This is a genomic window from Pseudoalteromonas luteoviolacea CPMOR-1, from assembly GCF_001625685.1.
In the GTDB taxonomy this organism is placed as follows: Bacteria; Pseudomonadota; Gammaproteobacteria; order Enterobacterales; family Alteromonadaceae; genus Pseudoalteromonas; species Pseudoalteromonas luteoviolacea_K.
The window spans coordinates 1-57,671 of sequence record NZ_AUYC01000016.1; the positions used below are offsets into that span (position 1 = coordinate 1).

Genomic DNA, 57,671 nt, shown 5'->3' on the forward strand with positions numbered 1-57,671 from the left:
GCAAGGTGAAGGGAGCAACCTTCACCGTTTTAAGTCTTTCTTCTTTTGAAGACAGTCCCTTAGCAGCGGTTAAACCGGCTCACTTCACCTTGCGCAAATTGAACGTACTCGCTTCGCTCGTTATCGTTACATTTTGCACGTTAATCACCTTGCGCAAAAAGAGCGCACTCGCTTTGTTCACTGTCGTTAAGACTTTGAACTTTAGACCCTGAAGCAAGTTCAGGGTGACGGAAAGGTTGGGTGCTGCGTCACGGTTTAAATACGTCATCCTGAACTCGTATATGGACTCCTTTGTTTTGGTCGGCACCACATTACACTGTATGTGAGATGTGGTGGAGTCCATATATCGTTTCAGGGTCCATTTCTTTTTGCCTAATATATGGTTTCCGGAGCAAGTCCGGAATGACATAGAGAGAACCTGCTATAGATTGATAGTAGTATATTGATTTTGTTCGGTTAAACCGGCTAATTTCACCTTGTGTAAAAAGGGCGTACTCACTGCGTTCGCTGTCGTTACATTCTGCACGTTAATCACCTTGCGTACCTTCATAGGTAGTAATTAGAGCGATTTACCAACAAAGTCATTTTCCATTGTGAAATAAAATCATAGAAAATTTTATTGAAAAACTTATTAGTTAGACTTGGTACTTGTTTTGTGCATTATTGCTACAAGTATAAAGGTAAAAACTCTCATTTTTAGGCTATAAAATAATCACTTAAGCATATGAAAATCATGCTTAAACTTCATATATTTATACCTCACGATAAGTGAATAATTCATTACAATGACTCAAGTTGAATTAAGTTTGTTTAGGATTTGATATTAATGAATAAAACTTTCTATTGTAAATAATACCTTACGTATGATGGTGTTTTTGGTTAACTTTAAGTTAAATAAATTGTTTATTATTTCTACATTTGAGCTACATTTTGTATGGAAATTAACCAAATGACATAATAAAGGAACAAGTATGCGTAAATTAAACACACTAACATTTGCGGTCTTGGCAGGTCTTTCAGGAAGCTGTTTAGCACAAGCACAGCTGATGACTGTAGATCAAAGTAATGCGATTGAGGATCAATATATTGTTGTCTTCAAAACGCCAACCGTAATGAATGCTTCGAGCAGTGATGCTATTTCTAGTTATGCAAAAAGTCAGGCACAAGCTTTGACCTCCAAGCATAATGTGCAAGTTTCGAAGCATTTCGAAGGTGTTTTAAATGGTGTTGTCGTTAGTGCTTCGAAGCAACAAGTACAAGAATTATTAAATAATCCGAGTATTGACTACATTGAGCAAGACCAAATGGTGACGGTTACACCTATGGTTGATGCGAGTGCCGACCAAGGCAACGCAATTTGGGGCTTGGATAGAGTCGATCAGAGAAACTTACCGCTTAATAGTAACTATCACTATGATTTTGATGGTAGTGGCGTAACCGCATATGTTATCGATACGGGTGTGCGGATTACTCATGCTGAGTTTGGTGGTCGTGCAAGCCATGGTTATGACTTTGTAGATAATGATGCGGACTCTAGTGATTGTAATGGTCATGGTACGCACGTAGCAGGCACTATTGGTGGTGGGGCATATGGTGTTGCCAAGAATGTAAATGTAGTAGGGGTACGTGTACTAGGTTGTAATGGGTCAGGCTCATACTCAGGTGTGATCTCAGGTATTAACTGGGTGAAGAATAATGCCTCTGGTCCCTCTGTGGCGAATATGAGTTTGGGTGGTGGTGTATCTCAAGCAGTTGATGACGCGGTAAATGCGGCTGTTGCTTCAGGCGTTACATTTGTTGTTGCTGCGGGTAACGACAACAGTAGTGCATGTAATTACTCTCCTGCACGAGCAGCTGATGCTGTTACTGTTGGCTCAACAACAAGTTCAGATGCCCGTTCTAGCTTTTCAAACTATGGAAATTGCTTGGATATTTACGCGCCAGGATCTAGCATTAAATCAGCTTGGTATAACTCAGATTCGGCAACAAACACCATCAGTGGTACGTCAATGGCTGCACCTCATGTAGCAGGTGTGGTTGCTTTGTATCTTGATGAAAATCCAAGTCTAACGCCAAGCCAAATTGATACACTATTAAGTTCACGCAGCTCAAAAGATAAAGTGAGTGATGCAAAATCTGGGTCTCCGAATGAGTTATTGTTTTCACTTGCTGATAGCACGCCTCCACCTCCACCACCAACGATCCCTGAACTAGATGATGGCGTTGCGGTCGGTGCAAGCGGTGCATCTGGCAGTGAGACACACTATTTATTCAAGGTGCCTGCAGGTAAAGATACATTAACTGTGACGTTATCAGGTGGAACTGGTGATGCGGATTTGTATGTTCAACAGGGCCAGAAAGCAACTCAGAGCAGTTATACATGTCGCCCTTATAAAAATGGTAACGATGAAGTCTGTACTATCAACAATCCAGCGGCTGGGGATTGGTATGTCATGCTGCACGGCTATTCAGCATACTCAGGCGCAAGTCTAGTTGCTGCGACCTCAAGTGGTAATGGCGGCTGTGGTGCGAATTGTCTTGAAAATGGGGTGCCTGTAACTGGGCTATCTGGTGCTTCAGGTAGTGAAGTTGCGTACACAATTGACGTACCTGCAAACTCAACACTTAGCGTAGAGATCTCAGGTGGTACTGGCGATGCAGACCTGTATGTAAGAAAAGGTCAAGCACCAACAACTTCGACATATGACTGTAGACCATACCGTAATGGTAATGCTGAAACTTGCACGCTCACTAATAGCGGTGGTGCAGCGACCTATCACATCATGTTACGTGGCTATAATACGTATTCAGGTGTTACTTTAACAGGTAGCTTCTAAGTTAGAAAATAAAGGGAGCAGAGGCTCCCTTTATTTTAATATACTTTACAAATAAGACCTTTGAGATAAAACCCTTCAGGGTAGAAGCCAGCAATAGGGTGATCAGCTGCTTGATTTAGTCTCTCCATTATCATCAGATCTTTACCCGCATCCAGCGCTGCATCTGCGACGACTTTTTGGAATAGGTTTTGATCCATTAACCCTGAGCATGAGAAAGTCAGTAAGGTACCACCTGGCCTTAACAGTTGCATCGCAAGCATATTAATATCCTTGTAGCCTCGACATGCCCCTGTTAACTGGGCTTTGCTCTCAGCAAACTTAGGTGGATCCATGACGATGGTATCAAATTGGCGTCCTTCATCTCGGTATTCACGAAGTAACTTGAATACATCTTTTTTGACAAAATCGACTTTACTTAAATCGAGGTTATTGTGCTCAACATTCCGTTTAGCCGTATCTAGAGCGGGCTGAGATACATCGACATTGATGACTTCATCACATCCGCCTCTGAGTGCATATAAGCTGAATGTGCCAGTGTAGCAAAAACAGTTTAGTACACTTTTACCGTTAGAAAAGCGTTCAAGTGCTGCGCGACTATCTCGCTGATCTAAATAGAATCCTGTTTTATGACCGCCGATAATATCGACTTCCAGCTTTAGACCGTTTTCTTCGATGAGAACGGGTTCAGTGGGTGCTTCACCATGTAAAACCCCGGTGATTTTCTCAAGGCCTTCTTTTTTACGTACGTCTACGTCTGAGCGTTCGTATACATGGCAATCTGGAAAGAGTTCGCGTAATGCCGCAACGATCTCACCTTTGTGTCGTTCTGCACCCGCACTTAGTAACTGACATACTAAATAATTATCGAATTTATCAATTGTAATACCCGGCAAGCCATCAGACTCGGCTGCAGAAAGCCTAAAACCGGTTAATCCGCCTTCAGAAATAGCGTACTCACGTACGGCAAATGCTCGGGCCAAACGACGTTTGAAAAAAGCTTGATCAATTTGCTCAGTTTCATCAAAGCTCCAGATCCTTGCTCTTATCTGAGAGCTTGGGCTGTATGCTGCTGTTGCTAAGTATTGGCCATCATGACTGTAGATTTTGACAATATCTCCGAGTCCGGGTTTACCTTTGATTTTTTTAATTGCTTTAGAGAATATCCAAGGGTGTTTTCTTTTAAGAGATTTTTCTCGGCCGGGTTGTAAATACAGCGCGCAAGACATATAAATTCCTTACTAAGTAGAATCCTGTCATTTTAGTGAAGGGGGTTCCAACATACAATGTAAAGCATAAGGTTTAAGTAAAAATGATGGAAAATATGAAACAGTTTGAGGAAGCATTTAAGGAGTTTATGCTAGATACACCTTTTGCCGATACTGCACACGACCTTTCTCACATACAAAGAGTGGTAAAAACGGCTAAGGAATTGGCCGTGGCAGAACATGCAGATTTAGACATTGTTATTCCAGCTGCTTGGTTACATGATTGTGTCGCAGTTGCCAAAAACCACCCTGATCGTGCACAGGCCTCAAAAATGGCTGCCGATAAAGCTGAAAGGTTTTTGATTGAAATTGGTTATCCCCAAGAAAAATTAGAGGGGATCCATCATGCGATTGTTGCACATAGCTTTAGTGCGAATGTGCCGCCAACGACATTAGAAGCTAAAATTGTGCAAGATGCAGACCGAATGGATGCGTTGGGGGCGATTGGTGTGAGCCGTTGTATGAAAGTGGGTGGTGCAATTGCGAGACATCTGTATCACACGGATGACCCTTTTTGTTCAACAAGAGAGCCGGATGACAAAAATTATACGATAGATCACTTCTTCGTGAAGCTGTTACACATCGAATCTCAAATGCACACGATGTCTGCTAAGCAAGAAGCAAAGCGACGCACTGAATTTATGCGTTTGTTTCTAAAAGAATTAGGCCGTGAAATCTCGCTTGGCTAAGCCAGTTACCTTGTCATCCTCTTCACAAAGACCACGACAAACAGAGCTAGAGAGAAGCTGCCTATAAAGGCCTCTATGGTTGCTATGAGGCGCGTTATGCCTACGGGGGTAATGTCGCCATAGCCTAGGGTAGTAAAAGTCACTACACTAAAGTAGAAGCAATTGAGCATGGACTGCAAGTTCTGTTTTATAGGTGCATCCGCAGCAAACTGGATCACATCACCATTGTAATTTATGCCGAGCATGAAATAACATAGTGCGCATAATAAAATCATGCCCAGACTAAAGCGGATGACGTTTTCCGGCTTCTCTCCATAACCACACAACATATCAATAAAGCTTGAGACGAGTCTTTTTTTCGAGTATTTGGGATACTGCGCATGTCGCATTCGTAACTCGCTGTAAGTGTACTTACCAGCCATCTCGAAAAGCCCTTGCTGTTCAGCGCCTTTTCTGAGCAGTCGATAGATCTCTTCGCTCTGTAAGTATAGGTCCTGCGCCTCTTCGTTATTTTTTTGTTTTGTTGCTTCAATCGCCTGACTTTCTTGAAGTAGTTTATCTCCCAACACAAGGTTATCTATTCTGGTGGCATTAAGCTTTACGCCTAAGATATTGGTGTTTTCAATTTTACAGCAATGCAAATTCGCGTCTCTTAAATCTGCTTTCATTAGTGATGCATTGCGAATTGTACTGTTAAAAAGGTGAGCGCCATGCAAGTTTGCTCTGTAGAAATTACCATAGGATAAATCGTAGCCATTATGATCGTTAAACTTCACGAGGTTAAGACCTTCCAGATTTGCTCTTTTGAGTTCGAGACCTTGCAGTAACCCTCCTTTTTTGGCATAACGTTCGAGTTTATGTGATAGCTCTAATCCACTTTTATCAAACTTAGCATCGTGCCAAAAGCAATATCCAGAGCCCATGTCGATTTCTTGGCATTTGTGTCCATCGGGAGATATGTACTGACACTTAGGTTTACTAGTCATGGCAGCCTGTTTTTTCCGTAATAAGTATAAAGATTAGCAGCAATTTTGATTGATAGATGAAAAAGCAATAAATTTACTATGAATTTCAATTACCAACTCAAATTGAGCCACCGTAGAAAAACGGTTGCGATCAGTGTTAAGCCGCAAGGGGTCGTTGTCCATGCTCCTTATGGTATTTGTAAAAAATGGCTAAACGGCTGGTTACTGAGTAAGCAAGCGTGGGTTGAACAAAAGCAACAACTTGTGGCTGAGAAGCAAGAACACATGAGTGAGCAGCAGCTAGAGTGTATCAATATCTATGGGAAACCGTATGCGCTCAATTTTAGTGCAACAATGAATTTTATCGACCATCAAAATAACTGCATACACCTCAAGTCGCTTTCAACGGCTCAGAGAAAGGAGCTAATTAGTGAAATTAATGAGTTATTGACGGGGGAGTTAATAAGTTATTTAGAAGAGCGACTGCCTTACTTTGGATCCATCATGGGCTCAAAATATAAAATATTAAAAGTACGGTTTTATAAGAGGCGATGGGGAAGTTTGTCTAGCAAAGGGGTATTAGCATTCAACTGTGCGCTAGCCTGTGCGCCGAAATGGGTGATTGACTATGTTATTGTGCATGAGTTAGCACATTATCATGTCATGGCTCATAACCAAGCTTTTTGGGATATTGTGCGTCGTTATTACCCGGAGTTTAAAAAAGCGAAAAATTATCTCAAAGAACAAATTAAAATAATTCAGTAGGGTATTAATAAAAATATATCTGGAAATAAATAAGGAAGTGGTGGAGGGAGCTGGATTCGAACCAGCGAAGGCTGAGCCGTCAGATTTACAGTCTGATCCCTTTGGCCGCTCGGGAACCCCTCCATAACAGATTTTATAAGTACAAAGTGGTGGAGGGAGCTGGATTCGAACCAGCGAAGGCTGAGCCGTCAGATTTACAGTCTGATCCCTTTGGCCGCTCGGGAACCCCTCCAATTGTACTTTGTCGTTGATGGTGGAGGGAGCTGGATTCGAACCAGCGAAGGCTGAGCCGTCAGATTTACAGTCTGATCCCTTTGGCCGCTCGGGAACCCCTCCTCAACAACGGCGCTGATAATAACAAAGTTTTTGACGAAGTAAAGAAATGTCCTAAAGTTTTTTCAAAAAATGCCGATAAATTTTCAGATTTAGAATTTTTTGGCGAAAATCCATGCAGATAGAACAATTGTTACTCAAGGAGGCTCAACTCGGTAATGCGTTGAGTATAAGTGTTCATGAATCGAGAAGAGGTGACTTTGCGCTATTGTTATCTGCATTATCTCAAGATGTGTTGGATTTTAGCCAGTTTGATTTACCTCGTAGTACTATTGATGAGGCTGATAAGTCTGAAGAAGCATTACGTAAAGCGCTTCAAGTGGGTCCTAAACAGCCTCTTGCGCCAGAAGAATTTGACTTTTCAATAGGGCAATACAATCGGTATTTTGTAAAAGATGGCGGATTGGAAGATATAAAGCTCAATGAGTGCTTAGATCCAGAGCCGTTTCATATTCGTGATGATAAGTCCCATATCCCTCTACACGTCGTAGAGAACCTTGAACCCGCAGTGAGAGCGAAATTGTATCGCCAAAAACACCCTGAAGTTGATGTGAAAGATAAAGAGATTGATGCAGCTGCATTTTACGATCAGCTAGCAAGTGGTGACATGCAGTCTCAGCTTAATATTGCTGTTTAGGAAATAAAAATACTTAGGCAGCTCGACCAAGACTAAATTAAACCACCTAGTTTTGTTTACTACCCGTGGCACTTTTTAAACTTTTTCCCACTTAAGCACGGACAAGGATCGTTACGGCTTACTTTTTTGCATTCAGCAGGGAAAAGCTCACCATCGAGGTATAGCCACTGATTATCTTCTTTAATAAACCTTGAACGTTCGTGCAAGGTACTAAGTTGTGTGCCCTCGACATAATATGCTTTAAATTCTACATATTGATATTGTATGTCTTCATCTGTCGTAATTACGTCTAATTTGACAAATGATACTTGTTGGGAAAATGCCAATATATCTTTAACTGTGTGCTCACTTCGGGTTTGTGATGCATAGGTGTCTAAAATATATTGGCCCTCTTGAGTGCAATATGCACTAAAACGAGAGCGCATTAATTGCTCAGAATTTATGGGTGTTGACTGACCTGAAATAAAAGGCTTACAGCATTGCTCAAAGGTTTGTGTGTTACCACAAAAACACATAAATGACCTATATGATTAGTGCGCAAGTTTTGACATTGGTAAATGTGCAGCGCCTTTAAAGCAATACAGTGCGGTTTTTGAGCAGGAAAGGCTCCTGTGCTCTATTTGCTTTTGAGACAAAACCCCTGGCCATGTAATTACAGCTGCAAAATTACCATTAGACAACGCGCGGTCCAAAGTATGCTCTAAGTTTATCAGATCTCGCTGTTTGAGCACTAGTAGCTTATTTATATTGATGCCATAGCTGTCTAGCATGGTTTTATTTACCGCATGGTCGGGGGCAATTAATAATGTCCAGCCAGCGATAGCATTACATTGGTATAAAACTTTTAATAGCATATCATTTGTGCTTTGTACGTCGTCTGCGTCCAAAACATTAAAACTATCATATTGATTAATGCTCTTTAGCTGAGAGTTAACGTTCGTTGAAATGTGCAACATGATTAGACCACTGATTCTTTATACAGTATATATACAGTATTTCATACAGTGGTTTTAATCAAGCTTTATTTGATGATTTTTTGTTCTTTTTTCATTCAAGGGGCCATAGAAAGTTATTTATCTGCGCCAAAATGCATTTGCTGATGGATTTGTTCGAATAATGTTGCGGCATAACACTGAGCATCTATATAACGCTTCGTTGTTAAGTGTGGGCGGACTTCATTTAGCGTACTTTGCGCAGCATTATTACCTTGGCTCTGGGCAAGACTTAACCATGCGACACCGTGAAAAACACTTTTAGGCACCCCTTGCCCTTTGATAAATAGCAGGCCTAAATAGAATTGGGCTTTATTATCTCCTGACATAGCTGCGAGTCTCATCCACTTGGCAGCCAATGGATATTGTTTTTCTTTGATGTAATAAAGGCCTTTTTTATAAGCTTGCTCGGGTTCTTGTGCATTTGGCCAGCTGTGTTTGGGGTCAGGCTCTTGAGTCACAAACTCGAGCACATTGAGTAGTTGTTGCTCTAGGTCACCACTGTGCGCTTTTGTTGATAGATTGCTTTTCATACTCACTTCACTTATTACAACTTAGTCTTCATTGTAGCTGATTTTTACTTTATTTGTCCGTTAAAGGGCATGATTTATGGTAAAATCGCGGCCCTCGTTTCCATTTAAAATACAAAGACATGCTAGAAAAATTATTTTCGCTCAAGTCGCTACACACGGATGTAAAAACCGAAGTTGTAGCGGGACTCACAACATTTATCACCATGGTTTATATTGTATTTGTTAACCCAGCAATGCTTGCTGAAGCAGGAATAGATCACGGTGCGGCATTTGTTGCTACCTGCCTGGCTGCCGCAATTGGTTGTTTTATCATGGGCTTTATTGCTAATTATCCGCTGGCATTGGCACCAGGTATGGGCTTAAACGCATTTTTTACCTATGGAGTTGTTTTAGGTATGGGCCATAGTTGGCAAACTGCGCTTGGGGCTGTGTTCTTGTCTGGGTGTTTATTTTTATTGTTAAGCCTCTTTAAAGTGAGAGAGTGGGTCATACAAGCTATCCCTGTGGTGTTAAAGCGTGCTATCGCTACCGGTATAGGTGCATTTTTGGCACTGATAGCCCTTAAAAATGCAGGCATAATTGTGGCGAGTCCTGCAACGCTTGTACAGTTAGGTGATATCACCAGTCCAGGCCCTTTATTGGCAATTTTTAGTTTGTTTGTTATTACAGCATTGATGTATCGAGAATGGAAAAGCGGGGTATTGATAAGCATATTATTGGTTACGGTCATTGCTTGGGCATTGGGATTAGTGGAGTATCAGGGGATTGTTTCTGCACCGCCTAGTATTGAACCCACATTTGGGCAGCTAGACATTGCTGGTGCTTTAGAAATATCGATGTTGAGTGTGGTATTTGCATTTTTATTTGTTGATTTGTTCGATACCAGTGGCACGCTGGTGGCTGTGACGCAAAAAGCGGGCATTGCTGACGACAAAGGTAATATGCCAAGGTTGGGGCGAGCACTGTCAGCAGATAGCTCAGCTACAGTGGCTGGGTCATTTTTAGGGACCTCTACTACGACTTCCTACATTGAATCGGTATCAGGTGTTTCAGTTGGTGGGCGTACTGGCCTAACTGCAGTTGTAGTTGGTTGTTGCTTTTTGCTTATGATGTTCTTTGCGCCATTGGCCAAAATGGTACCAGCATACGCAACTGCTGGTGCAATCCTCTATGTATCCGTACTCATGTTACAAAATTTGAAGTTGGTAAATTGGGATGATATGACAGATGCGATTCCTGTGAGTGTTGTCCTATTAATGACACCACTCACGTTTTCAATAGCACATGGTATTGCGTTAGGGTTTATCGCTTATACCGCGGTCAAATTGGCATGTAATAAAAAAGAAGAGATATCTATCAGTGTTTGGGTACTGACGATATTATTCATTGTTAAATTTGCAATCAGCTGATCACCATTTCTTTTTTGGTGCGAAAAGGACATCTAAATCGTCCTTTTCTTTCTCTGCTTTTTTCTTAACTGCTGATGCGTTAGAGGCCTTAAGCTCGGTACTGATTTCGTTCAGGTAGCTTTCCAGCTGGTTCTTCTTTTCTGTAACGTATTCATCACTGTAAGTGACAGCCATAATAGTTGCGTAGGCTTTTTCGAAATATTGTCTTGCTGAGCCAACCATATTGGCTGTTTTTGCAGATAGGCCGCGTTTGATTTGACTTTCTACATTGATCCTTAACTGAATTTTTTCCAATCGGCGATCTTCTTTGACGAAAACTTGTGTATCAACTTTTCCTTTACTGTGCTCTGAACGAAGAAGCTGACGAAGTTTTTTAATGCCTTGTACTAGGGCAATCAGCTGTTTATCGTTGTCAGGTAAAGCGACATTGTCACTGTCACTCAGGTTAGCTGGTTCAGAGTTCATTCGTTCGTTTGACTCATGAAGACGGTTTTTTAACTCTCGAGAAGTAGGTGAGAGTTCAACCATAGTCGCCAGTGCATTATGTACTCTTTTTTGTATGACCTGAAGCATTGCGCCAGACATAGGTATATTCGCACTATTGACCAGAACATCTTCTGACTCTTCAATGATGCGTTTTTGTTTTGCTAGCTCTTTGCGTCTTTCTGCTTCTTGTTTTTCTTTGTGCTGTTGAATTGCACTAACCCAAACTGCAATTATAACCAAAGCAACAATCAACAATACTATTATGTAAACAAACATACCCGATTCTCTACGAAAACTACCCAAGGCGATAATTTTTTATATTACATCAAACAATTGTATATTGGATAGTTTTAATAACAAGGTGTATGTAAATGAATTTGAATACACCATTTTTCAGTATAGACGTTTCTAATTAGTTTTTCTTATATGATTGCGTAAATGTTACAATAACTATCAGGCTGCCAATAACTATGCTAGTCTTACAAAAGATCCGACTCGGCGTTCAGCGTAAACCAAGTCTTTTATTGGATAACAACTAAAAAAATAAACAATGTTATGAAACTACAACAATTGAAATACATAGTTGAAGTACTTAATCATAATTTGAATGTATCTGCCACTGCTGAGAGTTTATATACTTCCCAGCCAGGTATTTCAAAACAAGTACGTATGCTAGAAGATGAATTGGGTGTGCAGATATTTGGTCGTAGTGGTAAGCACCTAACTCATGTCACCAGTGCCGGTAATGAAATAATCAATATTGCCAGAGAGATCCTTTCAAAAGTAGAAGGGATAAAAGCGGTTGCAAATGAACATACATTACCTGATCAAGGTAAGTTAAATATAGCGACCACGCACACGCAAGCACGTTATGCTTTGCCGCCAGTCATTCAAGGGTTTATGCAAAAATACCCTGCTGTATCATTACATATGCATCAAGGCACGCCTCAGCAAATTTCTGATGCTGCGGCCAGAGGGGATGCAGATTTTGCGATTGCAACGGAAGCATTGCATTTATATGGCGACCTAATTATGCTGCCATGCTATCACTGGAATAGAAGTATTGTCGTTACTAAAGATCATCCGTTGGCACAGCTGGGTAAGAACATCACTGTGCAAGATGTTGCGAAATATCCATTGATCACTTATGTGTTTGGCTTTACTGGTCGTTCAGAGTTGGACAAAGCGTTCAATGCACATGGTCTCGAGCCGCATATTGTGTTTACTGCGACGGATGCTGATGTCATTAAAACCTATGTCAGGTTGGGCTTAGGTGTAGGCGTGCTGGCGACGATGGCAGTTGATGACATTGCTGATAAAGACTTGGTATGTATTGATGCGAGTCATTTGTTTGAGGCAAGTACAACTAAAATTGGTTTTAGAAAAGGCAGCTTCTTACGTGGCTACATGTATGATTTCATAGAGCGATTTGCTCCACATTTAACGAAAGATGTGGTTGAAAAAGCGAGCTTGATGAGAAATCAAGATGATGTAGACGCGCTATTTTCAAATGTGACACTGCCAGTGAAGTAAAAACCGTTTTACGCGGTTGAAGTAGAAAACCCAACATGTGTTGGGTTTTTTGTTTTAACACTCGATAATATTTACAGCCAGACCGCCACGGGCCGTCTCTTTGTATTTGGTTTTCATGTCATTACCAGTGTCGAGCATGGTTTTGATTACTTTATCGAGCGATACTTTTTGTTCTCCGGTTCCTCTTAATGCAAGCCTTGATGCATTAATCGCTTTTACAGCGCCCATGGCATTTCGTTCTATACATGGCACTTGCACAAGTCCACCGACAGGATCGCAGGTTAGTCCTAAGTTATGTTCCATACCAATCTCGGCAGCATTTTCAACATGGACGACGTTACCACCCATAATTTCAGTTAATGCGCCTGCTGCCATCGAGCATGCAACACCCACTTCGCCCTGACATCCTACTTCGGCACCTGAAATAGAGGCATTCTTTTTATAAAGAATACCGATGGCTGCTGCTGTGAGTAGGTACTTAGTTGCAATCTCCACATCGACCTCTTTGATGAATGTGTGATAATACATAAGTACGGAAGGTAAAATGCCTGCTGCGCCATTAGTCGGCGCTGTTACAACGCGACCGCCAGCTGCATTCTCTTCATTGACAGCCAATGCGAACAGGTCGACCCAGTCCATAGCACGAAGCGGATCGTTACTATTTTCTACATTCAGCTTCAAATATAAGCTAGGTGCTCGACGCTTTACCTTTAAACCACCAGGAAGGATCCCCTCGGTACGCATACCGCGCTCGATACACGCTTTCATTACTTGCCAGATATTAAAGAGCTCATTTTTGATCTCAGTTTCACTGCGCAGTGTTTTTTCATTCGCCATCATCAATGCAGAAACACTTAATCCTGTTTCTTTACAAATTTGAAGTAGCTCTTCTGCGGTATCAAATAAATAAGGCGCTGGGTTTTGTTCACGTATATCAATCGCTGCTTGTTTTTCAGCTTCAAAATCTTGGTCGGTTACAATGAAGCCACCACCAATTGAATAGTAAATTTGACTATGTATGAGCTCATCATCCTTATAAGCTTGGATTTCCATGGCATTAGAGTGCTTAGGTAATGTTTTACGGCGATGAAAAACAACCGCGCCTTGTTTCGGAAAATCAGCTTTGTGCTGCTGGTCTAGGTATATCACTTGTTCTTGTTCAATTTTTTCGAGTATTTCGGGAACAAGGTCAGCATCGATCGTTTCAGGATCGTGACCAGCAAGACCTAATATCACAGCTTTACCTGAGCCATGGCCAATACCTGTTTGCCCAAGGGAACCAAACAGTTCAACTTTTACAGAAGTGACGTCATCAATTAATTTACTATCTTGTAAATCTTTGACAAAAAGACGCGAAGCGCGCATTGGACCAACAGTATGGGAAGACGATGGCCCAATACCGATGCTAAACATATCGAATGCACTAATCATAAAATTTACTCATCATTGCCTCTGAACGGGCGCACATAATAACGTTAATTATTGCAGAAGTAACCCGTTATTGGATGGAAAATTGACAAATGTAATGAGATTAAGAGAGTGTGCTAGTTAATTTTTTTATAATGCTTGCCGTCGCGCCCCATAAAAGACCATGGGAAGTCATGAATCCGTTGATATTTATGGGCTTGCCACGATATCGACATGGGTAGCTTTGCCACTGAATAGGGTCCATAAGGGCACTTAAAGGGATGGTAAATACACTGTCTACTTCATTACTTTGATGTTCCCAAGTTGCATATTTCTGAACTCTTGCAACAATGGGAGTAATATGAAATCCGCTCAAGGTGTTATGGATTGGAAGTTGCCCCAGTGCACTAATATGGGAGCGACTTAAACTGATTTCCTCAAAGGTTTCTCTTAAGGCTGTGTCAACGGCGGAGTGATCACCGTGTTCCACTTTTCCACCCGGAAAACATATTTGACTCGGATGCGACCTTAATTTGGCGTGTCGTTTACACAACAATATGTGCGCGCCATTGTCTATGTCAATGAGTGGGACCAATACTGCACTTTCTACTCCCTGTGTTGCACAGCGGGAAGCAGAAAGTGGAGAGAGTCTAAAACGACTGATTACGTGTTCAAGCTTCATTGCAATACAGGTAAAATCTTATTGACCTTGTGATACGTTTCTTGATACTCAGCGTCTACTTGCGAGTCGGCGACAATACCACCGCCAGCCCAACAATGAATGCGGTTGTTTTCGCACACTAATGTACGGATAGTGATAGAAGTATCCATATCGCCGCAAGCACTGAGATAACCCATAGAACCACAGTACGCACTTCTGCGATGTGGTTCAAGCTCTTCTATGATTTCCATCGCTCTGATTTTTGGTGCGCCGGTGATTGAGCCACCTGGAAATGCAGCTTCCAATTGATCTACAGCACTGCAGCCCTCTGCTAACTCACTCGTGACAGTACTTACTAAATGATGTACTGCAGGGAAGCTCTCTATTGCAAATAGCTTAGGAACGCTGACAGATCCTGGTTTAGCAACTTTACCCAAGTCGTTACGTAATAAATCTACAATCATGACATTTTCGGCACGGTCTTTACTGCTAGTTTGTAACGTTTCAGCCTGATGTTGGTCTGCTCCGATATCTGATAGGCGTGGCAGCGTGCCTTTGATTGGTTTGGTTTCAACTTGTCTTTGACGAACGGAGATAAAACGTTCAGGCGACACCGAAACAATCGCCTTATTTTCACCTAAATTATAATAAGCAGAAAAGGGGGCTCTGTTTTGTTGTCTCAGCTTTTTGTACGCAGCCCAAGGAGAGCCTTGGTAGGTGGTACTAAAACGCTGCGCGAGATTGATTTGGTAACAATCCCCCGAACGCAAATAATCTTGGATACGCTGAAACTTGGTGTGGTATTGTTGTTCAGTCATATTGGATTGCCAATCGCTTTGTAATTCAAACTGGTGTGACTTAGCACTCGATGTCTCTATGAGCTGAAGGTAGTCATCAAGGCGATCAACATTCGGTTGAGATACGTAATACCACTGCTCATGTTTGTTATCGAAAATTAAAGCATCAAGGTATAATCCAACAACCGTATCTGGCAATGGAATGTCTGCTTCAGCATTTTGCGGTATTGACTCGATGTAGCGCCCTAAGTCATAGCCAAAATAACCGAGCCAACCGCCACAAAAAGGTATCCCCTCATTTCGTGCAGCGCAAAGTTTTTCTAATTCTTGATGTAAAATTTGAAAAACACTGTGTTTTTGAACGAGGCCATCTAAAAAAACATGTCCGTTTTTGGCTTCTAGTACATGCGCCGGTGCATAACTAATAATATCGAAACGACTATTTTCATGTGTGGCGTCACTGGAATCTAGAAGAATAGCATATTGTTGCGCTGAAATTTTCTCGAAAACTTCAACTGTAGAGAGTGAAATGTCAACGGCAATGCATTTATTCTGTGCATTTATCATTTACTTGACCCTGAAAACTAGCCCGAAACGGGCGAGGAGGTTATCATAATTAGAAATGAATCTATAGAGTCGAGAAGTGATAACTCATAATCACAATAACAATCTCCTGAGTTTTGGCAAAATGGGGGCATAAAATCATTTTGCGCTTAACTTGAGTTGTGTGGTGGAGTGAACATTTTTCGACTTACCAAGAACACACCATTTGTATAAAGATAATGGTTACTAAAGGAACCGTCATGAGTATTATCCGTCAACAAGACTTTATTGATAGCATTGAAGATGCGTTACAATATATTTCTTTCTACCATCCACTTGATTTTGTACAAGCGCTAGAAAAAGCTTACAACAATGAGCAAAGCAAGGCAGCTAAAGATGCCATTGCACAGATCTTAATAAATTCACGCATGTCAGCAGAAGGCAAGCGTCCATTGTGTCAAGATACCGGTATTGTGACATGCTTCGTTAAAGTAGGTATGGATGTTAAGTGGGATAAAACCGATTTAACCGTACAGCAGATGGTTGACGAAGGTACTCGCCGCGCATACACAAACCCAGATAACCCACTTCGTGCTTCAATCGTTGCAGATCCAGCTGGTAGTCGTAAAAACACCAAAGACAACACACCATCGGTTGTACATGTAGACTTAGTGCCGGGTGCTGAAGTCGAAGTAATGATAGCAGCTAAAGGGGGCGGTTCTGAAAACAAAACTAAGATGGCGATGCTAAACCCGTCTGATGATGTTGCTGCGTGGGTTGAAAAGACATTACCAACAATGGGTGCTGGTTGGTGTCCACCAGGCATGATCGGGATTGGTATTGGCGGTACTGCTGAAAAAGCAGCTGTTTTAGCGAAAGAATCTTTGATGGACCCAGTGGATATTCATGATCTTCAAGAGCGTGGCGCCGAGACTGCGGAAGAAAAGCTACGCTTAGAAATTTTTGAAAGAGCAAACAAGTTAGGTATTGGTGCACAAGGTCTTGGTGGTTTGACAACCGTTGTTGATGTGAAAATTAAAACTGCGCCTACGCATGCTGCATCAAAGCCAGTTGTGATGATCCCGAACTGTGCGGCTACTCGTCACGTACATTTCACGCTTGATGGGTCTGGTCCTGCAGATCTTAAAGCGCCAAAATTAGAAGATTGGCCAGAAGTAACGTGGGAAGTGGGCGAAGACACGCGTCGCGTGAATTTAGATACATTGACTAAAGATGACATCCAAGATTGGAAGATGGGTGAAACTGTATTGCTATCCGGTAAAATTTTAACGGGTCGTGATGCTGCCCATAAGCGTCTACAAGAAATGATTAATTCTGGAGAAGGCTTACCGGAAGGTGTCGACTTTACCAATAAATTTATTTACTACGTTGGTCCTGTTGATGCAGTGGGTGATGAAGTAGTAGGTCCTGCAGGCCCAACTACGTCAACACGTATGGATAAATTTACCGACTTGATGTTAGAAAAAACAGGCCTTGTAGGTATGATTGGTAAGGCGGAGCGTGGTCCTGCTACGGTTGAATCAATTAAGCAGAATAAAGCCGTTTATCTAATGGCAGTAGGTGGTGCGGCATACTTAGTTGCAAAAGCGATTAAGAAGTCTCGTGTTGTTGCTTTTGAAGATTTAGGTATGGAAGCAATTTACGAGTTTGAAGTAGAGGATATGCCAGTAACGGTTGCAGTCGATAGTGAAGGTGCCAATGCGCATACACAAGGTCCTGCTATTTGGAAAGCAAAGATAGAAGAGCTTGATGCGAAGTTAAGCTAACTGATATAAAGAATAAAAAATACGGACTCTTAAGGGTCCGTTTTTTTTGTCCTTATTTTGTACAGACTGCTGTTAAAGCGTTACTGAAATGAAGGTGTGAGTGTTTTTTGAGCTGTAACCTTTATGGGTAATATCTTTGTAATCTTCAAAATGTAAATTTATACTTACAAGCGCACTTAGCTTTACGTTTACGTAAACAGATACTATAAAAAATAAAGATATTTTTAATTAATCATGTTTTTATTTTGCCTTTAAATAAATCTTTTAATCTTTATTTTGATATTGTGTGGATTGTTTATGCGCTCTGATGCGTGTGTTAGCTTAGATCATCTCATTTGCTGGATTGCCTAAATAGTTAATGATAGAGTCAGGCGCAATTTCAGCGCTATCTGACAAGGTCAGACAAAAATCGGAGAATAATCAAAGTGGCTGTATTTAACCAAGTTGAATTTGATAACCATGAGCAAGTTGTGTTTTGTTCAGATAAAGAGTCGGGCTTAAAAGCGATTATCGCAGTCCATAGTACCAAACTAGGTCCAGCTGTAGGTGGTTGTCGTCTGTGGGACTATGCAGAAGATCAAGATGCAGTTTATGACGTATTACGTTTATCAAAAGGTATGACTTACAAGAATGCCGTTGCACGTTTGCCATTTGGTGGTGGTAAATCAGTAATTATTGGTGATGCAAAAACGGTTAAGTCTGAAGCGCTTTTTAGAGCATTTGGTAAGCACTTAGAAAGGTTAGGTGGAAGCTATTACTCTGCTGAAGACGTCAATATCACAACAGGTGATGTGATGGTGATGCACAAAGAGACCAACTATGTATTAGGCCTCGAAGGAAAAAGCGGTAACCCGTCGCCATTTACTGCATTAGGTACATTTCTAGGTATTAAAGCAGCCTACCAACATAAGTTTGGTCACCAAGATTTATCTGGTGTAAAAGTATCTGTCCAAGGTTTAGGTGCGGTTGCATACACACTATGTAAGCATTTACATGAAGCGGGTGCAGAGTTATTTGTGACTGATATCAATGAAGAGTCAGTGGCACGTGTTGTCAATGACTTTGGTGCAACAGCGGTCGCAATCGATGAAATCTATGACTTAGATGTTGATGTTTATGCGCCTTGTGCACTGGGTGCGACAGTGAATGATGAAACGATCCCACGTATCAAAGCTTCTATCATTGCAGGTTGTGCAAACAATCAGCTAGCTGAACCTAGGCATGGCGACGTACTTCGTGAAAAAGGTGTATTGTACGCGCCGGATTACGTAATCAATGCCGGTGGTATCATCAACGTATACTACGAAACTAAGCCTGAGGGTTATGACGAAGCGCTTTCTACTAAGCACGTTGAAGGTATTTACGATACGTTAACTGAAATTTTTAGACGTTCTGACGAAGAACAAAAGTCAACGCACATCATTGCTGATGAGCTTGCACAAGAAATCATAGAAAATGGTCTTTGATAGAATCCTATTAAGGCTATAATGAAGGGCGTATATCGCCCTTTTTTTGTTGTTGTTCTATGAAAGAAATAAACCTCTCCACTTGGGAGCGTGCTGAACATTTTAAATTTTATCAGCACTTTGAAGACCCAAATTTTAATGTTGTTACATCAATTGACACCCATTCTTTATATACAGACTCTACGGCGGTGGGTTTGCCTTTTTCTGATTGCTACCTTTATTGTTTGAGTAGAGCACTTCAAGTGTGTGATTTTATGCGCTATCGCATCGTTGAGGGTAAGCCAGTAGAATTGAATGAAGTAGCAATTAGTAGTACTTTTTTAGCCAGTGATAAAACCTTCAGATTTATTTTATTAGATAACGCTGAATCAATTGATGAGTTTGTTACAAAAAACAATACTAAAAAGCAAAAAGGCTTAACGCAGTCATTGCTGAACGAAGATTTCTTGTCACAAAGTGGCGCTGTCGATCAAGTATATGTATCCATTTTACCTTGGTTTGAGGTATATGGATTTAAGCATGCTCGGCACTCTGGAGATAATTTAGGCATACCTAAAGTGGTTTTTGGTAAATTTAATAAAGAAGAAAATAGATTATCTGTATCTATAGAGGTACACCATGGACTGCTTGATGGTTATCATTTATCACTGTTTTTGAATGAGTTTTCTGCTCAGATCATTGCATTATGTGCGTATTTACAGCGTAAAAAAAGTTTTATTAGTTGATAATATTGTGTTATATGCAATTCTTTTTTGCGTCAAAAATATTCTAAAGCAATGAAATTTAAAGCCAATCTTGTATATTTAGATACATTACGAAGCGATAGTTGGTTAATTTTTAACTGTAATAAATTGTTAATTAAGTTGCTTTGTGTATGAAAAGTAAGTGATTTAAGTTTTTTTTCTTTGTTTTGTTGTTAATGCAATGTTTTATTTCAATTTATTAGTAGCACTGTAGCAAAATTAGTTTTGAACATGAAGTTGACATGGGCAAATGCATTTAGCATTATTGCACGGTTGATACTTCTAAAAAGGTATCCGGGGTACTCTTCTCTAGTAGAGTGCAAAAATTATAAAAGTAACATTACTTAATTGGTTGGGAACTATGTCTGTTAAAATCAGAAAGAGTCTTGTAGCTTCAGCGTTATTTGGCGCCGCAGCTTTTGCAAGCAGCAATGTGATGGCAGATCCTTTGAATGACATACAGAAAGTAGGTCAGCAAACTCAAAAGGCTGCTCAAAAGTCTCAAGAAAAAGTTGATAAAATTTACGGTCAGTCAATCGAAATGATTGCCGATTATCGCACGACTGTAGATGAAACAGAGCTTCTAAAAGTATACAACGACCACGTTGCACGTTTGGTAGCGGATCAAAATGCAAATATTGAGTCTCTAGAGCGTCAGATCGCAACAGTTGATAAAACTAAGCAAGACGTTGTGCCTTTGATGTATCGCATGATTGATACACTCGAGCAATTCATCAAAGCGGACGTCCCGTTTGATACAGAAAAGCGTTTAGAGCGTGTTGAAAGACTTCGCGAAACACTTTCTAACGCAAAAGTAACCACTTCAGAGAAATACCGTCAGGTGCTTGAAGCATACACAGTTGAAACTGCGTATGGTACTGCAATGACTGCATCTCAAGGTTCACTGGAAATCAACGGTAAAAATATCAACGTTGACTTCGCACGTTTAGGTCGTATTGCATACGTTGCTCAATCATTCGATCAAAAGAATGCATGGGTTTGGGACAACACTGCAAAGCAGTGGCAAGCGCTAGGTGAAGAGTACCTTAAGCCTGTTAAAGACATGATCCGTATCGCACGTGGTCAGGCTGCCCCTGAACTAGTTAAACTTCCTATTTTTGGCGCGGAGTAATAAAACATGAAGAAACTATTTAAAGGTTTTGCAGTTGCTGCAGCATTAACAGTTTCTGCTGGTGCCGCGTTGAATGCACATGCAAACACGGAAGCACTAGATAAGATCCTTGAGCAAGTTAAACAGAACCGTATTTCTGAAGGTAAAATTAACAAAGCTCGTGAGCAAGAGTTCTTGTCTGAGCGCGCTGACAAGCAAGCTCTTCTTAACAAAGCTAAGCGTGACCTAGCTGCTGAAAAAGCACGTGGTGAGCGTCTTAACAAACAATTCAAGCAAAACGAAGTTACACTTGCTGAGAAAGAAACTGAGCTAGTAAATGCACAGGGTACTCTTGGTGAGATGTTCGGTGTTGTACGTCGTTCAGCGGCAGATGCTATCGGTTCAATCGAAGCGTCAATCGTAAGTGCTGAAAAGCCGGGACGTGCTGAAGTACTTCGTTCTCTAGCAGCTGCTAAAGAGCTACCAACTACACGTGAACTAGAAGAGCTTTGGATTGCATTCCAAACTGAAATGACTGAATCTGCAAAGACATCTACTTTCGAAGCTGAAGTAGCTGAGCTAAGCGGTGACATCAATGTTAAGCCAGTTACTCGTATCGGTAACTTCAACCTAATCACTCAAGACGGTTATGTTGTATACGACGTAGAGAACAAAGCAATTGTTCCTCTAGGTAAGCAGCCTGCTTCTAACGTTGTTGCGACTATCGGCGACCTTCTTAATACACCTGCAACTGGTTACGTACCTTTCGTAGTTGACCCAACTCGTGGTGCTATCCTTCGCCTAAACACGCAAAAAGCGAGTGTTGAAGAGCGTTGGCACCAAGGTGACACAGTAGGTTACATCATCACTGCATTACTAGCACTAGGTGCGCTTATTGCATTGGTTCGTTTTGTTGACCTAATGCTTGTTGGTGCGAAAATCAAATCTCAAATCAAGAACGCTAACAACCCAAGTGACAACAACCCACTTGGCCGTATCTTGAAAGTGTACCATGACAACAAGAACCAAGACGTTGAGAACCTTGAGCTTAAACTTGACGAAGCAATTCTACGTGAAACGCCTCGCATTGAAGCTGGTATCAACATCATCAAGATCCTTGCAGCTATCGCACCACTACTAGGTCTACTAGGTACGGTTGTTGGTATGATCTTGACGTTCGAATCAATCACTCTATTCGGTACTGGTGATCCGAAGATCATGGCAGGTAACATCTCTCTAGCACTTGTTACTACAGCACTTGGTCTAATTGCTGCGCTACCATTAATCCTACTTCACGCTATTGTGGCTGGTCGTAGTAAATCAATCCTACACATTCTTGACGAGCAAAGCGCGGGTATCGTTGCTGCGCACGCGGAGAAGGAGAAAGCATAATGCTAGTCCTGGTGGAGACGTGGGAATCTATCAGGGATTTTGTTGCTACAGGCGGCGACGTACTATTCGTTGTCGCAATGGCACTCTTTCTTATGTGGGTATTAATGATTGAGCGCTATTGGTTCCTATTAGTTGAGTTCCCTAGAATGCATAAGGGGATTGTAGCTAGATGGGATGCCCGCCAAGATACTACATCTTGGTACGCACACAGAATCCGTGAAGCATGGGTTTCTGAAGCGTCTGAAAAATTAGATGAGCGTATGTTGATTATCAAGACATTGGTTGCAATGTGTCCATTAATCGGTCTACTAGGTACAGTAACAGGTATGATTTCAGTATTTGAAACCATGGCTACACAAGGTACTGGTAACCCGCGTTTGATGGCGTCAGGCATTTCAATGGCAACGATACCAACAATGGCTGGAATGGTTGCGGCACTATCAGGTGTATTCTTTAGCACTCGTCTTGAGGCGAGAGCAAAAATGGCTAAAGAAAAACTTATCGATAGTTTGCCACATCACTAGAGAGAGATATAAATATGGCACGTAAACAGCGTTTTCGTGAAGAAGAAGAAGCGGCAGTTGATATGACGCCGATGCTTGACATCGTATTCATCATGTTGATCTTCTTCATCGTAACTACCTCTTTTGTTAAAGAGGCAGGCATTGAAGTTAAAAAGCCAAAAGCTGCACAGGCTCAAACTAAGAAAAATGCAAACATCTTTATCGCTATCCGTGAAAACGGCGAGATTTGGATGGACAAGCGTCAAGTCGATGTTGAGCGTGTAAGCGCTAACCTTGAAAACCTTTTAGCTGAACAACAAACTGAAACTGTCATTATCCAAGCGGATAAAGGCGCTAAACACGGTGTTGTTGTGAAGGTAATGGACCAAATCAAGGCAACTGATGACGGACTGAAGATTTCAATAGCTGGAGCTAAGTAATGATTCGATTTCTGTTTTCACTTCTAGCAGGTGGGGCAGTAACTTTCGGCTTATTCTTCTTCATGTCTTACCTTATCTCCGGTGGAGCTGAAAGGGCAGACAATCAGAAAGAAGAGATCATAGTCGAGATTATGTCGAATCCGCCTGAATCAGACGTGCAGGAGAGGAAGCGTGTACCGCCTCCACCTCCTCCACCGCCAAAGCAGCCGCCTAAGCCGCAGCCGCCACAGCCAGAGACATCAAACCCTGCTGCTGGTGCAATCGGTTTTAACATGCCTAGCATCAGTATTGGTGGTACGGCAGGTGGTCTAAGTGGCCCGGGTGAATTCGGTCGTGATGGTGATGCAACACCTATCGTTCGTATTGAACCTAAATACCCACCGCAAGCAGCGCGTGATGGTAAAGAAGGCTGGGTACAGCTTGAATTTACAATCAATGAGCTAGGTGGTGTAGAAGATATTAAAGTTATCGCAGCTGAACCAAAGCGTATTTTCAACCGTGAAGCGCAACGTGCACTTCGTAAGTGGAAGTACAGACCAAAGATTGTTGATGGTAAACCAGAAAAACAATATGGCATTCAGGTTCAACTTGATTTCAACCTTAACCAGGACTAAGGAGTAAGATATGAAGCAGATGTCAAAAGCAACAGCTCTTGCTCTGATGATGTCGCTAGCTGGCGGTGCTTTAAGCACCGCAGCATTTGCAGCACCAGATCCAGCAAAGATCGAAGAGCGCAAAAATGCGAAGACAAAAGTCATGGGTGAGCGTGTTGGTAAAAAGGTTATTAAAGCATTTGACCTTTACAACGAAGATAAAGTTGATGAAGCGATCACTTTACTTCTTGAAATCGATGCATCAGATGATTTTGATAAAGCCACGGTTAATCGTTACTTAGGTAACCTTTATGCTCAAAAAGAAGAGTATAAAACGGCTATCAAGTATATTCGTCAAGCAGTAGCTCCTGATGTACTTAACTTCAAAGATCACGCAGATCTACTGAAGTTACTTGGTGACCTATTAATAGGTACTGAGCAATACGAAGGCGCTAAAAAATCTTATTACGACTGGATGGACTTTACCGGCGAACAAGACGCTAAAGTTTACGGTCGTATTGCACAAGCAAACTATGAACTTAAAAAGTTTGCTGATGTAATTGAGCCTGCTGATCAAGCGATTGCCCTAAATACTGAAGAACCTAACAAGTCATACTACATGCTGAAAATTGGTTCATATTTTGAACTAAAACAGTATAAGAATGCAGTTAGTGTTGCTGAAACACTTGTTAAAATTTTCCCTGAAGATAAGCAAGTTTGGACTCAGCTAGGTTCATTCTATATGCAAACAGAGCAGTACCGTAAAGGTCAAACTGTGATGGAAATTGCATATGAAAAAGGCTATTTCGAAAAAGAGAACCACTACAAGATTCTTGGTAGTTACTATTCTTTGAATGATATCCCTTACAAAGCAGCTATTACCTTTGAAAAGGCGATTAAAAACAAACACATTGAGCGCACAAAGCAAAATGTGACTGCGGTAGCAAGTTACTTCCACCAAGCGAAGAACATTGATAAAGCAGCGAAATACTACGAAGAAGCAGCTAAGTTTGAAAACGATCCGGAGTTGTATAGAAAGGCGGGTAGCTTATTGCTGCAAGACCTTCAATACGCAGCCGCGGTTGTTCGCTTAAACAAAGCGCTTGAGCTGGGCTCTAAGAAAAAGGGTACAATCTACTCTGACTTAGCAGAAGCTTATCTGTATCAAGAAAAGTACAAGCAAGCATATCGTGCGATTATTAAGGCTCAAGAAGACCCTAAGACTCGTAGATTTGCTCGCAGCTGGGCATCTTTCATCAAAGAAAAAGCACAGCGTAAAGGCATCAGTCTTTAATTTAAAAGCCCCGAAAGGGGCTTTTTTATTGCTCCCTCCAAAGTTTGATTCAAAACATGTTTATTTTGATAGATTTGCGTACACTTGCAGGCTAGATTTACACGTATTCTAAGTTGGTGAGTAGTACACAAAGGGGCATGACTCGTCTCTTTATCTTAAACAAGGCATTGATGGTTCTCGTGATCTAGGTTAACAATCGATTACCTATTAATGTAGAAAGCATGATATTTATGGAGATAATATGTTGAGGCTTAGTGGCATGATAGCTGTACTATCAAGTGTGCTATTTTTAGGCGCTTGTGGTGAGCCGGATGTGCGGATTAATGTGAAACAATTTGAGGAGCGAACCCAATCTCTCAATTGGTTCATGTTGAACAGTACAAGCGCAAGTATAGAAAAGATCTTGCCTTATGATGAGTTATATTTAGCCCGACGAAATGCGTTATTGAACTCACTTGATAAGGCTCAGTTAGCCCTCAATGATCAAAATACCCTAACTTATTTGACAATCCAACAGCGTTACCCAGAGCGATATTTAGGTTGGCCGGTGCAGGCTAACATCGTAGAGAAAGCCTTAAAGTATTTTACTCCCCAACAAGTCGATGCATGGCTTAAGCGCACTCAAATGCGGCTAGCAAGTGCGAGGGAGAGCAACATACTGCTTTCTAGAATTGAAAAGGCGCAGTTGCTTGCCTATCTCGGTACAACTAAACATCAAAGCAATGAGAAAGAAGCACTGACTGTGTTTCTACAGCAATATAGAGTCCGCTCTGGGATTGGTTTATCTCAGCTTCCTAACGGGTCCGAGTGGTATCAAAGTAAATTAAATTATTATACGAGTGATGTAAATTCTCCCCATGATTTGGCTCGTTTACTAAGCACAGTGATAGAAGGTGCGCCGAAAGAGATCACAACTGATAAACAGCTTCTTACTTCGTCTGTACTACCTACTGCGCTTGCGTTACTAGATGTTGGTTGTGAACATGTTATGGGGCTTAATTGGCGTGATCATTTTATCGATATTCGTAAAACAATCGAACAGTGTAAGGAGCAGACCGATAGAAATCTACTACATGTTGTTGCAGTGATAGCAGAGGTGGACTTAGGTGTACATGCTTTTTCTTGGTCTCAGCAGCAAGCAATGCATAGGTTACAAACAAGATTAAACCTGGATGAAGCGCAAGCCTATGCGTTACTGAAAAGTATTGTATTTTATCCCGCTACGATTCTTGCGTATTTAGATCAACTTAAGCATTTATAGGTACTTTGTTTGGGCAACATTGAGCACACCTTTGTGTCGCAGGATCTTGTTCTAACAGTTCATCTTCAATTTCCTTTTCGCAGTCGCAGCAAAATCCGAATTGGCCTATATCAATTTGGCATAATGCTGCTTCAATTTGTACTAGCCTCTGATAACTGGGAAATTGGCTTGGACATATTTTTTCATTAATGCTATCAATCCAGTCTGAAGGAGACGTACTTTCTAATTCCTTCGCAAGTTCTAAAATGACTGGGTTCGTATTTGTTCTTAAATCTCGGACAAAGCTTGCTCGCGTCTGAACAAGCTCCTCTCTCAACTTTACTTGGCATTGCTTTAGTAGATTTTCATTCATGGGCAGGTTCTCCTCTGAATGCCCATTATCTATTGCAGAGTCAATTAGATGTTATGATTTGAATCAAGTGACGGAGATTTTGCATATTTCTGTAATACATTAACGACGTCTGACTTTGCTTTTAGACGTTTAATTTCCTCGAATAAATCGTGGGCTTGAGGGTATTGTAATTTTAAGTAGCCAAGCCATTGCTTTGTTCTGGCAGAAAAATACTTTTCACTGACATTTTCATCCTGGTGCATGGAGGAGTTAACGATATGATAAACCACTTCTTGCCACTCTAATGGTTTATATGCCTGACCTTTCACATGGGCTTTTATCTTTGTTGCAAGATCAGGCGTGGCAAGGGCGCCGCGACCCAGCATCAGATCTTGACACTGACTTTGTTGCTGACATCGGATCGCATCGTCTACTTGCCAAATCTCGCCATTAGCAACAACAGGTATGGTTAATCTTTCCAATAGGGGAGGGATTTTTTCCCAGTAGGCTGGAGGCCGATAACCATCCCGCTTAGTTCTTGCGTGAATGGCTAAGCTGGATGCCCCTGCGCTCTGAACCGCATCAACGATTTCACTACTGTTAGCATCATCATCAAATCCTAATCGGATTTTGGCACTGACTACATGTTCTTCAGGAACGGCCTCGCGAACAGCTTTAATAATCTGATAAATTTGTTCCGGCTCTTTAAGTAGTACAGCACCGCCTTTGCTTTTATTGACGGTTTTAGCAGGACAGCCGAAATTTAAATCAATACCATGCGAGCCGAGCTTAACGGCTTTTCTAGCATTGGCAGCAAGTACATGGGGCACTTGGCCTAATAACTGTATCCTGACAGGGGTGCCTGATCGAGTTAGTCCCCCGTTGAGAAGCTCTGGACAATATCGAATGAAAACTCTTCTTGGTAAGGTTAGGTCAACAACACGCACAAACTCGGTGACGCAAAGGTCAAATCCGCCAAGGTCGGTAAGTAATTCACGCATTTTAAAGTCGACAACGCCCTCCATCGGGGCCAATATAAGTTTCATCAGTACTGCACCAAAGTAAAATTCGGGCTATTCTATATGAGATGGAGCGAATTATTAATATAAATCTTATCTGTTCCTCATACTCTAAGTACCCACGAAGTGTGGCTCTACACTCAAAAAAGAAAAACTTTGAAATTTGTTTTTAGGTAATAGGGTCTATTAAATGAACCCGAATTAATGATTGAGAGAAATAATTATGAATACAGTAAAGAAAAATTCCCTAGCGCTAACTTTGAGTGCAGCAGTTGCGAGCACTGCGGCTTTAGCTTCTGGCGAGGCGTCTGCAAACCCGTTTTCTTATGAAGTTTTAACAGCTGGCTATCAGCTGGATGCGAGCGAAGGTAAATGTGGTGAAGGTAAATGCGGCGGTGATGCCAAAAATAAAGAAGGTAAATGTGGCGAAGGCAAGTGTGGCGGCGCTAAAAGCAAAGAAGGTAAATGCGGCGAAGGCAAGTGTGGCGGCGCTAAAAGCAAAGAAGGTAAATGCGGCGAAGGCAAATGTGGTGGCGCTAAAAGTAAAGAAGGCAAGTGCGGCGAAGGTAAATGTGGTGGCAGCGCTAAAAATAAAGAAGGCAAGTGCGGCGAAGGTAAATGTGGTGGCAGCCACTAAGTCTAAGTTTAGCGTCATATAGAAAGAGAAAACTAAGGTAGTGGTAATGAATAAAGCTTTTGGCGACGTGGGTTTGGGTCTGCGCAGAGAGATGTTAGACGATGCACTGCAACACCCCTCTAATTTGGTCGACTTTTACGAAGTTGCACCAGAGAATTGGATGACACTGGGAGGGAAGTTTGGTGCGCAATTTGCGCAACTGACCGAACAGCATAATTTTGTTTGTCATGGTTTGTCATTATCACTTGGCTCTACTGATGCACTTGATACGGAGTTCATTGCTAACTTAAAAGTGTTTTTTGAACAGCATAAAATTAAGTGTTACAGCGAGCACCTCAGCTATTGTTCGGGTAATGGGCATATGTATGATTTGATGCCCATTCCGTTTACTGAAGAGGCAGTTATGCATACCGCCAAACGAATTGCTGAGGTTCAAGAACGGCTGGAACGGCGCATTGCAGTGGAGAATGTGTCTTATTATGCGGCGCCAGGTCAAGAAATGAGCGAGCTTGAATTTACTTTGGCAGTATTGCAAGAGGCTGATTGTGATTTACTTTTGGATGTTAATAATATCTATGTAAATTCGATTAATCATGGATACGATGCGCACGCATTTTTATCCGCATTGCCTACAAAACGTATTGCATATGGGCATATTGCTGGCCACTATGAGGAGGATAAAGACCTGCTCGTTGATACACATGGAGCTGATGTGTGTGATCCTGTCTGGCAGTTATTACATAAAGCCTATGAAGTTCATGGCCTTTTCCCAACACTATTAGAACGTGATTTCAACATTCCGCCTTATGAGGTGTTGCTTGAAGAGGTACAGCAAATACATCACGCTCAAACTTCCTTTCAACATGCGCAAAAGGGGATAGCTTAATGTCATTCCAAGAGGTTCAGGCTTCATTTGTAGCACATATCAAAGACCCTGATAATGCGGCAAAACCCTCGGATGTTGAAGAGCGGAGGATGAAGGTTTATAGAGAGTTATTTTTTAATAATATAGAGGGGTTTATTGCTTCAGCTTTCCCAGTATTGAAAAGTCTATACAGTCATTGTGAATGGCACAGTCTTGTGAGGCAGTTTTTTGCTCAACACTCGTGCAAAAGTCCATACTTTTTAGAGATAAGCTTGGAGTTTCTCCGTTATTTAGAATATACGTATCAGCCATCAGAGAGTGATCCCGCTTTTATGTATGAATTGGCTCATTATGAGTGGGTAGAACTCAACGTGTCTATATTAAAGCGCAATCCGAATGACCGTGTTCGTGATGAACTTATTGAGGAAAGTGATCCCTTATATCTTTCAAGTGTTGCGCAATGCGTCCAATACAACTTTCCAGTTCATCAAATCCAAGCGGATTTCCAGCCGACCGAGCCTGAAGGCGGACCTTATGGTTTTGTTGTGTACCGAGACCATGAAGAAGAAACGAAATTTATAGCACTTAACCCGATGACGAGTTTGTTATTGGCGAGTGTCGAACAAAATCCTGGAGTCAGTATTTTACAGTTAAGTGCACAAATAGCTCAGCAGATATCGGGGTTTAGTGCTGAGCAATTATCAGCTGGCGCATTGCAAACACTTCAGCAATTTACTGCGTTAGGGATTGTTGTTGATAAAAAGAACAATTCAGCTTTATTGAGGGCGTGACTTACACTAAAATAGCGAGTGTTTGTGCTAATGCCTTGTTTTCCTTATATCGGTTCAAGGCTTCTAAAAAGGTAACCCTCATGTCTAATTCTGAACGTAAAGATCCATTTAATATAAAGTACTTTTTAGCTTTTATAGTGCTTTTTGTGGTTGTTGGGTGTTTAAATGCGATACTAGGTTGGGCTACTTTAGGTGGCTAAACTTCTAAATAATATTGCCATAGGGTAACAACAATAATGGGCGGGTCACTAATTCATCTAGTTTGGCCCATTTATTGAACCTTTAGTCGTTTTTTCGTCGATTTTTGTCCATTCCAGTTTAAAGTCGATCCTTTCTTGTTATAATCATCTCCTTTCTATAATAAACCTTATAACCGAACGATTATGACACAACAAAACTTGTCTTTGATCAAAGATAGCATCGCAACCGTGCCTGATTATCCTAAAGCAGGCATCATGTTTAGAGATGTAACTACATTACTTGCCAACCCTGAAGCATTTCAAGCGACGATGGATGCGTTTGTAGCAGCATATAAGGACCAAGGATTTGATAAAATCATTGGTACTGAGTCTCGCGGGTTCATTTTTGGTGCACCGCTTGCGTTAGCGCTTGGGATCCCTTTTATTCCTGTGCGTAAACCTGGCAAATTGCCAAGAGAAGTGATCAGCCAGTCTTATCAGCTAGAATATGGAGAGGATACTCTTGAGCTTCACACTGATGCCGTGGTTGAAGGTGATAAAGTATTACTAGTAGATGATTTACTGGCAACCGGTGGTACGATTGAAGCGACAGCTAAGCTAGTCTCTCGATTGGGTGGCAAAGCAACTGATGCTGCTTTTGTCATTTCATTACCTGAATTGGGTGGTGAAGAGCGAGTAGCCGCACTGGGTATTAATATTCTAAAATTAGTAGAATTCGACGGCGAGTAGTATTAATGAGCTATCAGGTCTTAGCAAGAAAGTGGCGGCCTCAATCATTTCATGAAATGATGGGGCAGGAACATGTAAAGCAGGCGTTGATAAATGCCTTAAATGAGCAAAGGTTACATCATGCTTATTTGTTTACTGGCACCCGCGGTGTAGGCAAAACGACTATTGCTAGGATCTTTGCTAAAAGTTTGAATTGTGAGGAAGGTATATCGTCTACTCCTTGCGGGCAATGTAGTACTTGTGAAGAAATAGAGGCTGGTAAATTCATTGATCTGATTGAGATTGATGCGGCATCCAGAACAAAAGTTGAAGACACGAGAGAGATATTGGATAACGTCCAATATGCGCCAACGCGAGGGCGTTACAAAGTCTATCTTATCGACGAAGTACACATGTTGTCTAAGCATAGCTTCAATGCTTTACTCAAGACGCTAGAAGAGCCTCCAGAGCATGTTAAGTTTTTACTGGCCACAACGGATCCACAAAAGTTACCAATAACGATTTTATCTCGCTGTTTACAATTTAATTTAAATGCAATGGCGAAAGGTCAAATTGTTGAGCAGTTGGCCAAGATTTTACCAAAAGAAAATTTCCAGTTTGAGGATGATGCGTTAAGTGTCTTGGCAAAGGCTGCTGATGGCAGTATGCGTGATGCTTTAAGTTTGACAGATCAAGCCATTGCACAAACAAATGGCCATTTGACAGTAGCTGCAGTGCAGCAGATGTTGGGGTTAATGGACAGCGCGCACGCGATGTTATTGATGAGTGCAATACTGTGCCAAGACGGTAGTGCTTTGATGACTGAAGTCGAAAATATTGCATTGAAAAATGGTAACTTTGTAAGTGTCATCGATGATCTCATTGCGTTGTTGCATATCGTTCAATTGACACAACTTGTGCCGCAAGCTGCGCATGTTGGCCAATTTGATCAGCAACAAGTAAAGACACTAGCCGAGCAAATTTCGCCACAAACAGCACAGCTGTTATATCAACTGTTATTGAGCGGAAAAAAAGATTTAAGCTGGGCACCTGATGCTAAATTAGGCTTTGAAATGGTGATGCTCAGATTGCTCGCCTTTGAAGGTACTGACTTTTCTCAAGTGGGACCGGCTCCTGCAGCGTCGCTAAATCAAGGGCAAGATAAAAAGTCCAAAGCTGGTGCATTGCGTGACATATTAAATAATAACCAAAAAAAAACATTAAATAGCGCAACAGAAACGCATTTGGCCCAGCATAAGGCTGAGCCAGTGCAAGCGCTGCAGGCAGCACCTACACACAACGCACCGCAAGCTATGCCAGCACAAGCACCGCAGGCAGAGCAGATGCACAATGCACCGCAAGCTATGCCAGCACAAGCACCGCAGGCAGAGCCGATGCACAATGCACCGCAAGCTATGCCAGCACAAGCACCGCAGGCAGAGCCGATGCACAATGCACCGCAAGCTATGCCAGCGCAAGCGCCGCAGGCAGAGCCGATTAACAACGCACCGCAACAAAGTGCATCAGTGCAAAGGTCTACAGAAGCAGCTTCTCAAAGAGTGTCAATGAATGCAGACTTTGCGCCGCCTGAATATGAGCAACAATATAATGACATTATGGCGCAAGCGACGGCACAGGGTTTTAACGAGTCCATGACGGCGAGTGATAGCGTGCCTGAAAACACCGCTCAAGCATCTGCCAATGCAACGTCAGGCCAACTCTATGCTCAGAAACAAGGCCAAGCGCAATCCGCTATTGCAAAAATTCTACAAAATAGACAGATATCCGGTGCTGGGAAGTTATTAGGGGGCAGTGAAGCGCCAAAAAAGCCGAGTAGGGCGAATCGTGATACTCAAGCTATTTCTGTCCCTGCTCACGATCAGCGACCTGAACAACAGGCATCAAACAACTTGCCAGTTGCGGACTCCAGAGTACCGGATCAAGCTCCAATCTCTGCTAGGCCTCATGCACCTGGAACTGCGCTCACTAAAAAGCCTGAAATATCAGAACGCTTTAAAAAAGACGAAAGTAAGTTAGCGCCAGAGTTACTGGAACAGCTATCACCGGCTCCTGCCAAAGTTGACGAGCAAGAGCATGTGATTGAGATGCCTGTGCCTGAGAACTTTACTAGCCCTATTAGTAGTTTGAAATTTGCTCATGAAAAAGACGACTGGGCAAATTTAATCGAGAAAATGGCCCTCAGTGGTCGTGTTAGGCAATTTGCTTTGCATGCAATGTACGAGAAAAAGGGCAATGTGTGTGTATTAAAGGCTGAGCAAAGTCAACAGCATTTAGACTCGCCCATGCTCAGAGATAAATTGCAACAGTCATTTACGTTGACATTAAGTGAGCCAGTAGAATTGCAAATGGAGTTTGTTGAGCAGGTGCAATCTACGCCATTCTTAATACAGCAAGATATTGATCAACAGCGATATTTAGAAGCTGTTGATGCCGTTAATTCAGACCCTATTATCCAGACAATGGTGGCTGAATTTGATGCGGTGGTAAACGAAAAATCGGTAAAGGCATTGTAATTGAGTACAATAGACTTTATCTTTTAGCCAATTAAATTATTGAAGTAAGAGAGTACACTATGTTTAAAGGTGGAATGGGCAATATCATGAAGCAAGCTCAGCAAATGCAAGAGCGCATGGAAAAAGCCCAAGAAGAAATCAAAAGCTTAGAAGTAACTGGTGAAGCTGGTGCTGGTCTTGTGAAGGTAACTATGCTTGGTAGCCACAATGTTCGTCGTGTAGAAATTGATGAAAGCCTAATGGAAGACGACAAAGACATGATTGAAGATCTACTTGCCGCTGCGGTAAATGATGCTGTTCGTCGTGTAGGCGAAGAGACACAAAAGCGCATGTCTGATGTAACTGGTGGAATGCAGATGCCACCAGGGTTTAAAATGCCATTCTAAGGGGTAAAATCCTTTTTAAAATTGCGGCTGTATGGCTGTGGTCATGTTGGGACTTCCCTAGATCTAGTTGAGCCGCAATTTCATTTCTGTGTTTTGATTGAGAGTGTAATCTCTTGAAATCATGATGACCTAGCTTGGGTCAACCTCCTAGCTCCAATTTTATGCGTTTAACCTGCGCTTACTTATCTTGACCTTTTACATCTATGAAGGCACGAATACATCATCTGGGACTGAGTTCAGTTTAAGGTTTATTGCCTTCTAAACTCTCGATGGAGTTTGTGTTTGCTATTAATTTTGAAGACTTATTCCGCAGGCTGTTTTATTATTTCATACCTATCAGACAGTAAGACAACTTGTAATGCGCCTTTCGAATTTTCTGTTCCCACCTAATTTTAGATATGTTGTATATGCATCTTTGATTATGATTGCTCTAATGCTTATAGATACAATTGGGTTATCAGTTGATAGGTTAGGTATCATTCCGCACAGCCAATATCACTTTACTGGTATCATTACGGCGCCTTTTGTTCATGATTCTTGGTCACACCTAGGTGGAAATCTAGTTGGGTTATTGATTTGTGGCTATTTGGCTAGCCGGTTACCAAATTTTAAGACTGCAAGTTTAGGTATTATTTTATTGACGGGCTTATTTGTTTGGCTGTTTGCAGCTGGTGGTAATCATATAGGCGCTTCGGGTGTTGTAATGGGGTATTATGGTTATTTAGTGGGAGTGGCGCTTTTTCAGCGAAACCTGCTGAGTGTACTGAGCTTAGTTGTGTTGGCCTTGGCAACTTACTACGCAAACATCAATTTTATTGGAACTTTATTTGATTTCTCAGACAATGTAAGTAGTGAAAGTCACTTATTTGGTTTTGTCAGTGGTGTATTGGTTGCATTTTTATTAAGGTCTAACTCGTCAAAAAGTCTTTCTAAGCTAAGTACGGGCAAATAATAGGCGCTATCAGATGATTTTTGGGCATTAGGTGTTAGCACTACCTCGATACCTTTCAATCAAGCGCGCGATGCCTTATCATCGCGTTTTAGATAAAAGTAATTGGTGTGTTTACCACCTATTAGAGGAAATATGCAGTTATCACCTAAACTAGCCGCTTTAGTTGAAGCTTTAAGATGCTTACCTGGTATTGGTCCTAAGTCTGCTCAGCGTATCGCTTTTCATTTATTAGAAAGAGACCGAGACGGTGGTTCTCAATTAGGTAGCTGCCTCACTCAAGCAATGCAAGACATTGGACATTGTGAGTCTTGTCGCACCTTCTCTGAAACACCTGTATGTGATATTTGTCAAAGCGTTAAACGTCAGGATACCGGCTTATTATGTGTAGTGGAATCACCAACAGACGTCCTGGCGATTGAGCAAACTGGGCAATATACCGGTTTGTACTTCGTGCTAATGGGTCATTTATCGCCGTTAGATGGGATAGGTCCGCAAGAAATAGGATTAGATAAACTACAACAAACCCTTCAAAATGGGCAAATTCAGGAAGTTATTCTTGCGACCAATCCAACTGTAGAAGGTGAGGCTACGGCGCACTATATTGCTGAACTGTGTAACAACTTCAATGTGAAGGCTTCTCGTATCGCTCATGGAATGCCAGTAGGCGGAGAACTAGATTTGGTCGATGGTATGACGTTGATGCATGCGTTTTCTGGTCGAAAGCTATTGTGATCATCGTTTTATAAGCTGCTTTACTATGCCAGTAGACCAGCTTTTATCCTGTGTTGTATTAAATACAGTCTCTCATACAAGTTTGTTTACAAGTTGTAAAATTAAAAGTTGCAATTAGGTATGGAGAAATTTATTATCGGATGACTGATAGTTTTTAACTGACTAGGTTTGTCTAAATCGTTGTTATTTAAACTCACTTTTTTGCTTTAATTTTTACGGGTTGCTTAAAAGTTTAAAAAGCAAGCAAATTTAGTCTTTTACCTTAGCTAGCTAGATATAATAAGGTTTTCATCGTGATAATGCTCATCGCTGCTACATTGCTTTATATTCTTGTTATCGCTATTTGTATAACTGTGATAATTAAAGGACACAGTTTGAATTTTCTAGAAAGAAAAATAAAAAATGTGATTGTACGAGACAAGGCACCTAAAGAAGAAGAAATATCAGAAAAGGATTACCATCAAGCCTATGAGATAATTGATGATCTTGCTGTTGTATTGGAATGCACCAATGATATGGTCAAATACAATGGAGTAAAGAGTGTGTTTAAGCGTGTGGAAGCATTCAGGGATCAAAAACAGGATACTAAGCATGAGCTTGAATCATTGAATGACATAGAACATAAAATACCAAGTGATAAGAAAGCCAACTTATGGGTAGTAAAGTAATACGTGCATTGTGCAATATCGAGGTTAAACCCGACTATTTAAAGAAATCTTTTCATGGTTTAGCTGAAGGTGCTGGTTTTGATAGCAACGCATAACCACAATGCCACAACTCATCTTTCGCAGTACTTTGTTTGTAATTACCTTAGCACTTAAAAACGATAATTTGGTTTTATGAATGATTTTTTAGAGATATTGGTTCTAGCCCTAATGGGGGTTGGTTCTTTAGTCGTTATAAGTTTTCTTTATCTTTTTAAAGAGCGTTGGTTGGAGCTTTTTTTTGCAAGACATAAAAGTTTAAAAAATAAGTCTGATCACGAATTACACTCTTGCTTTTTAACTGCATTGGCTACTGTTGCTAGTTTTCTTTTGTTTCAGCATCTCCTTGATTATCTATTTGAATTACAAATGGATAAAATGATCAGAAGACAGATCTATTACTTTATTTCGGCATGTGGTAACGCGTCGTTCATCATTGCGTTAACTTTATTACACGCAATTAGAGAATGTACGTTTTCACCTGTTGCTAGATATGCTTGTTATTTGTCTTTGACTTCAATGATTATAAAAACGCTGCAACTTACACTCCATGGTTATCTAGACATCAGTATGTTCAATGTATATTACAACATAGCGATATATTTATTGCTTACCACGCAAATACTATTGGTTGCGCAATATCCTTTTAACATATACATGCTAAGAAAGTACGCAAAGGAATACTAGTATGCCATTTCTTATCGTTATTCTTTTGATACATTGCCTCGTTATTTGTTTTATTCTGGCTGCTATTATAAATGGCCATAATTTAACAAAGCTTGAAGAGAAAATAAGAGGTATTTTTATCAAGCCAAAAGTTGATGAAGAAGTGCCTAACGCGCTTTATGATGAGGCATATGAGATTGTAATGGACCTTGGTAAAGCACTTGAGTTAGATAATGACACCACGAAGCATGATGCTGTTCAACTAGCATTGAAGCGTGTTGAAGGGTTTAGGGATGACTCAAAGGACTATCAAATAAAGTCTAAAGACGATAAACCAGAAAAAGGTAAGCTCAAAGTTGTTAAATGATCAATTCGATATATCAGCACTGCGATATATCAAGTTAATTGTTTAGTGAGTAAGCTAACTTACCTTTTTTTGTTGCGAACCTGCATTTTTATCTAAAAAAGGTTCTAAATCTCTCAGTAAGATTTTTCCACAACTCTCAAAGTTTACTTCTTTCCCTCTTTTGAACCAACCTAAGTGGCAGATAAATAAAAGGCTTTCTTTTGCTGTCTGAATGAATTTTGATTCAAAGTCTTTGTTATACGATTGGGTTACATCTGGTGGTGTCATTTGGGTATTGGAAGTGTCCGCATTGGGTCGCTCCTCACCCGTTATTAACCAGCATGCATGGTTTTGTGTTAATGGATGGGTAAAAAACTTTTCGATTACAGATAGCGTAGGCTCACGTTCACCTTTCTCATACTTGCGATAAGAGGCTGTAGGTATATCTAATATTTCAGAAAAACTTATTTGAGATTCCTCTAAGGAAACACGAAGTTGTTTCAGTCTTGTTGCAAAAGATGTTGACATATAACCCAATCCGATCAATTATTTACTCAGTTGACCCAGATAGCCTACATCAAATGTTATAAGTTGTCTAATTGGGTCGGGGTTAATTTAATCATTTTTTCTGATATAAAAGTGCTATAAGCCATAAGTGAGTTTTATATCGGAACTTTGATGTAAACAATATGGATATGTTATGAGTATAATCTCTAGAAATGAGCGCTCTCGCAGAGCCCAGACACAAGACGCAAAACGTTATATTCAAATGACGATACGCAGATTGCGCCAAGATATGAACTTGACTCAAGCACAGCTAGGTAAGAGCCTTGTTACTCCGGTTGATCAAGCGACTATTTCTAATTGGGAATCGGGTAAGACTGAACTTTCTGCTTCACAACTGCTTGATGTTATGATGTTATTTGGTAAGCCAAACTTTTTAATGTTATTAGAGCAGTGTGACGTGCAACCAGACGCTTTTGAAAATCATAAAAGCGCATAATATCCCTGACTCATATATAGCTGTGTACGGCGCTCGCTTCTGTGCGAGTGCGGTACAAAAGCAGCGTCACCGTCTATCTTAGAAAGCTAAACAAAACTTCATAAAAAAATTTAACTCCCCCTCTTGAAATACCACGTCTCATCACAATATATCTTTTCATAAAACGATTACCAGGTTAAAGCCTGTGAGCCAATTAGATTAGGATATAGTCGATGTCTGATATTAAAAACAAAGAAAACCATCAGTTTGGAACAGATGTAGGTAAGCTATTAAGTCTTATGATCCACTCTTTATACTCAAATAAAGAGATTTTCTTACGTGAATTAGTGTCGAATGCTTCTGATGCAGCAGATAAGTTGCGTTATTTAGCGCTTCAAAACGGTGACCTTTATGAGGGCGATGCTGAATTAAAAGTGAGAGTGAGTGCTGATAAAGACGCAAATACAGTTACTATCTCGGATAATGGTATCGGGATGACTCGCGAAGAAGTAATTAATTCTTTGGGTACCATTGCAAAATCGGGTACCGCTGAATTTTTCCAAAACTTAACAGGTGATCAGGCTAAAGACTCCCAGTTGATTGGTCAATTCGGTGTTGGTTTTTACTCTGCTTTTATTGTTGCTGATGAAGTAACTGTTCGTACGCGAAAAGCGGGTGAACAATCTGCAGTAGAATGGCAATCTAAAGGGGAAGGCGAGTACAGCCTTGCTGAAATTGAAAAAGCGGACCGTGGTACTGAAATTGTGCTTCACTTACGTGAAGATGAAAATGAGTTCTTAGATGACTTCCGCTTGCGCTCAATTATCACTAAATACTCAGACCATATTTCTATCCCAGTGGAGATGTTTAAGGCGCCTGTGCCTGAATCTGAAGGTCCAGATGGAGAAAAAATAGAAGCACAGCCTGGAGAGTGGGAAGCAATCAACCGTGCGACAGCGCTGTGGACTCGCGATAAGTCAGAAGTATCAGAAGAAGAATATAAAGAGTTCTATAAGCATGTCGGTCACGACTGGGAAGAACCACTTACTTGGGCACATAACAAGGTAGAAGGTAAAACTGAGTACACAAGTTTACTTTATATACCTAAAAAAGCGCCATTTGACCTTTGGAATCGTGACCGTCAAACAGGTTTAAAATTATACGTTCAGCGTGTATTTATTATGGATGATGCTGAGCAATTTATGCCAAGTTACCTTAGATTCGTTAAAGGTTTACTTGACTCTAATGATCTTCCGCTTAACGTGTCTCGTGAAATTCTTCAAGACAATAAGATCACACAAGCCATTCGCAAAGGCTGTACGTCTCGTGTATTGAAAATGCTTGATAGAATGGGCAAGAATAAAGCAGACGAATATCAAACTTTCTGGAATGAGTTTGGTCAAGTGATCAAAGAAGGCCCTGCAGAAGATGCTGCAAACAAAGAGGCCATTGCTAAGTTACTTCGCTTTAGCTCCACACATACGGATGAAAGTACACAGAATGTGTCTCTGGCTCAGTATGTTGAGCGTATGCAAGAGGGTCAAGATAAGATTTATTATGTAGTTGCAGACAGCTTTGCAACAGCTAAGAGCTCTCCTCACTTAGAAATCTTCCGCAAGAAAGGCATTGAAGTACTTCTTATGTCAGATCGTGTAGATGAGTGGATGATGGGTCATCTTACCGAGTTCGATGGTAAGCAGTTCCAATCAATTACACGTGGCGATTTAGACTTAGGGAATCTAGAAGATGAAGAGTCTAAAAAAGCACAAGAAGAGAGTGAAAAAGAAGTTGCAGGCCTTGTTGAGCGTATTACCGAATCATTAGGTGATAAGGTTAAAGAGGTGCGTTTCACACACCGTTTAACAGACTCTCCGGCGTGTGTAGTTGTTGATGATCATGATATGAGCTCACAAATGCAAAAGCTAATGGAGTCTATTGGTCAATCTGCGCCAGAGAGTAAGCCAATATTTGAACTTAACCCAGAGCATCAGCTGGTTAAACACCTCAATGATGAACAAGATGAGGATAAGTTTGCACAGTGGTCTGAAGTACTCCTTGATCAAGCGCTATTAGCTGAACGTGGTAGCTTAAAGGACCCGGTTGGATTTGTTACACGTTTGAATAAGTTGATGCTAGATTTAAGCAAATAATGTAGCTGACTAAAAGCAACTAAAAAAGCACTCTATTGAGTGCTTTTTTGTTATTTATATTAGGCGTCGTTGAATTGAATTAAAGCGTTTTCAATGTACCTATCACTTCCTCATAGTTTGGTTCAGACGCCAAATTGCTAATCAGCTGTTTGTATTTTACTTTGTGATTCTTATCTAAGATAAACACCGCTCTGCTCAATAAGCCCATATCTTTTATCAATAGGCCGTATTGTTCACCAAAGTTACGCCAAACCGCGTCCGACAGAGTTTGAACTTTGTCTACGCCTTCTTGCTTGCAAAATCGCTTTTGAGCAAATGGTAAGTCAGTACTTATTGTGAGCATTGCAATATTTGGATACTCACTTGCAACTTTTTCATTAAAGTACTTTGTTTGTAGACTGCAAATGCCAGTGTCTAAACTAGGTACTACGCTGATCAATACCGCTTTTCCCTCAAACTCTGACAAAGAGACAGGGGTGAAGTCTGCATTCACAACCTTAAAGTTTGGCGCTTGATCACCAATTGCAACGCCAGAGCCAAGTAAAGTAACAGGCTTGCCACCCGCAGTGACCTTACCCTTATCTAGTTGATTCTCATCAAGCGTGGCACTTACTGAAAAACAGCTAAAAGCGAATAGAGCTGTTGTAATAAAGGGGACTCTACGCATAACGTATTCCTTTTTAAATTTTTCGCAATTCACGACAGTGTATTATACTGATTTTATATAACCAAGCTTTGGTAGTATTTTGGATTGTAAATTAATCATGCATTGATTAACATATTTAATCTAAACACTGCTGTTTGATAACTATAATTAGAATTTTGGGTAGTGCACCCGATAAATAGAGGGCTTTTATGTCTACACCCGTCCTAATCTGTGATGACTCAAAACTTGCAAGAAGGCAGCTCGCGCGCTCTTTGCCGGATGACTGGGATATTAAAGTTGAATTTGCAGAACATGGATTGGATTGTATTGAAAAAATTAAACAGATCTCACCGGAAATACTTTTTTTAGATTTGAATATGCCCCATATGGATGGCTATGAGGTGCTGCAAGCGATACAAGAACAAGATCTCAATGTGCTAACTGTTGTGGTATCTGGGGATATTCAACCAAATGCTCACCAACGAGTTATGGAGCTAGGCGCGATTGATTTTATCCGCAAGCCTTGTGATGCGGATAAACTTGACGAAATCATTACTCAGCATGGCATTAAGGACAAGGCTATTCGCGAAAGCTTAGTGCATAAGCTCGGTGAACAAGTAGAACCTGAACTTCGTGATATTTATCAAGAAATAGCGAACGTTGCCATGGGGCAAGCTGGTGATTTATTGGCTAGATTGCTTAATGTTTTTGTTGAGCTACCTATCCCCAATGTCAACGTTCTTGAAGTTAATGAATTACACATGGCTTTGCAAGCCATAGATGCTAACGCGTCGACCTCTGGTGTATGCCAAGGCTTTATCGGTGGTGGTGTCTCTGGTGAGGCTTTACTGTTACTAAACGACTCCAGCTTTAAAGAAATTGCTTCATTAATGAAGTACGACGGTGAGCTAAATCAAAAGGTTGAGCTCGAATTGTTGATGGATATAAGCAATATTTTGATTGGGGCAATATTAACAGGCCTTTCAAAACAGCTTGATATGCCATTTAGCCAAGGTCACCCAGTTGTACTTGGCCAGCATTGTGAAGTTTCGGAGTTGGTTAAAGCCAACAAATCAAGGTGGCAAAGGACATTAGCAATTGAAATTAGCTACGGAATTGAACACCATAATATTAACTGCGATTTGATGTTATTGTTCACAGAAGACTCTCTGAAGACGTTGAGATACAAAGTCGCATACTTATTAGAAGATTAGAATTATGCCTGCATCCGATTTTGATATGAATGAAATCCATTGGTTGATGGATATGTTTAACACGGTAGATGTTGGCTTAGTCGTTTTAGACAGAGACTATCGAGTGTGTGTTTGGAACGGCTTTATGGAAAACCATTCGGGCTTGCTGCCCAGTGCTGTTAAAGACAAAGATGTATTTGATTTATTTCCTAGCATTGATGAATCTTGGTTTAGAGGTAAGGCTGAGCCTGTATTTGTGCTAAAAAATCGATCATTTACTATATGGGAACAGCAGCCTTACATATTTAAATTCAAAAACTATCGACCGATAACGGGTAAAGCGGAATACATGTATCAAAATGCGACTTTTATTCCATTGACCACATTAACAGGGGAAGTCGGTCATATTTGCGTTATTTTATATGATGTCACTGACGAAGCGATGAATAAGCTTGAGTTGGAAAAAGCGAATAAGACATTAGAAGAAATGAGTCGTACTGACGCGCTGACTAAATTGTCTAATCGGGGCTACTGGGAAGAGTGCTCAAGAACTGAGTTCAAGCGTCTTAAACGCAACAAAGGCTCGAGTTGTTTGCTTATGTTTGATATTGATTTCTTTAAAAAGATTAATGATGCATATGGTCACAGTGGCGGTGATGAAGCAATTCGTCATTTATCAGATTTATTGAAAAAAACCTTGCGTGAGACAGATGTAGCAGGCCGTTATGGTGGAGAAGAGTTCGCTGTGACTTTGGTAGATACCGATGCAGATGGCGCGTTGATTTTCGCTGAACGTTTACGCAGTATGATCGAAAACTCAGTAATTTATTATGATAATAAAGAGATAAAGCTAACCGTGAGTTTGGGCATTGCGTGTTACGACGATGCTTTTGAAAAACACGAACAGTGGATTGAGGCAACGGATTCCGCGTTATACCACTCAAAAGAAACGGGTAGAAATAAAGTGACAGTTTACGATCCTTCTATGTCTCAGTAGAGAATTGGTCTTTTTTACCATATTACAAGATTAATTAGGATTTTATGGTGCCATTGTGCTTTATATGATTGTAAGCACAATGGCCAGTACGTTCTCGTTTGGTTTCATGCCTTACTGTCTATTCAAAATGATAAATCTTATTTTTCGCTTGTGTTTATTCGCCATTGGGTGAACCTTGCCTTTCCTGAAGACGAGTTTATGTGCTTTTGACCAGGAAACCACACTAGTTAAGCCATAAGCGTGAAATAGTATCCACTTTCTACATACAAAAACCCATTAGAAATAGAGTATCTAGACATGGATTTGCCGTTACTTTTATACGAATAGGCCTGCTAAAAGTACAAAAATACAGGTTGCTATGTCTATAAAAGGAGGTGAGTAGCACAGATATAAGTATTCCCACTTTATTTAAAAACAAGTGACGTAAGTGTCTATATATTTTGCTTGTATGAGCGCTCTGATAGCTATCGTGGCGGGTTTTTGAAATACATATAAAAAAGACAACACACGACTAAACGCTCGTGTGTTGTCTGATTACTCTTTGTCGTCATTAGCTGGAGGACATTGGCCTAGCAAAGTAATGTTACCATCATCTTCTACTTGTTCTAATCTTACCTCAAAACCCCAAAGTCGGTATAAATGTTTTAGCACCTCAATCTTTGACTCCGCTAAAGGTATCTTATCTTGAGGCACGTAACGTAAAGTAAGTGACCTATCTCCGCGTACATCTACTTTGTACACTTGAATATTGGGCTCATTATTACTGAGGTTATAATGTGCTGATAAGCTGCTTCTGACTTTTTGATAGCCAACTTCATCATGGATGGCTTTGACTTCTAAGTGAGGAGACGACTCTTTGTCCAATATCGTAAATAATTTGAAATCTCTGATAATTTTAGGAGACAAAAATTGGCTCACAAAGCTTTCATCTTTAAAGTTCTCCATTGCAAAATGTAAAGTATCGAGCCAGTCTTTGCCTGCAAATTCAGGAAACCACTCTTTGTCTTCCGCTGTTGGGTTTTCGCAAATACGCCGAATATCGACCATCATGTTAAACCCAAGGGCATAAGGGTTTATGCCAGAATAAAACTTGCTGTTATAAGGCGGTTGATAAACGACATTTGTATGGCTTTGTAAAAATTCAAGCATGAAGGCGTCACTCAATTTACCCTCATCATATAAATGATTAAGAATGGTGTAATGCCAAAATGTTGCCCATCCTTCATTCATGACTTGCGTTTGTCGTTGCGGGTAAAAGTACTGTGATATTTTACGTACGATACGGATGATTTCTCGCTGCCAGGGTTCGAGTAGTGGGGCATTTTTTTCAATAAAATAGAGTATATTTTCTTGAGGCTCAGAAGGAAACTGAGGTAAGTTTTCAGTGTCTTCTTGCTTGCTTTGAGGAATCGTTTTCCAAAGTTCGTTCACTTGTGATTGTAGATAGTCTTCACGCTCTTTTTGACGCTTTTGTTCTTCAAACAAGGAAATTTGTTGCGGACGTTTATATCTGTCCACTCCATAGTTCATCAAGGCGTGACAGGAGTCTAATAAGTTTTCAACTTCTTCAATGCCGTACTTTTGCTCACATTCAGCAACGTAGTTCTTAGCAAATACCAAGTAGTCGATAATTGATGATGCATCAGTCCATGTTTTAAATAGGTAATTGCCTTTGAAGAACGAATTATGCCCGTAACAAGCATGTGCCATAACGAGCGCTTGCATTGGCAGTGTATTTTCTTCCATAAGATAGGCAATACACGGATCTGAGTTTATGACTATCTCATACGCCAGTCCCATTTGACCGCGTTTATAATTTTGTTCTGTTTGAATGAATTTTTTGCCATAGGACCAATGTGCATAACCTATGGGCATGCCTACACTTGAATAGGCATCCATCATTTGTTCTGCTGTGATCACTTCGATTTGATTTGGATACGTATCAAGTCGATAGTGCTCAGCAACGCGCGCAATCTCGGCTTGATACAATTCTAACCTTTCAAAAGTCCAGTCTGGACCATCATTCAAAGGGTTGTAGGTCATTAGCGCTCCCCCTCTTGTTTATGCTGCACCTTGCTGCTTTTGACGGTTCTTTTTAAATAACTCTCTGAAGATTGGATAAATGTCTTCCACAGATCGTATGTGCTGCATGGCAAAGTTGTTATAGGCTGCAGATAATCCTTGGTATTCTCTCCAAAGGCTTTGGTGTGCTCTTGTTGTGATCTCGATATAGGCATAATACCTAACCACTTTAAGCAACTTATTAGCGAGAATATCAGTGCAATGGGGAGAGTCATCAGCCCAATTATCGCCATCAGACGCTTGCGCAGCATATATGTTCCAGTCCCCTTGCGAGTATCTTTCTGCCACGATTTCATCCATGAGTTTTAGTGCACTAGACACTATCGTGCCACCTGTTTCTTGTGAGTAAAAGAACTCTTGTTCATCGACTTCTTTTGCTTGTGTGTGGTGTCTTATATACACCACCTCTATATCTTTGTATGTACGAGTTAAAAATTGATACAGCAAGATATAAAAGCGTTTAGCCATGTCTTTGGTTGCTTGATCCATTGACCCCGATACGTCCATCAAACAAAACATGACTGCCTTGCTTGTGGGGTGAGGCCTTTTTTCGTAATTTCTGAATCTGAGATCGTAATTATCAATAAAAGGCACAGATGCGATACGCTTTCTTAATGCTTCAATTTCAGCTTCAAGTGTCTCTATTTGGTGCTGAGGTGGTACAGGCTCAGCCAGCAGTGCTTCAAGTTCTGCCTCGAGTTCTTTTAAACGACTGCGTTTACCTGCAGTCATCGCAATTCTTCTCGCAATCGAGCCTTTTAAAGAACGTACAATATCTAGATTACTTGGCATACCATCATTACAAAAGCCTGCTCTATGTGTTTTCATTTGTACCAATTTATCGAGCTGGCTTTTTTGTAAGTTTGGTAATTCCAAATCTTCAAACAACAAATCCAAATACTCATCTTTGGAGATGGAGAAGACAAAATCGTCTTGTCCCTCTCCTTGATCGCTGGCGTTACCTTCACCAGCCCCTCCTCCTTGACCGGAGGGAGGGCGCTGTATTTTGTCACCAGTACTGAATTGATCATTACCAGGGTGTATATGTTCTCGGTTACCCCCCTTGCCTTGATGAAATACAGGTTCGCTGATATCACGTTGTGGTATAGATATACTCTCGCCACTACTAATATCCGTTACACTACGTTTATTAATAGCATCTGACACAGCTTCCTTTATCTGCTTTTTGTAACGTCTGATAAAGCGCTGCCTATTCGGCGTACTTTTATTTTTACCGTTCAATCTTCGATCGATGAAATGTGCCATTGACCACCCTCCAATCGTTAGATTACTGTGACTTCCGAACTCTCAAATACCATTCAGAAAGCAAACGGACCTGTTTCTGGGTGTATCCTTTTTCCATCATGCGGTTAACAAAGTCCTCATGCTTTTTCTGATCTTCAGCAGAAGTTTTAGCATTGAAAGAGATAACTGGGAGCAAGTCTGCGGTGTTAGAGAACATTTTCTTCTCTATCACTGTTCTGAGTTTCTCATAACTTGTCCAAACTGGGTTTTCACCGTTGTGGTGTGCCCTAGCTCGTAAGACAAAGTTTACAATTTCGTTTCTGAAGTCTTTTGGATTTGAAATCCCAGCTGGTTTTTCGATTTTTTCAAGCTCCGCATTGAGTGCAGCTCTATCGAATAGCTGACCGGTATCAGGATCGCGATACTCTTGGTCTTGGATCCAGAAGTCCGCATAGGTGACGTAACGGTCAAAAATGTTTTGCCCATATTCTGAGTAGGATTCTAGATAGGCTGTTTGTAGCTCTTTGCCAATAAACTCGACATATTGAGGGATCAAGTAACCCTTCAGATGGCTTAAATAACGCTCTTGTACTTCAGCACTAAATTGTTCCCGCTCAATTTGCTGTTCCAATACGTAAAACAGATGGACAGGGTTTGCCGCCACTTCAGCGTGATCAAAGTTAAATACACGAGACAGTATTTTAAATGCAAAGCGGGTAGATAAACCATTCATACCCTCATCAACACCCGCATAATCCCGATACTCTTGGTAAGACTTCGCTTTGGGGTCTGTGTCTTTTAAGCTTTCACCATCATAGACGCGCATTTTAGAGTAGATACTTGAGTTTTCAGGCTCTTTAATACGAGATAATGAAGAGAACTTGGCCAAAGTTTCTAACGTGCCTGGTGCACACTGAGCTTCTTTAAGCTCACTATTCTCCAGCAGTTTTTTATAAATTTTAACTTCTTCAGACACCCGTAGACAGTAAGGTACTTTTACGATGAATACCCGATCAAGGAATGCTTCATTATTTTTATTATTTTTGAATGTTTGCCATTCGGACTCATTTGAGTGGGCAAGGATAATACCGTTAAATGGCAGGGCAGAAATCCCCTCTGTGCCATTGTAGTTGCCTTCTTGCGTCGCCGTCAGTAGTGGGTGTAACACTTTGATAGGCGCTTTGAACATCTCTACAAATTCCATCAAACCTTGGTTTGCGAGGCAAAGTGCACCAGAATATGCGTACGCATCTGGATCATTTTGGGCAAAGTGCTCAAGCTTTCTGATATCGACTTTACCAACCAACGCTGAGATATCTTGATTATTCTCATCACCGGGTTCAGTTTTTGCTATCGCAACTTGGTCTAAAATAGAGGGGTAGCGTTTAACTACTTTAAACTTACTAATATCCCCATTGAATTCATGTAGGCGCTTTGTTGCCCAAGGAGACATCACTGTTTTTAGGTAGCGTTTTGAAATGCCGTACTCTTTCTCTAATAGCTCACCATCCTCTTGAGGATTAAATAGGCTAAGAGGGTGGTCATTTACTGGTGAGTCTTTGATTGCATAAATTGGAACTTGCTGCATCAGGTACTTCAGTTTTTCGGCAATAGAGGACTTACCACCACCAACTGGGCCCAAGAGATACAATACCTGTTTGCACTCTTCCAAGCCTTGAGCGGCGTGTTTTAGGTATGAAACAATTTGCTCGATGGCATCCTCCATGCCATAAAATTCGTTAAAAGCAGGGTAACGTGCGATCACACGATTTGAAAAGAGTCGACTCAGTCTTGCGTCTGTTGATGTGTCGATCATTTCAGGCTCACCAATTGCCATGAGCAACCGTTCAGGCGCACTGGCGTAAGCAGCCTTATCCTCTTTACAGATTTCAAGAAATTCAGCAATTGTGAATTCTTCTTCTTTTGCTGCTTCGTATCGGGATTGGTAATGCTCAAATATTGTCATATCAAACTCCAATAACCTGTTAAATAAAATGCGTGGGCTAAAATGCTAGGCGTACTTAAAGCTTAGTCAGGTTCTTGGATATTTGCTTAAAAAATATGAGAATTTAATGTGATAGGGATATTTGGAGACGATCAAAAAAGGCGCCTACGCGCCTTGTTTATTGCTTAAATTGGTACAGTTATACCGTTGTAATTAAGCTAGATTTTGGTTAGCAAAATCCCAGTTTACAAGCGACCAGAAACCTTTTAGGTATTCTGGGCGAACATTGCGGTAATCGATATAGTAAGCGTGCTCCCACAGGTCAACTGTTAGAAGTGGTGTTACACCATCTTGTGTTAGCGGAGTTTCTGCGTTTGACGTGTTAACGATGTCCAGAGAACCGTCAGCTAGTTGCACTAACCAAGTCCAGCTTGAACCGAAGTTGTTCACTGCTTTGTCGTTGAAAGCGTCTTGGAATGCCGCAAATGAGCCCCATTTTGCGTCAATTAGTTCTGCTACTTTACCTTTAGCTTCGCCACCACCGTTTGGAGCAAGGCTGTGCCAGTAGAAAGTGTGGTTCCAAATTTGTGCAGCATTGTTAAAGATGCCGCCTTCAGAGCTAACAATAACTTCTTCTAAAGTTTTGTTTGCAAAGTCAGTACCTTCTACTAGACCATTCAGCTTAACAACGTATGTGTTGTGGTGCTTACCATGGTGGAATTCTAAAGTTTCTTTAGAAATGTGTGGCTCTAATGCATCGATAGCATAAGGAAGTGACGGTAGTTCAAAAGCCATTTTAATCTCCATTTTTATGTTGGATACTCTAAACAGTTAAAAAGATGCCATTGCTAGGGCACTTTTAAGTACGTTTTAGTGCTATATAGTGATACTATAATTCCTGAGTATTTTACTCAAGTTTTGGTAAACAGCAATGCCCGCGACCAAGACTTGTAGTGTGAATGTTTTGTATGCGTTAAAATTGAGCAAAATTCAGTATGCAAACAGTTAATATCGTCATTTGAGGTATATATGGAAACCATTGATAAGATTAAACAGCAAATTGCAGAAAACCCAATTCTTCTATATATGAAGGGATCTCCAAAGTTACCTAACTGTGGTTTTTCTTCTCAAGCTTCACAGGCGTTGATGGCATGTGGAGAGCAGTTTGCTTACGTAGATATTCTTTTAAACCCAGATATCCGTGCAGAGTTGCCACATTATGCAAACTGGCCAACTTTCCCACAACTTTGGGTAGAAGGTGAATTAATCGGCGGTTGTGACATCATCATTGAAATGTTCCAAAAAGGCGAACTTCAGCCACTGATCACTGAAACGGCTGCTAAATACAAAGAAGAAGCAGCTGAATAATCCCGCTCTATCCCATGAAGAGCCCGAATTTATTTCGGGCTTTTTTGTGTTTGTTACATTTTCATCCCTTCCCCTGAACGCTATAGCTTTGTGCTTGACGCGACTAAAACAACTATATACTGAGTAAATATCAAACATTGCCTTAGTGAATATTTATTCATTAAGGTTGAGCTTTACGTTTACGTAAACTGCTCCTTTTTTTATGGTTTTAATCAAAAGTTTAACAGTTGATACCGGTGTCAAATGTTTTTTAAGAACTGAACAAGTCCATTTAGTGCGTTATATTAAATTTTGGTTACTTTATGGGGTCATTGAAAAATATTCAATATAGTGAATATTTATTCTTTACATTGTTGACTCGCTTTCATTTCAGCGCTAATTTTGAATATCTGCCAGTAAATCGTCGAAGTCATTCAAGCTGGCAGGTGTAGCAAGGGGAGGGGTCTATGTTATACGACTCGGCATTAGAAAAAGATAATTGCGGGTTTGGTCTGATTGCACATACTCAAGGCCAAGCAAGCCATAAATTAATACGTACAGCGATCACGGGTCTTGATCGCATGCAGCACCGAGGCGGTATCGCCGCAGATGGTAAAACGGGTGATGGCTGCGGCTTGTTACTACAAAAGCCTGATAGCTTTTTTCGCGCGATTGCTGCTGAAAATGATTGGCGTTTAGGAAAAAACTATGCAGTTGGCATGGTGTTCTTAAATGCTGATGATACTTTGGCGCAATCGGCTAAACGTATTATCAATGAAGAATTAGAAAAAGAAACGCTTAGTATTGTTGGCTGGAGAGTCGTGCCTACACAACCTGATATGTTAGGGCCGATCGCAAAGTCTCAGTTACCGCAGTTTGAACAAGTTTTTGTCAGTGCGCCAGAAGGGTGGAGACCAAAAGACTTAGAACGTCGCTTATATGTCGCAAGACGCCGAATTGAAAAGCGTATTACGTCAGATGAGCAGTTTTATATTGCTAGCTTGTCTGGGCTTGTGACAGTTTATAAAGGCTTGATGATGCCTGCAGATTTACCAAACTTCTATTTAGATTTGGCGGATCTTCGCATGACCAGTGCAATTTGTGTCTTCCATCAACGCTTTTCCACCAATACCCAGCCAAAGTGGCCTTTGGCACAACCATTTCGCTACCTGGCACACAATGGTGAAATCAATACCATTATGGGTAACAGACAATGGGCAAGAGCGCGCGCTTACAAATTTTCGTCTCCTCTGTTACCTGATTTACAAATGGCAGCACCATTTGTCAATGAAGCTGGCTCTGATTCATCCAGTCTAGATAATATTTTGGAGCTATTTTTAGCAGGGGGGATGGATATCTTCCGTGCGATGCGCATGTTAGTGCCGCCCGCTTGGCAAAAAAATCGCGCCATGGATGATGATTTGCGTGCGTTTTATGATTTTAACTCGATGCATATGGAGCCATGGGATGGACCTGCGGGCATTGTGATGTCTGATGGTCGCTTCGCGGCATGTAACCTTGATAGGAATGGATTGCGGCCAGCCCGATATGTGGTAACGCAAGATGGTTTTATCACTGTAGCATCTGAGATAGGGATCTGGGATTATGAAGCAGATGAAGTGGTTGAGAAAGGCCGAGTGGGGCCTGGTGAGCTGTTAGTTGTTGATACGCTCCATGGCAAAATTTGGCAATCATCTGAGATTGATCAAGATCTGAAAGCAAGACACCCATATAGAGCTTGGTTAGAGCAAAACGTCCAGCGCTTAATACCATTTGAACAACTAGATGAGAAAGATGCTGGCCAACGAGATTTTTCAGAAGAAACATTATTGACTTATCAAAAGCAGTTCGGCTACAGCAATGAAGAAGTTGAGCAGGTGATAAGCGTAATGGGGGCCAATGGCCAAGAAGCAACAGGCTCAATGGGGGATGACACGCCATTTGCAGTATTGTCCCATGGAGCACGCTCTTTATATGACTACTTTAGACAGAAGTTTGCACAGGTAACGAATCCTCCCATTGATCCGTTGCGTGAAAACCATGTGATGTCACTTGCTACGTGTATAGGCCGCGAGCAAAATGTGTTTAACGAGACTACTGGCCATGCTAAACGCTTACAGTTTGATTCACCGATTTTAACGTATTCTGATATCAAGCAACTTACTGAGGCAGACGACGCACATTATCAAGTTGGTAAAGTAAACCTGAATTACGCGTCGGAAGAAGGTTTAGAAAATGCCATTACTCGCGTTTGTGATGAAGCACAAGAGAAAGCCGCCAGCGGATGTGTGATGATTGTGGTGAGTGACAGAGAGATTGCTAAAGGTCATTTACCCATTCCGGCTGCGATGGCTGTCGGTGCTATTCAACAACGCTTGGTAAACGAAAATCTGCGCTGCGACTCTAACATTATTGTTGAGACGGGTAGTGCGCGTGATCCGCATCAATTTGCCGTATTACTTGGATTCGGTGCGACTGCCATCTACCCTTATTTGGCCTACGAAACGCTTGTTTCATTGTGTGATAAAGGTGTGATCAAAAAATCATATCGTGATGTGACACTGGCGTATCGTAATGCAATCAATAAAGGCCTCTACAAAATTATGTCGAAAATGGGGATCAGTACCATTGCGTCTTATCGTTGCTCAATGTTATTTGAAGCGGTTGGCCTTGCTGATGAGGTTGTAGAGCTGTGCTTTAAGGGCGTGGTAAGTCGTATAAAAGGTGCTGACTTTAGTGATTTTGAGGCCGAGAGCAAGCTATTAAATCAATTGGCGTTTAGTAAACGTAAGCTATTGAGCCATGGTGGATTACTTAAGTTTGTGCACGGCGGAGAGTACCACGCGTACAATCCTGATGTGGTGCAGTCGTTACAAGTGGCTGTTAAGTCAGGTAAATACGAAGATTATTTAAAGTACGCGGACATCGTAAACAATCGCCCCGTCACCAACTTAAGGGACTTACTTAAGTTAAAACCAGCACTTGTTCCTGTGTCAATTGACGATGTGGAACCTGCAGAGGCTTTGTATAAGCGCTTTGATTCTGCAGCGATGAGTATTGGTGCATTGTCTCCCGAAGCACATGAAGCGTTAGCCATTGCCATGAACCGTTTAGGCGGGTTTTCAAACTCTGGAGAAGGTGGCGAAGATAAACTTCGATTTGGTAACGAGAAAAATTCCCGTATAAAGCAAGTTGCTTCTGGGAGATTTGGTGTTACGCCACACTATTTGCAAAATGCAGACGTGATCCAGATTAAAGTTGCGCAGGGTGCAAAGCCAGGTGAAGGTGGGCAATTACCGGGTGAAAAAGTCACCCCTTATATTGCAAAGCTCAGGTATTCAGTACCGGGTGTTACCTTGATTTCACCGCCTCCTCATCATGATATTTACTCTATTGAGGATTTGGCACAGCTGATTTTTGATTTGAAGCAGGTTAACCCAAAAGCAATGATCTCAGTGAAGTTAGTATCAGAGCCAGGCGTTGGCACCATCGCAACAGGTGTAGCTAAAGCTTATGCGGATCTGATCACGATTGCAGGTTACGACGGCGGTACAGGTGCAAGCCCGCTTACATCGGTTAAATATGCGGGCTGTCCGTGGGAGTTAGGTTTAGCAGAGACACAGCAAGCGCTGGTTGAAAATGGACTACGACACAGGATCCGTTTGCAAACAGACGGGGGTTTAAAAACAGGCTTAGACATCATCAAAGCAGCGATTCTAGGTGCGGAAAGTTTTGGTTTTGGTACTGGTCCTATGGTAGCGCTAGGTTGTAAGTACTTACGTATTTGCCACCTGAATAACTGCGCGACAGGTGTTGCGACTCAGGATGATACGTTACGTCAACGTCATTATCATGGCTTACCAGAAATGGCGATGAATTACTTCAAGTTTATTGCACAGGAAGCGCGAGAATTAATGGCTACCTTAGGTGTGACTAAACTTACGGACTTAATTGGTCGCACTGATTTACTGGAAGTACTTGAAGGCAAGACGAGTAAGCAGCAAAAGCTGGATTTATCGCCAATTTTGGCAAAACCAAATAACCCAAGCAAACAAACTTTATACTGTAGCGCTGAAAACACGTCGCACTATCGTGGAGAGTTAAACGAGTCCTTATTGAGTAAGGCCGTGCAAGCCATTAATGATAAAAGCGGTACTTCGTTGGTAAGTAGAATTAAAAATACTGACCGTTCAGTTGGAGCTATGTTATCAGGTTATATTGCTAGTTTATACGGTAACCAAGGGATGGCTGCGGACCCCGTCGTCATTGAGCTACACGGCACTGCTGGACAATCATTTGGCGTATGGAACGCCGGTGGTCTTGAGCTTACGCTTGTAGGTGATGCCAATGACTATGTTGGTAAAGGCATGGCTGGAGGTAAGTTAGTGATCAGGCCACCTCTTGGTTCTAGTTTCAAGTCTCACCAAGCAACGATTGCGGGTAATACTTGCTTGTATGGCGCAACAGGCGGAAAGCTGTTTGCAGCAGGACGTGTGGGTGAGCGATTTGCTGTACGTAACTCAGGTGTACAGGCTGTGGTTGAAGGTTTAGGTGACAACGGTTGTGAGTATATGACCGGCGGCGTTGTATGTGTACTGGGCCAAATCGGCGTAAATTTTGGCGCAGGAATGACAGGTGGCTTTGCATATGTTTTAGATGAAGATAATGACATGGGCAAACGCTTTAACCCTGAGCTTGTCGAAGTGCTAACTTTGGATAACCTGCCTTCTCATCAAGAACACTTAAGAGGCATGATAGCCGAGCACCTTGAGTGCACTGGGTCAGATAGAGCTGAGCAAGTACTTGCTAACTTCGAGTTGTATTTACCTATGTTTAAGCTAATCAAACCTAAGTCAAGTGATGTAAAGAGTTTACTTGGACATCGAGCGCGAAGTAGTGCGGAACTTAGAGTACAGGCGCAGTAAAGGAGGAGTTATGAGCGAAAACGTTTACCAATTTATCGATGTTCAGCGTGTTGATCCTAGAAAAAAACCTATCTCAACACGCAAGAGCTCTTTTGTAGAAATCTATGAGCCCTTCTCAGGTCAACAAGTAGACTCCCAAGCCGACCGTTGCCTAGATTGCGGAAACCCATATTGTGAGTGGAAATGTCCAGTGCATAACTACATACCGCAATGGTTAAAGTTGATCCGTACAGGACGTATTCTCGAAGCTGCTGATTTATCACACCGCACAAACAGTTTACCTGAAGTATGTGGCCGTGTATGTCCACAAGATAGGCTATGCGAAGGTGCTTGTACGCTTAATGACGAGTTTGGCGCTGTAACGATAGGTAATATAGAAAAATACATTACTGATACGGCGTTTGCACAAGGCTGGAAACCTGATCTTTCTTATGTCACTTGGACTGATAAAAAAGTTGCGATTATTGGTGCTGGACCTGCTGGGCTTGGTTGTGCTGATATTTTGGTCAGAAATGGTGTCAAAGCAGTTGTGTTCGATAGAAACCCAGAGATTGGCGGTTTACTCACATTTGGCATTCCATCATTCAAGCTTGAAAAAACGGTCATGGAAAAGCGCCGTGAGATTTTTACTGAGATGGGTGTTGAGTTTAAGTTGAATACAGAAGTTGGCACAGATGTGACAATGGATGAATTAATAGCTGAGTATGATGCCGTATTTGTTGGGGTAGGTACTTATCAGTATATGCGTGGTGGCCTGGAGAATGAGGATGCTAAACAGGTATATGATGCCTTACCATTTTTAATTGGTAATACAAACCGCGTAATGGGTTATGACGAGTCTCAGCAAGCCTATATTAGCATGGCGGACAAGCGTGTAGTGGTTTTGGGCGGTGGTGACACTGCTATGGACTGTGTTAGAACTTCTGTGCGACAAAAAGCCAAGTCAGTGGTATGTGCATATCGACGTGACGAAGAGAATATGCCGGGTTCTAAACGAGAAGTGAAAAACGCAAAAGAAGAAGGCGTTCACTTTGAGTTTAATGTTCAGCCAAAAGGCATTGTGCTCAATGAACAAGGAAATGTGATAGGCGTTAGAATGGTAAAGACAGAGCTTGGCGAAGCAGATAGTAATGGTCGTCGAAAAGCACAAGAAGTGGCGGGCTCCGAGCACATAATTGATGCTGATGCTGTCATCCTTGCATTTGGTTTCAAACCACACAACCTAGACTGGCTAGCTCAGTATGATGTCGAAATTAACCACTGGGGTGGTATTGTGGCTCCTGAGCAAGGTGCGTATACGCATCAGACCAGTAACCCAAAAATCTTTGCTGGTGGCGATGCGGTTAGAGGCTCAGATTTGGTTGTAACAGCAATCTTCGAGGGGAGAAATGCCGCGGAAGGCATTTTGGATTTCCTTGAGGTATAACCAAAAACTTAAGATAACTTAGTACTTTGCTTAAAGCCCTATTCATTATAATGGGGCTTTTTTTGTTTTAGCATCACTAAAATTTGGCCATTGAACTTACGTTCTGTTTTTTTGGATACCTTGTCCATAATTAACCGCAATACAGAAGTTGTTTTTAGTATTACCATAAGCCTTAAGATTAAATTTAAGTAGCAAAATGATTGAGGTGTCTATGGCGTTTAAAAATAGCGATACAGACTACGGCAGTATTGCCAAGTGGATCCATTGGTTCATGGCTATGTTATTTTTAGCAGCCTATGTCAGTGTATATTATCGCCAGTGGTTTACAGAAGCAAAAACACCTGAAAACTGGACGGCATTGCAATTGCACTTATCATTTGGTGTATCCATTATGGCCATTGTGCTGTTGAGATTGGTGTGGCGAGCAATGAATAAATCGCCTTTGCCAGAGCCAGGCACTAACATGGAGCATTTAGCTGCGCATGTAGGTCATTATGCCCTCTATGCAATCATGATTATTGCACCGATCACTGGATATATTGGAACGGGGGTGAATACTGAGTTTTTCTTTTTATTCGATATACCAAAGTTTTCAGATACAGCGATGTTTCAATACTTTGTAGTGGAAAGTTGGGGATTGACTTTCAAAGAGTTTGAAAAGCCAATTGATTTTATTCATAAAGAAATTCTAGGCGCGTGGCTTATATGGATATTGATTGCCGGGCATGCTGGTGCTGCATTATTCCATCATTTTGTTAAAAAAGATCGTACGCTTAAAAAAATGACCTCAAACGCACCCTAGGTACTTCACTAGAGGTATCAATCTTGATACCTCTTTGCAATTCAACAATGGCTTAACAGCTCTGTACACTGAGTAATTCTTTGGCACTGGCTCGCGTGGTGTTGCTTACACTATCACCTCCCAATAAGCGTGCAATTTCATTGATACGCTCTTGTTCATCTAGTGGCACCATTGACGTATATGTCTGTGCATTTTCAACTGCTTTTTGCACAAAAAACTGCTGATGGCCACTACATGCTACTTGCGGCAAGTGTGTAACACAAATGACTTGTGTCGATTTACCTAATAAACGCAATTGCTTTCCTACCTGAGACGCCGTAGGGCCAGAGATACCCACATCTACTTCATCGAAAATCAAAGTCGGTGTAGTGACTTTATTCGCGATAATAACCTGTATTGCTAAGCTAATCCGTGACAATTCACCACCGGAAGCAACTTTAGCGAGTGCCTGCATCGGCTGACCCGGGTTGGTAGAGACCAAAAACTCGATGTTATCTAGGCCTAACTCATTTGGTCGTCTATCGTTATCTTTATTCAGCTCAATGGCGAAACGACCGTTTTCCATTGATAGTTCATGCATACTATCAGTGATCAATGTATTGAGCGTGCCTGCAGCTG

General features: G+C 41.3%; 54 protein-coding genes and 3 tRNA genes (1 of these 57 running past the window's edge). 36 read left to right on the forward strand and 21 right to left on the reverse strand.

The annotated features are described in order from the left end of the window. A partial coding sequence (locus N473_RS26695; RefSeq protein WP_231099524.1) for a hypothetical protein occupies positions 1–212 on the forward strand: 212 nt, incomplete at its 5' end. A gap of 759 nt (positions 213–971) precedes the next feature. Beyond that, positions 972–2,837, forward strand: coding sequence for a S8 family peptidase (locus N473_RS05465; protein ID WP_063367061.1), 1,866 nt, complete (start codon positions 972–974; stop codon positions 2,835–2,837). A 35-nt stretch (positions 2,838–2,872) separates the two neighbouring features. Here the strand turns inward: N473_RS05465 and N473_RS05470 are convergent, their stop codons facing one another. Beyond that, positions 2,873–4,063 (reverse strand): class I SAM-dependent methyltransferase, encoded by a 1,191-nt coding sequence (locus tag N473_RS05470; RefSeq protein ID WP_063367062.1) that lies wholly within the window; start codon positions 4,061–4,063, stop codon positions 2,873–2,875. A 95-nt stretch (positions 4,064–4,158) separates the two neighbouring features. On the opposite strand from N473_RS05470, the gene N473_RS05475 reads away from it, so the two are divergent. Further along, positions 4,159–4,791: an HD domain-containing protein gene (locus N473_RS05475; RefSeq protein WP_231099525.1), complete on the forward strand. Its 633-nt coding sequence runs from the start codon at positions 4,159–4,161 to the stop codon at positions 4,789–4,791. A gap of 5 nt (positions 4,792–4,796) precedes the next feature. Here the strand turns inward: N473_RS05475 and N473_RS05480 are convergent, their stop codons facing one another. Then, on the reverse strand, positions 4,797–5,777 hold the full coding sequence (locus N473_RS05480) for an ion channel (protein ID WP_063367064.1): 981 nt from the start codon (positions 5,775–5,777) through the stop codon (positions 4,797–4,799). 78 nt (positions 5,778–5,855) lie between these two features. Between N473_RS05480 and N473_RS05485 the strand changes: the two genes are divergently transcribed. Continuing rightward, positions 5,856–6,521, forward strand: coding sequence for a M48 family metallopeptidase (locus N473_RS05485; protein ID WP_063367065.1), 666 nt, complete (start codon positions 5,856–5,858; stop codon positions 6,519–6,521). 38 nt (positions 6,522–6,559) lie between these two features. On the opposite strand, the gene N473_RS05490 is transcribed toward N473_RS05485, so the two are convergent. The 3 genes from N473_RS05490 to N473_RS05500 all read right to left on the reverse strand — a co-directional run bounded on the left by N473_RS05490 (position 6,560) and on the right by N473_RS05500 (position 6,857). After that, positions 6,560–6,644 (reverse strand) — tRNA-Tyr (locus N473_RS05490). A 24-nt stretch (positions 6,645–6,668) separates the two neighbouring features. After that, positions 6,669–6,753, reverse strand: a tRNA-Tyr gene (locus N473_RS05495). A gap of 19 nt (positions 6,754–6,772) precedes the next feature. After that, positions 6,773–6,857, reverse strand: a tRNA-Tyr gene (locus N473_RS05500). Positions 6,858–6,969: 112 nt separating this feature from the next. Here N473_RS05500 and N473_RS05505 point away from each other — a divergent pair. Beyond that, a complete protein-coding gene (locus tag N473_RS05505; RefSeq protein WP_063367066.1) occupies positions 6,970–7,491 on the forward strand; it encodes a VC2046/SO_2500 family protein in 522 nt (173 codons plus the stop codon). Positions 7,492–7,550: 59 nt separating this feature from the next. Here N473_RS05505 and N473_RS05510 read toward each other — a convergent pair whose 3' ends face one another. The 3 genes from N473_RS05510 to N473_RS05520 form a co-directional block, all read right to left on the reverse strand. Beyond that, a complete protein-coding gene (locus N473_RS05510; protein WP_081220974.1) occupies positions 7,551–7,916 on the reverse strand; it encodes a YchJ family protein in 366 nt (121 codons plus the stop codon). Positions 7,917–8,021: 105 nt separating this feature from the next. Beyond that, positions 8,022–8,447 carry a SulA-like leucine-rich domain-containing protein gene (locus N473_RS05515; RefSeq protein ID WP_063367068.1) on the reverse strand — a complete coding sequence of 142 codons (426 nt, stop codon included), beginning with the start codon at positions 8,445–8,447 and terminating at the stop codon, positions 8,022–8,024. Positions 8,448–8,560: 113 nt separating this feature from the next. Further along, a complete protein-coding gene (locus N473_RS05520; RefSeq protein WP_063367069.1) occupies positions 8,561–9,016 on the reverse strand; it encodes a tetratricopeptide repeat protein in 456 nt (151 codons plus the stop codon). A 119-nt stretch (positions 9,017–9,135) separates the two neighbouring features. Between N473_RS05520 and N473_RS05525 the strand changes: the two genes are divergently transcribed. Further along, positions 9,136–10,425, forward strand: coding sequence for an NCS2 family permease (locus tag N473_RS05525; protein ID WP_063367070.1), 1,290 nt, complete (start codon positions 9,136–9,138; stop codon positions 10,423–10,425). Here the strand turns inward: N473_RS05525 and N473_RS05530 are convergent, their stop codons facing one another. Continuing rightward, positions 10,426–11,187 carry a hypothetical protein gene (locus N473_RS05530; RefSeq protein ID WP_063367071.1) on the reverse strand — a complete coding sequence of 254 codons (762 nt, stop codon included), beginning with the start codon at positions 11,185–11,187 and terminating at the stop codon, positions 10,426–10,428. A 279-nt stretch (positions 11,188–11,466) separates the two neighbouring features. Between N473_RS05530 and cysB the strand changes: the two genes are divergently transcribed. After that, complete coding sequence (gene cysB / locus N473_RS05535) at positions 11,467–12,444, forward strand: HTH-type transcriptional regulator CysB (protein WP_039607753.1); 978 nt, start codon at positions 11,467–11,469, stop codon at positions 12,442–12,444. Positions 12,445–12,498: 54 nt separating this feature from the next. Here the strand turns inward: cysB and N473_RS05540 are convergent, their stop codons facing one another. The 3 genes from N473_RS05540 to pabB form a co-directional block, all read right to left on the reverse strand. Beyond that, the gene (locus tag N473_RS05540) at positions 12,499–13,875 is read right to left on the reverse strand and encodes an L-serine ammonia-lyase (RefSeq protein ID WP_063367072.1); all 1,377 of its coding nucleotides are present in this window, start codon (positions 13,873–13,875) and stop codon (positions 12,499–12,501) included. A gap of 100 nt (positions 13,876–13,975) precedes the next feature. After that, positions 13,976–14,533 (reverse strand): CoA pyrophosphatase, encoded by a 558-nt coding sequence (locus N473_RS05545; protein ID WP_063367073.1) that lies wholly within the window; start codon positions 14,531–14,533, stop codon positions 13,976–13,978. Next, positions 14,530–15,876: an aminodeoxychorismate synthase component I gene (gene pabB, locus N473_RS05550; RefSeq protein WP_063367074.1), complete on the reverse strand. Its 1,347-nt coding sequence runs from the start codon at positions 15,874–15,876 to the stop codon at positions 14,530–14,532. The genes N473_RS05545 and pabB overlap by 4 nt, the downstream gene beginning before the upstream one ends. A gap of 236 nt (positions 15,877–16,112) precedes the next feature. Between pabB and N473_RS05555 the strand changes: the two genes are divergently transcribed. From N473_RS05555 to N473_RS05600, 10 genes are all read left to right on the forward strand, one after another. Continuing rightward, entirely contained in the window at positions 16,113–17,639 is a 1,527-nt protein-coding gene (locus tag N473_RS05555; protein WP_046356382.1) for a fumarate hydratase, read from the forward strand. A gap of 425 nt (positions 17,640–18,064) precedes the next feature. Further along, a complete protein-coding gene (locus tag N473_RS05560; protein WP_063367075.1) occupies positions 18,065–19,105 on the forward strand; it encodes a Leu/Phe/Val dehydrogenase in 1,041 nt (346 codons plus the stop codon). 59 nt (positions 19,106–19,164) lie between these two features. Beyond that, entirely contained in the window at positions 19,165–19,830 is a 666-nt protein-coding gene (locus N473_RS05565; protein ID WP_063367076.1) for a CatA-like O-acetyltransferase, read from the forward strand. A gap of 379 nt (positions 19,831–20,209) precedes the next feature. Then, positions 20,210–20,980 carry a DUF3450 domain-containing protein gene (locus N473_RS05570; protein WP_039607759.1) on the forward strand — a complete coding sequence of 257 codons (771 nt, stop codon included), beginning with the start codon at positions 20,210–20,212 and terminating at the stop codon, positions 20,978–20,980. Positions 20,981–20,986: 6 nt separating this feature from the next. After that, the gene (locus N473_RS05575) at positions 20,987–22,351 is read left to right on the forward strand and encodes a MotA/TolQ/ExbB proton channel family protein (protein ID WP_046356384.1); all 1,365 of its coding nucleotides are present in this window, start codon (positions 20,987–20,989) and stop codon (positions 22,349–22,351) included. Continuing rightward, positions 22,351–22,875, forward strand: a complete 525-nt coding sequence (locus tag N473_RS05580) for a MotA/TolQ/ExbB proton channel family protein (protein ID WP_039607761.1) — start codon at positions 22,351–22,353, stop codon at positions 22,873–22,875. Before N473_RS05575 ends, N473_RS05580 begins: the two co-directional genes overlap by 1 nt. 14 nt (positions 22,876–22,889) lie before the next feature. Next, a complete protein-coding gene (locus tag N473_RS05585) occupies positions 22,890–23,294 on the forward strand; it encodes an ExbD/TolR family protein (RefSeq protein WP_023402250.1) in 405 nt (134 codons plus the stop codon). Next, positions 23,294–23,908, forward strand: a complete 615-nt coding sequence (locus N473_RS05590) for an energy transducer TonB (protein ID WP_063367077.1) — start codon at positions 23,294–23,296, stop codon at positions 23,906–23,908. Before N473_RS05585 ends, N473_RS05590 begins: the two co-directional genes overlap by 1 nt. A gap of 10 nt (positions 23,909–23,918) precedes the next feature. Beyond that, positions 23,919–25,181: a tetratricopeptide repeat protein gene (locus N473_RS05595; RefSeq protein ID WP_063367078.1), complete on the forward strand. Its 1,263-nt coding sequence runs from the start codon at positions 23,919–23,921 to the stop codon at positions 25,179–25,181. Between the two features lie 241 nt (positions 25,182–25,422). Then, positions 25,423–26,442, forward strand: a complete 1,020-nt coding sequence (locus tag N473_RS05600; RefSeq protein ID WP_063367079.1) for a hypothetical protein — start codon at positions 25,423–25,425, stop codon at positions 26,440–26,442. Here the strand turns inward: N473_RS05600 and N473_RS05605 are convergent. Next, positions 26,429–26,794 (reverse strand): TraR/DksA family transcriptional regulator, encoded by a 366-nt coding sequence (locus N473_RS05605; RefSeq protein ID WP_063367080.1) that lies wholly within the window; start codon positions 26,792–26,794, stop codon positions 26,429–26,431. The two genes, N473_RS05600 and N473_RS05605, sit on opposite strands and share 14 nt — an antisense overlap. A gap of 44 nt (positions 26,795–26,838) precedes the next feature. Next, the gene (locus N473_RS05610; protein WP_063367081.1) at positions 26,839–27,819 is read right to left on the reverse strand and encodes a tRNA-dihydrouridine synthase; all 981 of its coding nucleotides are present in this window, start codon (positions 27,817–27,819) and stop codon (positions 26,839–26,841) included. A gap of 196 nt (positions 27,820–28,015) precedes the next feature. Between N473_RS05610 and N473_RS05615 the strand changes: the two genes are divergently transcribed. The 11 genes from N473_RS05615 (at position 28,016) to N473_RS05665 (ending at position 37,334) form a co-directional block, all read left to right on the forward strand. Beyond that, the gene (locus tag N473_RS05615; protein WP_063367082.1) at positions 28,016–28,429 is read left to right on the forward strand and encodes a hypothetical protein; all 414 of its coding nucleotides are present in this window, start codon (positions 28,016–28,018) and stop codon (positions 28,427–28,429) included. Positions 28,430–28,475: 46 nt separating this feature from the next. Next, positions 28,476–29,315, forward strand: coding sequence for a DUF692 domain-containing protein (locus tag N473_RS05620; RefSeq protein WP_063367083.1), 840 nt, complete (start codon positions 28,476–28,478; stop codon positions 29,313–29,315). Further along, complete coding sequence (locus N473_RS05625; RefSeq protein WP_063367084.1) at positions 29,315–30,085, forward strand: DNA-binding domain-containing protein; 771 nt, start codon at positions 29,315–29,317, stop codon at positions 30,083–30,085. The genes N473_RS05620 and N473_RS05625 overlap by 1 nt, the downstream gene beginning before the upstream one ends. A 383-nt stretch (positions 30,086–30,468) precedes the next feature. Continuing rightward, on the forward strand, positions 30,469–31,014 hold the full coding sequence (gene apt / locus N473_RS05630; protein WP_039607769.1) for an adenine phosphoribosyltransferase: 546 nt from the start codon (positions 30,469–30,471) through the stop codon (positions 31,012–31,014). Between the two features lie 5 nt (positions 31,015–31,019). Continuing rightward, positions 31,020–33,527, forward strand: a complete 2,508-nt coding sequence (dnaX, locus tag N473_RS05635) for a DNA polymerase III subunit gamma/tau (protein WP_063367085.1) — start codon at positions 31,020–31,022, stop codon at positions 33,525–33,527. A 59-nt stretch (positions 33,528–33,586) separates the two neighbouring features. Further along, on the forward strand, positions 33,587–33,913 hold the full coding sequence (locus tag N473_RS05640; protein WP_039607771.1) for a YbaB/EbfC family nucleoid-associated protein: 327 nt from the start codon (positions 33,587–33,589) through the stop codon (positions 33,911–33,913). A gap of 433 nt (positions 33,914–34,346) precedes the next feature. Beyond that, positions 34,347–34,865 (forward strand): rhomboid family intramembrane serine protease, encoded by a 519-nt coding sequence (locus tag N473_RS05645; RefSeq protein ID WP_231099526.1) that lies wholly within the window; start codon positions 34,347–34,349, stop codon positions 34,863–34,865. A gap of 132 nt (positions 34,866–34,997) precedes the next feature. Continuing rightward, positions 34,998–35,597 carry a recombination mediator RecR gene (gene recR / locus N473_RS05650; RefSeq protein WP_063367087.1) on the forward strand — a complete coding sequence of 200 codons (600 nt, stop codon included), beginning with the start codon at positions 34,998–35,000 and terminating at the stop codon, positions 35,595–35,597. 293 nt (positions 35,598–35,890) lie between these two features. Then, positions 35,891–36,265 carry a hypothetical protein gene (locus tag N473_RS05655; RefSeq protein WP_063367088.1) on the forward strand — a complete coding sequence of 125 codons (375 nt, stop codon included), beginning with the start codon at positions 35,891–35,893 and terminating at the stop codon, positions 36,263–36,265. Positions 36,266–36,670: 405 nt separating this feature from the next. Then, positions 36,671–36,988: a hypothetical protein gene (locus tag N473_RS26095; protein ID WP_155735533.1), complete on the forward strand. Its 318-nt coding sequence runs from the start codon at positions 36,671–36,673 to the stop codon at positions 36,986–36,988. A 1-nt stretch (position 36,989) separates the two neighbouring features. Continuing rightward, positions 36,990–37,334 carry a hypothetical protein gene (locus N473_RS05665; protein WP_063367090.1) on the forward strand — a complete coding sequence of 115 codons (345 nt, stop codon included), beginning with the start codon at positions 36,990–36,992 and terminating at the stop codon, positions 37,332–37,334. Positions 37,335–37,388: 54 nt separating this feature from the next. On the opposite strand, the gene N473_RS05670 is transcribed toward N473_RS05665, so the two are convergent. Further along, entirely contained in the window at positions 37,389–37,841 is a 453-nt protein-coding gene (locus N473_RS05670; protein WP_063367091.1) for a helix-turn-helix domain-containing protein, read from the reverse strand. A gap of 172 nt (positions 37,842–38,013) precedes the next feature. On the opposite strand from N473_RS05670, the gene N473_RS05675 reads away from it, so the two are divergent. Then, the gene (locus N473_RS05675) at positions 38,014–38,316 is read left to right on the forward strand and encodes a helix-turn-helix transcriptional regulator (RefSeq protein ID WP_039607777.1); all 303 of its coding nucleotides are present in this window, start codon (positions 38,014–38,016) and stop codon (positions 38,314–38,316) included. A gap of 212 nt (positions 38,317–38,528) precedes the next feature. Continuing rightward, on the forward strand, positions 38,529–40,445 hold the full coding sequence (htpG, locus tag N473_RS05680; protein WP_063367092.1) for a molecular chaperone HtpG: 1,917 nt from the start codon (positions 38,529–38,531) through the stop codon (positions 40,443–40,445). Positions 40,446–40,524: 79 nt separating this feature from the next. Here the strand turns inward: htpG and tpx are convergent, their stop codons facing one another. Continuing rightward, positions 40,525–41,112: a thiol peroxidase gene (tpx, locus tag N473_RS05685; RefSeq protein ID WP_063367093.1), complete on the reverse strand. Its 588-nt coding sequence runs from the start codon at positions 41,110–41,112 to the stop codon at positions 40,525–40,527. Positions 41,113–41,300: 188 nt separating this feature from the next. On the opposite strand from tpx, the gene N473_RS05690 reads away from it, so the two are divergent. Both N473_RS05690 and N473_RS05695 read left to right on the forward strand, forming a co-directional pair. Beyond that, positions 41,301–42,305 carry a response regulator gene (locus N473_RS05690; protein WP_063367094.1) on the forward strand — a complete coding sequence of 335 codons (1,005 nt, stop codon included), beginning with the start codon at positions 41,301–41,303 and terminating at the stop codon, positions 42,303–42,305. Positions 42,306–42,309: 4 nt separating this feature from the next. Further along, entirely contained in the window at positions 42,310–43,281 is a 972-nt protein-coding gene (locus N473_RS05695) for a sensor domain-containing diguanylate cyclase (protein WP_039607781.1), read from the forward strand. Between the two features lie 534 nt (positions 43,282–43,815). On the opposite strand, the gene N473_RS05700 is transcribed toward N473_RS05695, so the two are convergent. The 4 genes from N473_RS05700 to N473_RS05715 form a co-directional block, all read right to left on the reverse strand. Then, positions 43,816–45,324, reverse strand: a complete 1,509-nt coding sequence (locus N473_RS05700) for a SpoVR family protein (RefSeq protein WP_063367095.1) — start codon at positions 45,322–45,324, stop codon at positions 43,816–43,818. An 18-nt stretch (positions 45,325–45,342) separates the two neighbouring features. Then, the gene (locus N473_RS05705) at positions 45,343–46,629 is read right to left on the reverse strand and encodes a YeaH/YhbH family protein (protein ID WP_063367096.1); all 1,287 of its coding nucleotides are present in this window, start codon (positions 46,627–46,629) and stop codon (positions 45,343–45,345) included. Positions 46,630–46,651: 22 nt separating this feature from the next. Then, positions 46,652–48,574, reverse strand: a complete 1,923-nt coding sequence (locus N473_RS05710; RefSeq protein ID WP_063367097.1) for a PrkA family serine protein kinase — start codon at positions 48,572–48,574, stop codon at positions 46,652–46,654. 192 nt (positions 48,575–48,766) lie between these two features. Beyond that, positions 48,767–49,348, reverse strand: coding sequence for a superoxide dismutase (locus tag N473_RS05715; RefSeq protein WP_039607785.1), 582 nt, complete (start codon positions 49,346–49,348; stop codon positions 48,767–48,769). 234 nt (positions 49,349–49,582) lie between these two features. Here N473_RS05715 and N473_RS05720 point away from each other — a divergent pair, with 234 nt between their 5' ends. The 4 genes from N473_RS05720 to N473_RS05735 all read left to right on the forward strand — a co-directional run bounded on the left by N473_RS05720 (position 49,583) and on the right by N473_RS05735 (position 57,053). Next, on the forward strand, positions 49,583–49,921 hold the full coding sequence (locus tag N473_RS05720) for a Grx4 family monothiol glutaredoxin (protein WP_023402222.1): 339 nt from the start codon (positions 49,583–49,585) through the stop codon (positions 49,919–49,921). Between the two features lie 446 nt (positions 49,922–50,367). Beyond that, positions 50,368–54,825, forward strand: a complete 4,458-nt coding sequence (gene gltB / locus N473_RS05725; RefSeq protein WP_063367098.1) for a glutamate synthase large subunit — start codon at positions 50,368–50,370, stop codon at positions 54,823–54,825. 10 nt (positions 54,826–54,835) lie between these two features. Beyond that, positions 54,836–56,251: an FAD-dependent oxidoreductase gene (locus N473_RS05730; protein WP_063367099.1), complete on the forward strand. Its 1,416-nt coding sequence runs from the start codon at positions 54,836–54,838 to the stop codon at positions 56,249–56,251. Positions 56,252–56,447: 196 nt separating this feature from the next. Further along, positions 56,448–57,053, forward strand: a complete 606-nt coding sequence (locus N473_RS05735) for a cytochrome b (protein ID WP_231099527.1) — start codon at positions 56,448–56,450, stop codon at positions 57,051–57,053. Positions 57,054–57,105: 52 nt separating this feature from the next. Here the strand turns inward: N473_RS05735 and recN are convergent, their stop codons facing one another. Then, positions 57,106–57,671, reverse strand: the end of a protein-coding gene (recN, locus tag N473_RS05740; RefSeq protein ID WP_063367100.1) for a DNA repair protein RecN. It continues 1,111 nt past the right edge of the window; only the last 566 of its 1,677 coding nucleotides appear in the window; the start codon falls outside the window, past its right edge; the stop codon is at positions 57,106–57,108.

Coding starts and splice junctions, on each gene's coding strand:
- N473_RS05610 (WP_063367081.1), bottom strand. CDS start 27,819: ATGAAACTTATATTGGCCCCGATGGAGGGCGTTGTCGACTTTAAAATG.
- N473_RS05555 (WP_046356382.1), top strand. CDS start 16,113: ATGAGTATTATCCGTCAACAAGACTTTATTGATAGCATTGAAGATGCG.
- N473_RS05690 (WP_063367094.1), top strand. CDS start 41,301: ATGTCTACACCCGTCCTAATCTGTGATGACTCAAAACTTGCAAGAAGG.
- N473_RS05575 (WP_046356384.1), top strand. CDS start 20,987: ATGAAGAAACTATTTAAAGGTTTTGCAGTTGCTGCAGCATTAACAGTT.
- N473_RS05720 (WP_023402222.1), top strand. CDS start 49,583: ATGGAAACCATTGATAAGATTAAACAGCAAATTGCAGAAAACCCAATT.
- N473_RS05605 (WP_063367080.1), bottom strand. CDS start 26,794: ATGAATGAAAATCTACTAAAGCAATGCCAAGTAAAGTTGAGAGAGGAG.
- N473_RS05735 (WP_231099527.1), top strand. CDS start 56,448: ATGATTGAGGTGTCTATGGCGTTTAAAAATAGCGATACAGACTACGGC.
- cysB (WP_039607753.1), top strand. CDS start 11,467: ATGAAACTACAACAATTGAAATACATAGTTGAAGTACTTAATCATAAT.
- N473_RS05510 (WP_081220974.1), bottom strand. CDS start 7,916: ATGCGCTCTCGTTTTAGTGCATATTGCACTCAAGAGGGCCAATATATT.
- apt (WP_039607769.1), top strand. CDS start 30,469: ATGACACAACAAAACTTGTCTTTGATCAAAGATAGCATCGCAACCGTG.
- N473_RS05570 (WP_039607759.1), top strand. CDS start 20,210: ATGTCTGTTAAAATCAGAAAGAGTCTTGTAGCTTCAGCGTTATTTGGC.
- N473_RS05540 (WP_063367072.1), bottom strand. CDS start 13,875: ATGATTAGTGCATTCGATATGTTTAGCATCGGTATTGGGCCATCGTCT.
- N473_RS05675 (WP_039607777.1), top strand. CDS start 38,014: ATGAGTATAATCTCTAGAAATGAGCGCTCTCGCAGAGCCCAGACACAA.
- gltB (WP_063367098.1), top strand. CDS start 50,368: ATGTTATACGACTCGGCATTAGAAAAAGATAATTGCGGGTTTGGTCTG.
- N473_RS05600 (WP_063367079.1), top strand. CDS start 25,423: ATGTTGAGGCTTAGTGGCATGATAGCTGTACTATCAAGTGTGCTATTT.
- N473_RS05715 (WP_039607785.1), bottom strand. CDS start 49,348: ATGGCTTTTGAACTACCGTCACTTCCTTATGCTATCGATGCATTAGAG.
- N473_RS05525 (WP_063367070.1), top strand. CDS start 9,136: ATGCTAGAAAAATTATTTTCGCTCAAGTCGCTACACACGGATGTAAAA.
- dnaX (WP_063367085.1), top strand. CDS start 31,020: ATGAGCTATCAGGTCTTAGCAAGAAAGTGGCGGCCTCAATCATTTCAT.
- tpx (WP_063367093.1), bottom strand. CDS start 41,112: ATGCGTAGAGTCCCCTTTATTACAACAGCTCTATTCGCTTTTAGCTGT.
- N473_RS26095 (WP_155735533.1), top strand. CDS start 36,671: ATGGATAAAATGATCAGAAGACAGATCTATTACTTTATTTCGGCATGT.
- N473_RS05585 (WP_023402250.1), top strand. CDS start 22,890: ATGGCACGTAAACAGCGTTTTCGTGAAGAAGAAGAAGCGGCAGTTGAT.
- htpG (WP_063367092.1), top strand. CDS start 38,529: ATGTCTGATATTAAAAACAAAGAAAACCATCAGTTTGGAACAGATGTA.
- N473_RS05670 (WP_063367091.1), bottom strand. CDS start 37,841: ATGTCAACATCTTTTGCAACAAGACTGAAACAACTTCGTGTTTCCTTA.
- N473_RS05515 (WP_063367068.1), bottom strand. CDS start 8,447: ATGTTGCACATTTCAACGAACGTTAACTCTCAGCTAAAGAGCATTAAT.
- N473_RS05565 (WP_063367076.1), top strand. CDS start 19,165: ATGAAAGAAATAAACCTCTCCACTTGGGAGCGTGCTGAACATTTTAAA.
- N473_RS05615 (WP_063367082.1), top strand. CDS start 28,016: ATGAATACAGTAAAGAAAAATTCCCTAGCGCTAACTTTGAGTGCAGCA.
- N473_RS05640 (WP_039607771.1), top strand. CDS start 33,587: ATGTTTAAAGGTGGAATGGGCAATATCATGAAGCAAGCTCAGCAAATG.
- N473_RS05625 (WP_063367084.1), top strand. CDS start 29,315: ATGTCATTCCAAGAGGTTCAGGCTTCATTTGTAGCACATATCAAAGAC.
- N473_RS05730 (WP_063367099.1), top strand. CDS start 54,836: ATGAGCGAAAACGTTTACCAATTTATCGATGTTCAGCGTGTTGATCCT.
- N473_RS05530 (WP_063367071.1), bottom strand. CDS start 11,187: ATGTTTGTTTACATAATAGTATTGTTGATTGTTGCTTTGGTTATAATT.
- N473_RS05700 (WP_063367095.1), bottom strand. CDS start 45,324: ATGACCTACAACCCTTTGAATGATGGTCCAGACTGGACTTTTGAAAGG.
- N473_RS05485 (WP_063367065.1), top strand. CDS start 5,856: ATGAATTTCAATTACCAACTCAAATTGAGCCACCGTAGAAAAACGGTT.
- pabB (WP_063367074.1), bottom strand. CDS start 15,876: ATGATAAATGCACAGAATAAATGCATTGCCGTTGACATTTCACTCTCT.
- recR (WP_063367087.1), top strand. CDS start 34,998: ATGCAGTTATCACCTAAACTAGCCGCTTTAGTTGAAGCTTTAAGATGC.
- N473_RS05705 (WP_063367096.1), bottom strand. CDS start 46,629: ATGGCACATTTCATCGATCGAAGATTGAACGGTAAAAATAAAAGTACG.
- N473_RS05545 (WP_063367073.1), bottom strand. CDS start 14,533: ATGAAGCTTGAACACGTAATCAGTCGTTTTAGACTCTCTCCACTTTCT.
- N473_RS05710 (WP_063367097.1), bottom strand. CDS start 48,574: ATGACAATATTTGAGCATTACCAATCCCGATACGAAGCAGCAAAAGAA.
- N473_RS05520 (WP_063367069.1), bottom strand. CDS start 9,016: ATGAAAAGCAATCTATCAACAAAAGCGCACAGTGGTGACCTAGAGCAA.
- N473_RS05620 (WP_063367083.1), top strand. CDS start 28,476: ATGAATAAAGCTTTTGGCGACGTGGGTTTGGGTCTGCGCAGAGAGATG.
- N473_RS05480 (WP_063367064.1), bottom strand. CDS start 5,777: ATGACTAGTAAACCTAAGTGTCAGTACATATCTCCCGATGGACACAAA.
- N473_RS05465 (WP_063367061.1), top strand. CDS start 972: ATGCGTAAATTAAACACACTAACATTTGCGGTCTTGGCAGGTCTTTCA.
- N473_RS05580 (WP_039607761.1), top strand. CDS start 22,351: ATGCTAGTCCTGGTGGAGACGTGGGAATCTATCAGGGATTTTGTTGCT.
- N473_RS05645 (WP_231099526.1), top strand. CDS start 34,347: ATGCTTATAGATACAATTGGGTTATCAGTTGATAGGTTAGGTATCATT.
- N473_RS05470 (WP_063367062.1), bottom strand. CDS start 4,063: ATGTCTTGCGCGCTGTATTTACAACCCGGCCGAGAAAAATCTCTTAAA.
- N473_RS05590 (WP_063367077.1), top strand. CDS start 23,294: ATGATTCGATTTCTGTTTTCACTTCTAGCAGGTGGGGCAGTAACTTTC.
- N473_RS05665 (WP_063367090.1), top strand. CDS start 36,990: ATGCCATTTCTTATCGTTATTCTTTTGATACATTGCCTCGTTATTTGT.
- N473_RS05505 (WP_063367066.1), top strand. CDS start 6,970: ATGCAGATAGAACAATTGTTACTCAAGGAGGCTCAACTCGGTAATGCG.
- N473_RS05595 (WP_063367078.1), top strand. CDS start 23,919: ATGAAGCAGATGTCAAAAGCAACAGCTCTTGCTCTGATGATGTCGCTA.
- N473_RS05475 (WP_231099525.1), top strand. CDS start 4,159: ATGAAACAGTTTGAGGAAGCATTTAAGGAGTTTATGCTAGATACACCT.
- N473_RS05695 (WP_039607781.1), top strand. CDS start 42,310: ATGCCTGCATCCGATTTTGATATGAATGAAATCCATTGGTTGATGGAT.